We start from the raw sequence: 56,330 nt of genomic DNA, 5'->3' as shown, positions 1-56,330 counted from the left end.
TGGCGCGCGTGCGTCTTTCGGTTCGCCTGCTGAACGACCGCGACGGCGTCGTCGCCCGCGAATCCGACTTCTCGGCAAGCACCCCCGTCACGGGCGAGGGGAACGCCGCCTTCATCGCCGCGCTCGACAACGCGTTCCAGAAGGCCGTCGTCAAGATCGTCGACTGGACGATCGCCTCGACCGACGCTTCGGGCCCTTCGGGTTCCCGATCATCATCATGAAAAACCCCGCCGATCGCTCCTGATCGGCGGGGTCTTCGTTAAGGGACCATGTGGTCCGTCGCGGGATTATGCCGCCTCGCGCTCCGGCACGCGGCTGCGGCGGACATCGTCGTCGGTCAGTACGCCACCGGCGCGCAACAGCGCGGCGAAGCGACCGTTGCTCTGCCTCAGTTCCTGGAAGCTGCCGGACTCGATGATCCGGCCGTGATCGACGAAAAGCACCCGGTCGGCCTCGCGTACCGTCGAAAGGCGGTGTGCGATGACGAAGGTCGTTCTTCCGCGCCTGAGCGTATCGATGGCGTTCTTCACGCGCTCCTCGGTTTCGACGTCAAGCGCGCTCGTCGCCTCGTCGAGCACCAGGATCGGCGCGTTCTTGAGGACCGCGCGGGCGATGGCGATGCGCTGGCGCTCGCCGCCCGAAAGGTGCCCGCCGCGTTCGCCGACGGTCGTGTCGAACCCTTCGTTCTTGGCGCCGATGAAGTCGGTCGCCGCTGCAGCCTCCGCGGCCGCCGCCACTTCGTCGTGCGAGGCGTCGTCCCGGCCGAGGCGAATGTTCTCCGCGATCGAGCGGTTGAGGAGCCCGGAGTCCTGGAAGACGGTCGCGATCGAGCTTCGAAGCGAACGGCGGGTGACGCTGGCGATGTCGACGCCGTCGATCAGGATCCGTCCGCTCTGCGGATCGAAGACGCGCTGGAGCAGGTTCATCAGCGTCGTCTTGCCGGCGCCCGTCGGGCCGACGATCGCAACCGTCTCGCCCGCCTTGGCCTCGAAATCAACGCCGTGCACGCCACAGCTGCCGGCCTCGTCGAAGGTGAAGTGCACGTTCTCGAAGCGCACGTTGCCGGAAACCTTTTCGAGCGTGCCGGCACCCTCGGGCTCGCTGCGCTCGGCAACGGCATCCTCAAGCCGGTAGAAGTCCTCGAGCTTCGAACGTGCATCGAAGATCTGGTTCACGAACTGGCTGATCTGGTCGAGGCGGGAGATGAGCAGATTGGCAAAGCCGATGAAGGCGACCACGTCGCCGACCATGATCTCGCCGCGACCGACGAGAACGGCACCGACGATGAGGATGATCAGCATCGAGATGGTCGAGGCCATCCGGTGCATGCCGCTTGCCAGCGCCCACCAGTCGAGCACGGGGAACTGCACGGAGATCAGGCTCTTCGTGTATTCGCCGAGCTGGCGTGTCTCCTGGTCGATGCGGTTATAGCTGTGCAGTACCGAGACGTTGCTGATCGCGTCGCTCACATGGGAAAAGACGCGGTGATGGTGTTGCTCGACCGCAGCCTGACCCTTCTTCGTCTTCTTGATGACGAGCCGGCTCGTCGCGAAGTAGACGATGCCGAGCATCAGGAGGACGAGGGACAGGCGGAAATCCATCGAGATCGCCGTCGGGATCAGCAGGCCGATGGCAACGGCCGTCGCGAGATGCTGGCGCATGAATTCGAGCCAGAGCGAAGACAGCGAGTCGACGGCGCGAAGCAGCGTGTGCAGTGCGTTCGAGGTGCCGCGCCGGCCATGCCAGGACAACGGCATCGAGATGACGCGGCTGAACGATTCCGTGAGTACCTCGACGCGCCGGCGATGCGCGAGCCGGTCGGCCTCGCGTGCGACGAGCACGAAGGCGACGGTCGAGAAGAGGCCGAGAACACCCCACAGGACCATGTTGAGTGCGACGTTGCCGTTGCCGGACAAAGCATCGATGATGCGTCCGAAGAGGACGGGTTCTGCGATCATGATGACCGCGAGGATGACGTTGGCCGTCGTGACGAGGCCGACGCGCATCCGATGCGTGGCAAGATAACGAAGTGCCCTAAGGTAGACTTGAACGAGCGACACTGTAAAAACCCCACAGCCTTGAGCGAGACGGGACGGATCCCGCCCCATGCATGTGCACCGCAATGTAAGGGGACCTTGCCCGGAATGTTCCTGAACAACAGACAACTCTGGGAATCAGCCTGTCACGTTCCGTGAGAAGACGGCGTCGCCGCCCCCGCGTGTGCGCGGTTGGTCTGCCGATGTGGGCATCAGTGCCATTCAATGGTCGGTGGCCTGGCCGTCACATGGGTGTCCGACGGCTCGGAGTTTGCTCGAACGAGACCGCGGTTTTACATAAAAGCCTTTTTGTCCAGAGACTTGTACCGATCTGGCGGAGCTACGCGTTCATTTTCGTCATGATCGTAGGCGACGAGCCTCCTGCATGAAGCCTCGATACGAATTGTGATGGGGCACAAGATCCACGCCATGCCAATGATCATCGTGATCTGCGCAAAGCGTAGATCTATATATTCCGCTATGGTTATGTTGCGCTGCATGTATTTTACCGGTATGAGCAACGGTAAATCTCTCTATTTCAATATATAGAACATTAATGAATACGTGTATCAAAAATAGAAATACAGAAAAACAATTAACTCAGTACGTATTCTTCTCGTGTTTGCGAGCAACCTATTTTTCTCCGTTGCCGTTGATGTCAAGTCATGGAGAGGCAATAGGAAAAGAAAATGAAAAATTTCAAGACAAGAAATCTGCTTGCCGCGGCGACGGCTGCCGCGACGATCGCGCTCATCACGCCGAGCTTCGCTCTCGGTGTTTCGGTTGGCGGTGTCAGTGCCGGTGTTTCAGGCGGAAAGACGAGTGACGGGGGTGTCGGCGCCGGCGTCGGTGCGTCCGTGGGCGGCTCCAACGGTGTCGATGCCGGGGCCGGCGCCTCCGTCGGCGGTTCGAGCGGTACCCATGCCGGGGCGGGCGCTTCGGTCGGCGGTTCCGATGGGGCTGATGCCGGTGCCGGCGCCTCAGTCGGCGGCAGCGGCGGCGGCGGTGTCGACGCCGGGGCAGGGGCGTCCGTCGGCGGCTCGAACGGGGTCGATGCCGGCGCGGGTGCTTCCGTCGGCGGCGGCAGTGGTGTCGATGCCGGAGCGGGCGTGTCCGTCGGCGGTTCGAACGGGGTCAATGCCGGTGCCGGTGCTTCGATCGGCGGTGGCAGCGGTGTCGATGCCGGTGTGGGCGCCTCGATCGGCGGCGATGATGGTGCAGACGTTGGTACCGGCGTATCGATCGGCGGCGGGAATGGCACGAACGGAAGCGCTTCGAACGGCGGTTCCAGCGGCGTGGACGACGGCTCGAACGGCGGCACCGCGATGACCGGCCGCCAGCAGCGCGTCAGTCAGACCTACGCCCAGATGAGCGACACGCAGCAATTCCAGATCCGCCAGCAGTGCCGCGATCTGCTTTCGGCCTCGTCGGGCGGATACAGCTACGACATGGCCAAGTTTTGCAAGGTCCTGAAGTCGCTTCGATAGCACTTCGTCGAACGGACGGCGCGCCGGAGCGGTAACCCGCATCCGGCGCGCCGTCATGATATGGCGGAGCGAACGCTCCGATCATTCCGCCGCGATGTCGCCAGCGATAAAGCCGCCCGACTGGCGTCGCCAAAGATCCGCGTAGAGGCCGCCCGTGGCGACGAGTTCGTCGTGCGTGCCGGTCTCGACGATACGGCCTTCGTCCATGACGATGAGCCGGTCGAGCTCTGCGATCGTGGAAAGGCGATGGGCGATCGCGATCACCGTCTTGCCTTCCATCAGCGTACCGAGATTTTCCTGGATCACCGCTTCCACTTCCGAATCAAGCGCCGAAGTCGCCTCGTCGAGCACGAGGATCGGCGCATCCTTCAGCATGACGCGCGCAATGGCGATGCGCTGGCGCTGGCCGCCGGAAAGCTTGACGCCGCGTTCGCCGACATGGGCGTCGAGGCCGAGCCTGCCGTTCTGGTCCTCGACCGTCTCGATGAACGACCAGGCTTCGGCCCGGCGCGCGGCGGCAGCCAGCGCTTCGTCATCGGCGCCCGGGCGACCGAAGCGGATATTGTCGCGGATCGAGCGGTGGAGGAGTGCGCTGTCCTGCGTGACCATGCCGACGGACGCGCGCAGTGATTCCTGCGTCACTTCGGCGATGTCCTGCCCGTCGATGAGGATCCGGCCGCCTTCGAGGTCGTAGAAACGCAAAAGCAGGTTGACGAGCGTCGACTTGCCCGCTCCCGAACGCCCGACGATGCCGACCCGCTCTCCGGGCGCGATCGTCAGCGACAGGTCGTCGATGACGCCGCTTTCCCTGCCGTAGTGGAAGGCGATCGCCTCGAAGCGAATGCCTGCACCCTGAACGGCGAGTTGGTGCGCATCCGGCGGGTCGACGAGCCCGATCGGCCTGGAGATGAGGTCCATCGAGTTCTGGATGGTGCCGAAATTACGCATCAGGCCGTTCAGCTGCGCCATCATGCGGCCAAAGAGCATGTTGAGCCGCAGCACGAGCGCCATCGTGAAGGCGACGGCGCCGGTGGTGATCGCTCCGGAAAGCCACAGGTCGATCGAGAAGACGCCGATCGCCGACATCATGATGCCGGAGAGGAAGGCGAGCGAGGCCCGCACGCCCGTCAGGCTGCGGGTGAACGGCAGGATCGCGCCCAGAAAGCGCGCAAATCCTTGGCGGATATAGGCGTCGTTGTCCTCGGCGCGGCCGTAGAGCTTGAGCGTCTGGGCGTTGGAATAGCTGTCGACGAGGCGGCCGTTCAGCATCGAGGAGGCTTCGGCCGTCGCCTTGGCATAGCGGCGGATGCGCGGGACGAAGAGGCGCGCGAGCACGGCGAAACAGGCGATCCAGACGACGACGATGCCGGCGAGCCGCCAGTCGAGCTGGGCGATCAGCGCGATCGTCGTGACGGCGTAGATCAGGATGAACCACGCGACCTGCAGCAGCGACGTCATGAAGTCGCCGGTCGCCTGGCCGGCCTGCCAGACCTTGGTGACGATGCGCCCGGCGAAATCGTTCTGGAAGAAGGAAAGGCTCTGGCGGGCGACATGCGCGTAGGCCTGCCAGCGCACGAGGTTGTAGAAACCCGGCACGATCGTCTGTTCCTCGACGAGAGCTGCCGCCGCCGTGACGAGGAAGCGGCCGATCGAGACGACGAAGAGCATGGCTGCGAGTTCGAGTGCGTGCCCGGCGAGGAGACCGTGCCAGCCGGCGGCCTTGTCGGCAGTATCGAGCACGTCGACCAGACGACCGACGAAGTAGAAGAGCGCGGCTTCGAGGAGGGCGACGAGCCCGCCGATGATCAGCATCAGCAGGAAGGGAAGCTTCGCCTGCGAGACGTAGAACCAGAGAAACTTCAGCGCCGTATCCGGCGGCTTGAGGTCGCCCTTGCGGGCGAACGGGTCGATCCAGGTTTCGAAGCGTCGGAAAACGGATCTGAAAATCATGGGTGCCAATATAGGTTCACGCCCGGTCGGAGCAATCGGCGGTATCGGCAAACCGGCGATTGACGAGGAAACCGAAGACTGCAGCGACGAGACAGGCGATCCCGCCGACGACGAAGGGGATCCGCGCGCCCGCCATGTCGGATAGCGTACCGAGTGCCGGTCCGCCGACGACGCGCGAGGCGCCCATGACGACGGCCTGGAGCGCGAGAACCCGGCCGTGCATGTCGCGGCGCGCCTCGACCTGAATGATGGCAGTGGTCGACGTCATGTAGACGATCGTGACCATGCCGGAGAGGAACATGACGATCGCCGCTGTAACCACGTCGGAGGTGAAGGAAAAGGTGACGAGCGAGACGCCCATTCCGCAGGCGGCGGCGAGTATGTGGCGAATGGCGACGAGCGAGCGGTTTGCAACGACGAGCCCGCCGATCAGAGACCCGGCGCTGAAGAGCGAATAGAGAATCGTGAAAGTCGCGTCCGATCCGTTCAGCGTGCGGTGGACGAAGAGCGGCAGGGTGACGTTCAGATTGTAGGCGAAGATGCCGATCGCCAGCATCATCGCCAGGCTCGACCAGAGCCGGCGCTGCGTGCGTACATAGGCGAGCCCGGCGCGTACGGCCTTCGGCTTGCGGCCGGTGCTCGCCTCCCGGAAGAGGTCGCCCGGACGCATGGCGAAGAGGCAGGCGATGACGGCGATGTAGCTCGCCGCGTCGATCGCGAAGGCCGGCCCGTAGCCGAAGAGCGTAATGAAGAGGCCGGCGAGTGTCGGGCCGAAGACACGCGAAAGGTTGACGATGGTGCTGTAGAGCACGACGGCGTTCGGGATCGCCTCTGCAGGCACCATCTCGGTGACGAAGGAGCGGCGCAGCGGATTGTCGGCCGCAAGCAGGATGCCGCCGAGAAGGGCGAGGAGATAGAGCGCGTAGAGCGGCGGGTTCGGAAGGAACGCAACGAGCGCCAGTGCGAGCGACTGGACCATCTCCAGCGCTTGGGTGACGAGCAGCATCTTGCGCTTGTCGACGCTGTCGGCCATCGCGCCGGCGGCCGCCGAAAGCAGAAGCAGCGGCAGGAACTCGCACGCCGTCACGATGCCGACGGCAAAGCCGCTGCCCGTCAGCTTGAGGACGAGCAGGATGAGGGCGACGCGCGTCAGCCAGTTGCCGGTGTTGGAGATCGTCTGGCCGATGAAGAACAGGCGGAAGTTCCGGGTCTTCAGCGCCAGGAAGGTCTCGTCGAGCCAGCGGTGGACGTGCGATTGCAAGGATTTGCGAGAGGTGGAATGCAAGGTCATCGGGGGCGCACGCGTTTCTGGCGGCCCGAAACGGCCGGCACACGCAAGCGCCGGTAAGGGGTCGTCGCACTTGAAAGGTAAACTTTACAGTCTTCCTTCATACATATAGATTGGCAGGATGCAAGGGCAAGAGGCTTCAGAGGCAGCGGAAGCGACGGCAGCACTCGCCGGGCGGTTGCGCACGGTGATCGGCCAGCTGCGGCGCCGTTTTCGCGCACAGGACGGGCAGGGCGACCTGAGCTGGTCGCAGAAATCCGTGTTGCTTCATCTCGAGCGCGAAGGGGCGGCGACCGTCTCCGCGCTTGCCCGCAGGGAGGGGGTGCGCCCGCAATCAATGGGCGCGACCGCCGCAAGCCTTCAGGCGGCAGGCCTCGTTTCGAGCGAGCCGGATCCCGACGACGGACGGCAGACCCTTCTCGCACTGACGCCCGCCTGCCGGGAATGGCTGGCCGCCGCCAGAAGCGCGCGGCAGGACTGGCTGGTCCGAGCGCTCGGCGAACGTCTCGATGCGGACGAGCGGGCGCGGCTCGCCGATGCGGCGGAGCTCCTGGCTCGGCTTACCGAAACCGAATAGACCGTCCCGACTTCGAACGGTGGGCAGCATGCTGGAGTGTCCGCGACAGGGCGGATCACTCCGCGACGGCGCTCTCGGCTGTTTCCTCCTGCAGGAAGCCGCCGGACTGGCGTGCCCAGAGGTCGGCATAGAGCCCGCCGCGTTCGACGAGTTCGTCGTGGGTGCCGATCTCGACGATCTCGCCGTGGTCGAGCACCACGAGGCGGTCGAGTTCGGCGATCGTCGACAGGCGGTGGGCGATGGCGATGACCGTCTTGCCCTCCATCAGGGCGAAGAGGTTTTCCTGAATCGCCGCTTCGACCTCGGAATCGAGCGCCGAAGTTGCCTCGTCGAGCACGAGGATCGGCGCGTCCTTCAGAAAGACGCGCGCGATGGCGATGCGCTGGCGTTGCCCGCCGGAAAGCTTGACGCCGCGCTCGCCGACATGGGCGTCGAGGCCGCGGCGACCCTCGACGTCCTCAAGGTCGGCGATGAACTCCATGGCATTGGCCCGTTCCATCGCATGGACGATCTCGGCTTCCGTGGCGTCCGGCTTGCCGTAGGCGACGTTGTCGCGGATCGAGCGGTGGAGGAGGGACGTGTCCTGCGTGACGACGCCGATATGCGCACGCAGACTGTCCTGCGTGACGTCGGCGATGTCGCGCCCGTCGATCAGGATGCGGCCGGACTCGAGGTTGTAGAAGCGCAGGAGCAGGTTCATCAGCGTCGTCTTGCCTGCGCCGGAGCGGCCGACGAGACCGATCTTCTCGCCTGGCGCGATCGACAGCGACAGGTCTTCGATGACGCCTGCCGCCTTTCCGTAATGGAAGCGGACATGGTCGTACGCGATCGCGCCCTGGCGCGTGCGCAACCGATCGCTTTCCTTGAGGTCGATCACCTCGTGCGAACGCGCCATCATCGCGCGGCCGTCATGCACCATGCCGAGATGCTCGAAGAGGGCGGAAACCTCCCACATGATCCACTGCGACATGCCGTTCATGCGCAGCGCGAGACCGATCGCCACCGCGATGGCGCCGACAGAGACGACGCCGCCCATCCAGAAGCCGATCGCCAGCGCACCGACGGCAAAGACGAGCGCGGAGTTGATGGCGTAGAGCGAGAACTGGAAGACCGTGACGAGGCGCATCTGCGCGTAGACGGTCTTGAGGAACGAATCCATGCTGTCGCGCGCATAGTCCTCCTCACGTCCGGCGTGGGAGAAAAGCTTGACGGTGGCGATGTTGGTATAGCTGTCGACGATGCGCCCGGTCATCGTCGAGCGCGCATCGGCCTGGCGCTGCGTCACGTGGTTCATGCGCGGCACGAAATAGGCGATCAGCCCGACATAGGCCGCGACCCATACGACGAGCGGCAGAACAAGACGCCAGTCGAGGCTCGCCACCATGACGATCATGGCGACGAAATAGACGGCGATATAGACGAAGATGTCGAGGATCTTCATCACGGATTCGCGCACGGCGAGCGAGGTCTGCATGACCTTCGTCGCCACGCGGCCGGCGAACTCGTCGGCGAAGAAGCCGAGGCTGTGGCGCAGCAGATAGCGATGCATGCGCCAGCGCGCGATCATCGGGAAGTTCGGCAGCAGCGTCTGGTGGATGATGAAGGCCTGCAGAAGCATGAGGAGCGGCAGGGCGATCAGCACCACGAAGCCCATGAAGAAGAGCGTCCAGCCCTCGCGCGCAAGGAAGCCGTTCGGGTCGGCGGACGAAAGCCAGTCGACGATGTTGCCGACGAAGCCGAAGACCACGACCTCGCCCGCGGAAATGATCGCCGAAAGGATCGACATGATCGCGAGCCACGGTGCGGCCTCGCGCGAATAGTACCAGCAAAACGCGAGAAAGCCCTCCGGCGGCTGTACCGGTTCTTTCGCCGGGTAGGGGTTCAGACGCTTCTCGAACCACGAAAACATCGTTTCGCTCCGCTTGCCGCGCCGGATCTTTGCCGACGCACGCATCGTTCTTTCAGGTCGATATCTTCGACGGCTTGCCGGCGGCTGCCGCCGTCGCGGTGAGCGACATCCGACCCGACGGCCACCTTGTCGCTGAGACAGTCTACGACTGCAAGATCGCGACATATGGAGACGAACGCTCCGCGGCAAGCCTTTCGGCGGGATTATCCGGCCTTTTCAGGGGCGACGCCAGTTCGCCGAAGCCTGAAAGGACGGGATCTGGCACTTCGGCCCCGTTATCGATCCATGCTTACGGGCGGACCATGAAGAGGCCTTCGAAGCGCATGACGAGGGTGCCGTCTTCGCTCTCGCCTTCGCCGTAATGTTCCATCAGGTGCCAGCCCGGCCGGCTGGCGAGCGCGCGGCTGCGGATGGCGGCGAAATGGAACGTCACCGTTTCTCCCGCATAGACCGGTCGCGGCCAGCTCAGCTCGCGAAAGCCGGGCGAGGGGCCGAACTCGGGCACCGCCTCGCCGTTCGCCCGTGCTTCGGCCAAGCGTGCCTGCCAGTGATCGACATTCGCGCGCATCCAGGCGGCCGTCGTGTGCCAACCCGATGCGCAAAGGCCGCCGAACATCGTGTCGCGGGCGGCTTCGGCGTCGAAGCGTTGCGGGTCGTATTTACGGGCGAAGGAGAGGATCTCCGCCTCGTCGAAATGGCGGCTTCCGAGGCGCAGGCGACGGCCGGACGCGAACCAGCTTTCGAGATCGATCATTCGGCTTCCCCATCGCCGCGCCGCCGGATCATCATCGAATGCGCACACCGCATGACGACCTCGTCGCGTTGGTTGGTCACGGTGTGGGCAAGGGCGACGATGCCGATATGCGGGCGCGAACGCGATGGGCGACGACCCGTGACCATGCTCGTCCCGGCAATCCGGTCGCCTGCGAGAAGCGGGCGCTCCCAACTTACCGTATCGACGCCGGGTGCCCCTTCGGCGGCACTTCGCAGGACGAAGCTGTCGGCCATCATGCGCATCAGCAGCGCGGTCATGTGCCAGCCGGAAGCGGCGAGCCCGCCGAGCAGCGACGCCTCGGCAGCCTCTGCGTCGACATGCATCGGCTGCGGGTCGAACTCGGTGGCGAAGGAAACGATCTCCTCGCTCGAAACCGTCATCGGCCCGAGCGCGAAGGTGCGCCCTTCGTGGAAGTCCTCGTAGGCGAGAAGCGGCGCGTTGCCGGCGCCTTCCGGCGCATGCGGTTCGGGATCGGTCATTCAGGTGTTGAACTTGAAGAGCATGACGTCGCCGTCCTGAACGACGTATTCCTTGCCTTCGTCGCGGGCCTTGCCGGCTTCCTTGGCGGGGCCTTCGCCGCCGAGTTCGACATAGGTGTCGTAGGCGATGGTCTGCGCACGGATGAAGCCGCGCTCGAAATCCGAGTGGATCGCGCCGGCGGCCTGTGGCGCGCGCGAGCGGCTGCGCACGGTCCAGGCACGGGTTTCCTTCGGGCCGGCCGTGAAGAAGGTGATGAGTTCGAGCAACTCGTAGCCCTTGCGGATCAGCCGGTCGAGGCCGGGTTCGCTCAAGCCCATCTCGCTCAGGAACTCCTGAGCCTCCTCGTCGGGAAGCTGGGCGACCTCCGCTTCGATCGCCGCGGAAATGATCACGGCCTGCGCGCCCTGGTCGGCTGCCATCGCCTCGACGGCTTTCGTGTGAGCGTTGCCCTCCGCGGCGTCGGCTTCGGCGACGTTGCACACATAGAGGACCGGTTTTGAGGTGAGCAGGTTGAGACCCTTCAGGAGCTTCACCTCTTCCGCGTCGAGATCGGCGAGCATCCCGCGAACGGGCTTGCCGTCCTTCAGCAGCGCCAGCGCCTGATCCATGATCGGCAGGACGGTCGCCGCTTCCTTGTCCTTGCCGGAAGCGCGCTTGCGCGTCTGGTCGGTCCGGCGTTCGAGGCTTTCGAGATCGGAGATCATCAACTCGGTCTCGATCGTCTCTGCGTCGCCGACGGGATCGATGCGGCCCTCCACATGGGTGATGTCGTCGTCCTCGAAGCAGCGCAGTACGTGGACGATCGCGTCCACCTCGCGGATATTGGCGAGGAACTGGTTGCCGAGGCCTTCACCCGTCGAGGCACCACGCACGAGCCCTGCGATGTCGACGAAGGAGATGCGCGTCGGGACGATTTCCTTCGACTTCGCGATCTCGGCGATCGCCTTCAGGCGCGTATCCGGCACCGCGACCTCGCCGGTGTTCGGCTCGATCGTGCAGAAGGGATAGTTCGCCGCCTGCGCGGCGGCCGTGCGCGTCAGCGCGTTGAAGAGCGTCGACTTGCCGACGTTCGGCAGGCCGACGATGCCGCATTTGAAGCCCATGGAATTCGTGCCTGTGCTTGCGGGTAAAGGGGCGGGTAAGAGACGATGCGTCCGCTATGGCGCCTCGCCCGGACGGGGTCAAGACGCGGGCGACGGGTGCCCGTGCGTTCAGTCGGTGTCGGAGCCGAAGAGGCGCTTGAGCATGTCCGCCATCGGTCCGCTTTGAGGCGGCGCGGCGGGTGCGCTCCGGCGGGCCTGACGGATGTGCGACTGGCCCTTCTTCCCACCGCCGGCCTTCTTGCCGCTGGCGTTCGAGGGCTTTGCATCCTGCCGTTCGGCTTGTGTCGGTTCCGGTGCGCCCGGTGCCTTCTCGAGCGCTTGCACGAGGCGGTTCAGGAAGCGGTCGTTCTCGCCCTTTGCAAGCAACGGTGCCTCCTCTCCGATCGCGTCGAGGAGCGGCTCCAGCCATTCGCCGTCGGCCTTGGAAAAGTCGCCGAGGACATGGTTGTTGACCATCTCCTTCGCACCCGGGTGGCCGATACCGAGGCGCAGGCGCCGATAATCCTTGCCGCAATGGGCGTCGATGGATTTCAGCCCGTTGTGCCCGCCATGTCCGCCGCCGGTCTTCAGCCGGACGCGGCCGGGGCCGAGGTCGAGTTCGTCATGCATCACGACGAGGTCTGCGAGCGAGAGCTTGTAGAAGCGCATGGCCTCCCCGACCGCCTGGCCGGAAAGGTTCATGAAGGTCTGCGGCTTGAGGAGAAGCACCTTTTCGCCGGCAAGCTCGCCATCGGCGATCTCGGCGGAGAACTTCTTCGCGAAGGGCGAAAAGGAATGGCGGCGGGCGATCGCGTCCGCCGCCATGAAGCCGATATTGTGGCGGTTTCCCGCGTAACCGCGGCCGGGATTGCCGAGTCCTGCGATGAGCAGCATGGGGTTCGAACTCCCGCCGACGCGAGAAAGGGCGAGGAAGGATTACTCCTCGCCGCCTTCGCCTTCCTGTCCGTCGGCCGCGCCGGTCTCTTCGCTGAGATCCTCTTCGGCGACCTCGGTCTCTTCGCCCTCGGCCTCTTCCTCGGCTTCGTCGCTCTTCATGGCGGCGGGGCTGGAAATGGAGGCGAGCGTGAAGTCACGGTCCGTGATCGTCAGTTCGACGGCGTCGGGCAGCGTGATCGCCGAGACGTGAACCGAATCGTTGATCTCGAGACCGGTCAGGTCGACCTCGAAGGAGTCCGGGATCTCGTTGGCCGGGCAGGTGACCTCGACGGTATGACGCACGACGGCGAGCACGCCGCCGCGTTCGATGCCGGGCGAAGCCTCCTCGTTGAGATAGTGCACCGGCACCTCGACCGTGACCTTCGTGTTGCGCGAGACGCGCAGGAAGTCGACATGCACCGTGAAGTCGCGCACGGGGTCGAGATCGTAGGTCTTCGGCAGGACGCGGATCTTCTTGCCGTCGAGATCGATCGTCGCCAGCGTGGTGAGGAAGCCGCCGCCGTGAATCTTCAGCGTGACGTCCTTGTAGGGGAGGGCGATCGGCAGCGGTTCCTGCCTGTCGCCATAGATGACGGCCGGGATCTTTCCATTGCGACGCAGTTCGCGGGCGGACCCCTTACCGACCCGTTCGCGCGTCTCGGCCTTGAGCTCGTAAGGCTCGCTCATGGCATTTCCTTTCGGTTGTCTGGAGCGGCTCCCTCGATCCTTCGGACATGATGCCATGCCCATAGGGAAAGGAGCGCCGGGCGTCGTTGCCCGGACCGTGGTGCCTCCAAGGGTGTCTGCACGGATGGCGGGTCTCATAGCGAAGCCGTGCGCGATGCGCAAGCATCTCGCACCTTGCGAGCCCGTTCCGGGCGCTTCAGCACGCGCGTCTCGACGTTTCCCATGGAACCATGACCATGCGCGGGCGCTTCATCGGCGAACGGCCGGGGCGCATGCAGCGTCACGGGTCGGCTCGAACGCAAGGAAACCACCATGGAATATCGTCCCCTCGGCCGCTCGGGCCTGATGGTCTCGCGCCTCGTTCTCGGAACGCTCACCTTCGGAGGCAAGGCCGGTTTCGAAAAGCTCGGCAATACCGGGCCGGACGAGGCGCGCCGCATGATCGACACGGCGCGCGAAGCCGGCGTCAACATGATCGACACGGCCGATCTCTATTCCATGGGCGGTGCGGAGGAAGTCGTCGGCGAGGCGCTTTCATCCGCCAGGGGCGGCTGGCCGGAGGACATGCTGATCGCCTCCAAGGCGCGCTTTCCGATGGGCGACGGGCCGAACGCCGGCGGCGCCTCTCGCTATCACCTTCTTCGGGAAGTCGAACGTTCTCTCAAGCGGCTCGGGCGCGACCATATCGACCTTTACTACATGCACCAGTGGGACGGGGTCACGCCGATCGAGGAGACGATGGCGGCCATCGACACGATGATCGAACACGGCAAGATCCGTTATGCCGGCCTTTCGAACTACAATGGCTGGCAGACCATGAAGGCGCTCTCGGCGGCGGAGCGCACGCGCCACCGGCCCGTCGCGCAGCAGGTCTACTACACGCCGGAAGCGCGCGAGGCGGAATACGAGCTTCTGCCGGTCGGCCTCGACCAGGGGCTCGGGACGATGATCTGGAGCCCGCTCGGCGAGGGGCTTTTAAGCGGCACGCTTCGTCGCGGGCAGAAGCTCGAAGGCGAGCACCGCCAGAACAACGGCTGGCCGGAACCGTGGGTGCGCGACCGCGAACGGCTCTACGACATCATCGACTGTCTCGTGGAGGTCGGCGAGGCCCACGGTGTTTCCGCCGCCCGGGTGTGCCTCGCCTGGCTGCTGACGCGCCCGGGTGTCACCGGCCTCGTCATCGGTGCGCGGAACGAGGAACATCTCACCGACAATCTCGCCGCCGTCGACCTGACGCTGAGCGAGGAGGAGATCGCGCGCATCGAGAAGCTCGGTCGCCCGATGCCAATCTATCCCTACTGGCACCGCGCCATGAACGGCACCGATCGGCCGGAACCGGCCGACGAGGCGTTCATGCAGGGCCATCGCGAGACGATGGGTCTCTGACGGCTACGCTATTTCCCTGTCGGGGCCGCAGCACTCGAGGCCGGCTTGGGGATCGGGGTCGGCCTCCCGTTCGCGTCGAGCGCGACCATGACGAAGCGGGCGTCGGTCACCTTGTCGCGATGGTCGTCCAGGTAGCGTTTGGCCCATGCCTCGACCTTCAACGTGATCGAACTCGTGCCGATCCGCTCGATGCTCGTATAGACGCACAGCGTGTCGCCGACCCTGACAGGCATGGCGAACGCCATCTCGTTGACGGCAGCGGTGACGACGCGCCCGCCCGCGGCCTCTGCGGCACGCATACCGCTCGCCAGGTCCATCTGCGCCATGACCCAGCCGCCGAAGATGTCACCGGCGGCGTTCTGATCGCTCGGCATCGCCTGGGTGCGCAGCGTCAGGTCGCCCACCGGTGATGATTTGTCGTGCATTTTTCGATCCTTCGTCGAAGCGTTTGACGGGATGGTTCGGCACTGATTCGCCGGATACTCCATCGTCACCAAAAAGCCGGAATATGCGTGCGTCATGGCGAAAAAAGAAAAACGGATGACGCATTTCGGCGGCTTCCGGGTTGACGACGGGGCGCATGTGCCTAAATTCCGCAACAATTCAAAGGGGGCTGTGTAGGCTCCGGACGTTCGCGTATGTTCACCGCATGCGGTCTGGCGTTGCAAGCAAAGGGAACCGATGGCGGAAAAGCTGAGCGTCCGAAACGTATACAAGATCTTTGGCGGCGACGTGGACACCGCCCTTTCGCAGTTGGAAAACGGCGAGACGAAAGAGACGATCTTCGCCGAAACCGGCATGACCGTCGGTGTTCAGGACGCGAACTTCACCGTCAACGAGGGCGAAATCTTCGTCATCATGGGCCTTTCGGGGTCCGGTAAATCGACCCTCGTGCGCATGCTGAACGGCCTGATCGAGCCGTCGAGCGGTGAAATCCTTATCGACGGCGACGATGTCGCCAAGGCCGATACGAACAAGCTGCGCAAGATCCGGCGCTCCAAGCTTGCGATGGTGTTCCAGCACTTCGCGCTGTTCCCGCACAAGACGGTCGCCGACAATGTCGCCTACGGCCTCAAGGTAAAGGGCGTGGGCCGATCCGAGCGGCGCGAGCGTGCACTCAAGGCACTCGGACAGGTCGGCCTGAGGCCGCATGCGGATACCTACACTTCGGAGCTTTCGGGCGGCATGCAGCAGCGCGTCGGCCTTGCCCGCGGTCTCGCCACCGAATCCGACATCCTCCTGATGGACGAGCCCTTCAGCGCGCTCGACCCGCTGATCCGCCGCGACATGCAGGGCGAGCTCCTGGAGCTTCAGCGCTCGCTGCAGAAGACGATCATCTTCATCACGCACGATCTCGACGAGGCCCTGATCCTCGGCGACCGCATCGCGATCATGAAGGACGGGCGCATCGTGCAGACGGGGACGGCACGCCAGATCGTCGACGAGCCCGCCGACGACTACGTGGCTGCGTTCACGCAGGATATCGACCGGGCCCGCGTTCTGACGGCCGAGACCGCTGCCGTCGAGCCGGAAGCGCTCCGTTACGGCGAGGCGACCGTCGGCGAGGCGCTGCGGCGCATGGAAGAGCTGGACCGGAACGCCCTGTTCGTGACGGACAACGGCAAGCCCGTCGGCGTCGTCGCCTATCGCGACCTCGTCGCGGACGGCCACGATCGCGAGGCGAAGCTCGCCGACGAGCGCATGTGCACCGACTTTCCGACCGTGCCGCACGGCACGTCGCTGCGCGACCTCTACGGCTTCGCATCGTCTGGCCTGCCGATCGGCATCGTCTCCGACGAGGGCAAGCTCGACAGGGTGGTCGAGGCGCGCGCCCTTTTCGGGCAGCTCGCGACGAGCCCGGAAGAAGAGCAGGCCGCCGCCGAGCGGTCCGGACACGATCCGGCACAGGGTCAGGCTGCGACCGCGTGATCGTCTGCGCGACCGCCGACCCCTACCTACAATCGAGGACCATTGCGCATGTTTAGTCCGGCCGACATCGTCACGATCCCTTTCGGTGACTGGGTCAACGAATTCGTTCGGGGCTTTCTCGTCCCGAACTTCCGCGGGTTCTTCCAGACGATCGAAGTGCCGGTCGAATTCGTGATGGAGTGGTTGAACTCCTTCTTCAACTGGGTGCCGATGGTCGTCTTCACGCTCGTGATGGCCTTGATCGCATGGCGCACTGCGGGCAAGGCGAATGCCATCTTCGCGATCATCGCGCTCGCCTTCGTGGACATGATCCAGCTGTGGGGCGACACGATGACGACGCTCGCCATGGTCCTGACGGCCGTGGTGTTCTGTGCGATCGTCGGCGTGCCGGTCGGAATTCTCGCCGCCGGCAGCGATCGGTTCCTGAAGGTAATCCGGCCGATCCTCGACATCATGCAGACCATTCCGTCCTTCGTGTATCTGGTGCCGATCGTCATGCTCTTCGGCGTCGGTTCGGTGCCGGGCGTGATCGCCACGATCATCTTTGCGCTTCCGCCGATCATCCGCCTCACCAATCTCGGTATCCGACAGGTGCCCGAAGACCTCGTCGAGGCAGCCGAATCCTTCGGTTCGACGCGCTGGCAGAAGCTCATCGACGTTCAGCTTCCGCTTGCTATGCGCACGATCATGGCCGGCCTCAACCAGACGCTGATGCTGGCGCTTTCGATGTCGGTCATCGCCGCGCTGATCGGTGCGGGCGGGCTCGGCCTCGTCGTCAACACCGGTCTCGGCCGGCTCGACGTCGGGCGGGCGACGGCCGGTGGCGTCGGCATCGTCATCATCGCCATCATCCTGGACCGCATCACGCAGGGTCTCGCCGAACGCAAACAGGTTCATACCACGTCGCTGTGGCAGACGTTGCGTGGCTTTTTCCAGTCCTCTTCTTCGAGTGCGAAGGAGAAACAACTGGCTGAAAAGGCGGGCTGAACGGGCTCGCAAGGCCGCGGGTGGGCCGTGGCCGACCGCGTCGCGACCGAGGTTGCGAAGTGCGGGGAGGCAGAAAAACAAGACGGAGAAATCGAATGACGAAAGCTTTCGGGCTCAAATCATTTGCCGTTGTTGCAGCAACCACGGCCGCGCTCGCGCTGCCGATTCATGCTGCCAACGCCCAGAGCAAGGACATGCCCGGCAAGGGCACGACCATCAAGATGGCTCGCGCCACGTGGGATACCGGCTGGTGGCAGGCCGAGGTCTACAAGCAGCTTTTCGAGAAGCTCGGCTACGACGTCGGTCAGGTGACCACGCTCGATGCGCCGCCGTTCTACCAGGCCGTGTCGCAAGGCGACATGGACCTTTGGGTCAACGGCTGGTTCCCGCTTCACAACTCGTATGAGAGCACCTTCCAGAACGGCGCCGAAAAGGTCGGCTACACCGCCAAGGGCGGCGCGCTGCAGGGCTACCTCATCGACAAGAAGACGGCCGACAAGTACGACATCAAGTACCTGTCGGACATGAAGAAGGAAAAGATCCGCAAGCTGTTCGACACGAACGGCGACGGCAAGGCCAACATGGTCGCATGTCCTCCCGGCTGGGGCTGTGAGGAACTCATCAGCTACCAGATGAAGGCCTACGACCTCGAGAACGACATCGATCTCATCAAGGCCGGTTATTCCGCCTCGATGGCCGATGCGCTGGCGCGGTACCAGAACGGCAAGCCGGTGTTCTTCTACACCTGGACGCCGAACTGGACGGTCGGCCTGATGAAGCCCGGCAAGGACGTCGTCTGGCTGCAGGTCAAGGACACCAAGCTGCCGAAGGATCAGGAAAGCCTGAAGGACGCGGCGACCGTGAAGGGCGTGACGGGTTGTTCGGACGATCCCTGCATGATGGGCATGCCGGCCAACGACATCCGTCCGGTGGCCAACACCAAGTTCCTCGACAAGAACCCGGCGGTGAAGTCGCTGCTGCAGGAAGTCCGCATTCCCGTGCAGGACATCTTCAAGCAGAACGCCGAGATGAACAACGGTGCCGATAGCCCGGACGACCTGACCAAACAGGCCAAGCAGTGGATCAGCGACCATCAGGACGAGGTCAATGGTTGGCTGAAGGACGCCCGCCAGGCGGCAAACAGCTAATCGATCTTTCGGTCGATACTGTCGATACTCGAGAAGGGCGGTCCGCGACGGGCCGCCCTTTTCGTTCGTTCGGTGCCGGCCGACGGACGGCACCGGCATGCAGGTGTCGTCGGTTCGCCGAAGCACAGTTTCATGGGAATGGCGCTCCTTTCGGCGGACGCCGCTTTGCTGTGCGCCGTTCGGCGTCTGCGGAAATCGGCGGTCGCGAAGACGGACACGGACCGATATCGTCCGGCCGATGGATACGATGACGATCGCGAACGACGAACCGGCTGCCGGCCGGCCCCGCATGCAACGTGCCCGGGGCGAAGGGCGGCTCACGACGAAGCATGCGCATGGCCGCACGCGTCTGGCCGGCCTCTATCAGGATGGATGCGCGAAGATCCGGTTGCCACGCGTCTTCGGCGACGGTCCGCTAGAAGCCGTTCTCATCAATTCCTCCGGCGGCCTTACGGGCGGTGATCGGCTCGACTGGTCGATTGCAGCGGGTGCGGAAACCTCGACCGTCGTCACGACGCAGGCGAGCGAGAAGGTCTACCGGGCCAGCGAGGGAGTTGCGCGGGTCACGACCCGGATCGAAATCGGCCGCGACGCACGCCTTGCCTGGCTGCCGCAGGAGACGATCCTCTTCGATCGTTCGGCGCTTTCCCGCCGCCTCGACATTTCTCTCGCCAGAGGCGGGCAGGCGCTGCTCGTCGAGCCCGTCGTCTTCGGACGCCTTGCCATGCGCGAACAGTTGCGGCGGGCAGTCTTCCACGATCGCTGGCGTATTCGCTACAACGGCCGGCTGATCCATGCCGAAGACCAGCGTTTCGGGCCCGACATCGCGCTGCAGCTCGAACGAAGCGCGATGCTTTCCGGCATGCGCGCAATGGCGACCGTCGTCTGGGTGCATCCGGATGCCGAAGACCATGTCGAGCGGGTGCGCGCACTCGTTCCGGGATGCGGCACCGGCGTCAGCGCGTGGCGGCCCGCTGGGTTCGCGACTGGCAAGCTTCTTGCACGTTTCGTCGCGGAAGACGGTTACACGCTGCGCAAGCGCCTTGCACCCGTGCTTGCCATGCTCAATGGTAAGGCGGGCGTGCCCAAAGTCTGGTCGATCTAGGAGGCGGTTCGGGGATGAACCTTACGCCGAGGGAAAAGGACAAGTTGCTGGTGTCGATGGCTGCGGTCGTCGCCCGGCGCCGGCTCGAACGCGGGGTGAGGCTCAACCACCCGGAAGCGCTCGCGCTCATCACCGACTTCGTCGTCGAGGGCGCGCGCGACGGCCGCGCCGTTTCCGACCTGATGGAAGCGGGTGCCGAGGTGCTGACCCGCGATCAGGTGATGGAAGGCGTCGCGGAGATGATCCACGATGTACAGGTCGAGGCGACGTTTCCCGACGGCACCAAGCTCGTGACCGTGCACGAGCCGATCCGCTAGGAGGCCGGCATGCCGGAAATGCTTCCCGGGGCACTGGTTGCGACAACGAAGAGGGATGAGGCGATGATACCGGGCGAAGTGCTGTACGCGGAAGGCGATATCGAACTGAACGCAGGCGCCGAGACGGTGACGCTGAAGGTCGAGAATACGGGCGACCGGCCGGTTCAGGTCGGCAGCCACTACCATTTTCATGAAGCCAACCCTGCGCTTTCCTTCGATCGTGAGGCGGCCCGCGGCATGCGGCTCGATATCGCTGCGGGAACCGCGGTGCGCTTCGAGCCCGGTCAGGCCCGCGACGTGCGGCTCGTCCCTTATGGGGGCGCGCGCAAGGTCTACGGTTTCCGTCAGGCGATCATGGGGCCGCTCTGACGATGCGTTGCGCCTTCGTCGCCTCTTTCCTGGTTCTCTGTTCGGTCGGCATCGTCCCGGTTGCTGCGTACGCCGACGACGCTCCGAAGCTCGATTGCAAGGACCCGCAGACGCAAATGATGATGAATGCGTGCGCCGGCCGCGATTTCGAGGGCGCCGACGCTGCCCTGAACGCGGTTTGGCCGAAGGCGGTCGCCGCCGCTCGGAAACAGGACGCCAATATCGCGGACGAGACGAAGGCGAGCGGCGTACCGAGTGCGGAGGAAGCGCTGCGCGAGTCCGAACGCGCCTGGATCGCCTATCGCGATGCGCAGTGCAGCTACGAAGGCTATGCCGCCTTCGGGGGCACGATGCAGCCGATGCTCGGCACCGAGTGCAAAACGCGGCTCACCGAAGCACGGATCGCCGAACTGAAGGAAGCGATGAAGGGCTTGGGCAATTGAGAGTTTTGGTCAGGACGGGTTCGGGCCGATCGAGCGGAGGAGAACGATGATGGCAAAGCAGGATTACCAGGGCGGATGCCAGTGCGGCGCGGTGCGATATCGCGTTTCGGTGGATCTCGACCGGACCTTCGAATGCAACTGTTCGCGATGCGGCCGGCTCGGTAGCATCTTCGCCTTCACCGGCGCGGACGATTTCGAACTGCTGTCCGGCGAGGAAGCGCTCGGCGAATATCGCTTCAACACGAAGACGATCGCCCATCTCTTCTGCACGATTTGCGGCATCGAATCCTTCGCCCGCGGTGAAAAGCCCGGAAGCGGTCCCACGGTCGCGATCAACGCGCGCTGTCTCGATGGCGTGGACCCTTCCGCGCTCCAGCCGAGCCATGTCGACGGCTTAAGCGCCTGACCATCAACGAGAGCCGAGGACGCCATGCCCGCAACGATCTCCCGCGCCGCCTATGCCGACATGTTCGGCCCGACGACCGGCGACAAGGTGCGTCTCGCCGACACCGAACTCTTCATCGAGGTGGAGAGCGACCGCACGGTCTATGGCGAGGAGGTCAAGTTCGGCGGCGGCAAGGTAATCCGCGACGGCATGGGACAGAGCCAGACGCCGCGCGCCGATGGTGCCGTCGATACGGTGATCACCAACGCGCTGATCGTCGACGTAACGGGCATCTACAAGGCCGATATCGGGCTGAAGGACGGGCGGATCGACGGCATCGGCAAGGCCGGCAATCCGGACACGCAGGATGGCGTCGACATCATCATCGGGCCGGGAACGGAAGCGATCGCCGGCGAAGGCAAGATCGTCACCGCCGGCGGGTTCGATTCGCATATCCACTTCATCTGTCCGCAGCAGATCGAGGAAGCGCTGACCTCCGGCCTGACGACCATGCTCGGCGGCGGCACGGGGCCGGCGACCGGCACCATGGCGACGACGTGTACGCCCGGCGCCTGGCACATCGGGCGCATGATCCGGTCCTTCGACGGGTTTCCGATGAACATCGGGCTCGCCGGCAAGGGCAACGCCTCGCTGCCGCGCGCGCTCGAAGAGATGGTGACGGGCGGCGCGTGCGCGCTGAAGCTGCACGAGGACTGGGGCACGACGCCGGGCTCGATCGACAATTGCCTTTCGGTGGCGGATGCGACCGACGTGCAGGTGATGATCCACACCGATACGTTGAACGAGAGCGGCTTCGTCGAGGACACGATCGCCGCCTTCAAGGGGCGCACGATCCACACTTTCCACACCGAAGGGGCGGGCGGCGGCCATGCGCCGGACATCATCAAGGTCTGTGGGCTTTCCAACGTGCTGCCGTCGTCCACGAACCCGACCCGACCCTACACGGAAAACACCATCGCCGAGCATCTCGACATGCTGATGGTGTGCCACCACCTTTCGCCGTCGATCCCCGAGGACGTCGCATTCGCCGAAAGCCGCATTCGCAAGGAGACGATCGCGGCGGAGGACATCCTGCACGACATGGGGGCGTTCTCGATCATCGCCTCGGACAGCCAGGCGATGGGCCGCGTCGGCGAGGTCATCATCCGCACCTGGCAAACGGCCGACAAGATGAAGCGCCAGCGCGGGCGCCTGCCGGAGGAGACCGGCGACAACGACAATTTCCGCGTACGGCGCTATATCGCGAAATACACGATCAACCCGGCGATCGCGCATGGCATGAGCGGTTCGATCGGCTCGGTCGAGACCGGCAAACGCGCCGATCTCGTTCTCTGGGATCCGGCCTTCTTCGGCGTGAAGCCGTCGCTGGTTCTCCTCGGCGGCACGATCGCGACCGCGCCGATGGGCGATCCGAACGCCTCGATCCCGACGCCGCAGCCGGTGCACTATCGTCCGATGTTCGGCGCGTATGGCGGGGCGATCGCGCAGTCCTCGGTCACCTTCGTCTCGAAGGCGGCGCTCAATGTCGGCCTGCAGGCAAGCCTCGGCGTCGCCAAGCCGATGGTCGCGGTCGAGAACACGCGCGGCGGCCTTTCGAAGGCTTCGCTGATGCTGAACGACGCGACGCCCGAGATCGAGGTCGATCCGGAAACCTACGAGGTCCGCGCGAACGGCGAACTTCTGACCTGCGAACCGGCGACGGAACTGCCGATGGCGCAGCGATATTTCCTGTTCTAGCGAGAGAAAGGTCGCCGCGGCGTTTGCGTTTTTGGGGGAGCTATGGTTTCCGCTGATCGGTGAAGAGGGGCTGAGCGAAAGCGGACAATCATCCATTGAAAACCTATGCTAAACGGCATTGGGCGCTTGCGTGCGGGATCGCGGCGCTGGCCGGCTATGTCGATGCGGTCGGCTATCTTCGGCTGAACGGCTTCTTCGTATCATTCATGAGCGGAAACTCGACGCGGTTTGCGGTCGGCGTGGCGACCTGGGCGGATAGGGCGACCTTTCTCGCCTTCGGCATCATCCTCTGCTTCGTCGTCGGGGTGATCGTCGGGACGCTTCTCGCCGTCGCCGCCGGACGGTGGCGCATGCCGATCATTCTGACGGTCGTCGCCGCCGTTCTTGCCGTTTCCCTCGCGGCCGATCTCCTGCTCGGTGGGCTCTGGCTGCCGCTGATCGCGGCCGGTGCGATGGGCGCGGTGAACTGCGTGTTCCTGCGGGACGGAACGGTGAGCATCGGCGTTACCTACATGACGGGAACGCTCGTCAAATTCGGGCAGTCGGTCGCGCAGGCGCTCCTTGGCCATGATCGCTTCGGTTGGGTACCCTACCTTTTCCTGTGGTCCGCGCTGACGGTCGGTGCGGTGCTCGGCGCCGTCTCCTATCGGGCATTCGACGTTCGAAGCCTCATTCCGGCGGTCGTCTTTACCGCAGCGCTTGCAATCTACGCACGCTGGCTCGGCCCGTCCTCGTCCGAGGATCATCGGGTTCGGTAGCCTGGCCGAGTGGCCTCAGGATTTCGGTGGCGTCATCGGCCCGCCGATGTCGAGCGCTCGCGCGAAGGAGGGGTGATGCACGATGCGTTCGAGATAGGCGCGCACTTCGGGGTGATCTTCGAGCAGGCCGGCGTGGCCGGCCATCGCCAGAATGTAGGACATCTGGATGTCGGCGAGCGTGAAGGCATCGCCGAAGAGGAAGGGGCCGTCGCCGACGCCGCCGGCGATCGTCTCCAGCATCTTCCGGCGTACCGGAGCCGCCCAGCCTTCCAGCGCCTCCGGCAGGCCGCCGCGGCTGGCGGCGATCGCCGTCATCATGATGGAAAAACCGGCCGTGCTTTCCACGAACTGCAACCATTCGTCATGGGCAATGCGCTCGCGCGTATCCGCGGGCGGGGCGAGCCGGCCGTCGCCGTAGCGCGCGTTCAGATATTCGAGGATCACCGAGGATTCCGCGACCACGAGCCCGTCGTCCTCGATCACCGGCGACTTGCCGAGCGGGTGGATATCGGCGAGTTCGGCCGGTGCCTTGAAGGCCTGCGTGCGCTCGTAGCTTTTCAGCTCGTAGTCCACGCCGAGTTCCTCGAGCGCGCAGAGCACGCGCGTGGACCGGGAATAGGCGAGATGATGGAGGACGATCACGGGAGACTCCTTCTTCGTCGACGAAACGATCGGCATCCGGGTTGGTTCGACCGGTCCGCACAGGGATGGCTACGAAGGACGCGCGCTACCGTTCACGACGCATGCGCTTCGGGACGCGTCGCTTCGTCGAGGGCTCTGCGTTCGCTGCGAATGCGCACGGCGAGGATGCAGGCGTTCAAGATGGAAAAGGCGAGTGCATAAAGACCGAGCCCGAAGGCGAGCGGCAGGCTGGCGATCTCGCCGACGACGACCGCATAGTTCGGATGCGGGATAAAGCGGTACGGTCCGGACCGCACGAGCCGTTCGCCGGGCACGACGATGATGCGCGTCGTCCACCGCCGACCGAGCGTGAAGAGCACCCAGATGCGTGCGACCTGAAGGGCGACGAAGACGGCGAGCCAGAACACCGCGACCGGCCGGCCCGGTGCCAGCCACCACAGCCCGACGAGCCACGCCGCGTGCAGGGCGACGATCAGCGGGTAATGCGCGCGCCCGACCTCGGTACCGCCGCGCGCCAGCAGGGCCTGCGTGTTGCGCCGCGCGAGAACGAGCTCGCCGAGCCGTTCGGCCGTGACGAGCACGAGCACGATTGCGGCGATCAATGCGGCGATCGCTTCAAGGTCACGCCGCTTGCCGTGAAGCCCGGCCCGAGCGCGGTCAGCAGAAGACGCGCCGGAGGCTCCCCCTCGGCGAGCAGGCGTTCCAGCACGAAGAGCACCGTGGGTGCGGACATGTTGCCGTAATCGGCAAGTACCGCGCGCTCGTGGTCGAGACGGCCCGATGGCAGGGCGAGCGCCGTCTCGAGCGCTTCGAGGACCTTCGTTCCGCCGGGGTGGCACACGAGCCGGTCGATGTCGCCGAGGGTCAGGTCCGCGGCGGCGAGAATGCCTTCCAGCGCAGGCTTCAGCTTTTCCTCGACGAAGGGCGGGATCGCGCGATCGAAGATGACGCCGAGCCCTTCGGGATCGACGCGCCAGCCCATGATGGAAAGCGTATCCGGCCATGTGTGCCGGCCGGCCGCTTCGACATGCAGTGCGCCCATGTCGTCGCTCTTGAGCACGCACGCCGCCGCACCGTCCGCGAACAGAGCGGTGGCAACGATGTTCGCCTTCGTCAGTTCGTCGAGCCGGAAGGCGAGGCTGCACAGTTCGACGGCGACCATCAGTATGGTGCTGCCCGGTCGCGCTTCGGCAAGGCGAGCGGCGATCGAAAGGCCCGACACGCCACCCGCGCAGCCGAGCCCGAAGACCGGTACGCGTTCGATGTCGCTGCGAAAACCCATCCGACCGGCGACCTGCGCTTCGAGGCTGGGCGTGGCGAGGCCGGTCGAGGAGATGGTGACGACGGTGTCGATCTCGGCGGCGGCAACGCCGGCCCGGGCCAGCGCGCGCTCGGCCGCGGCGACGAAGAGGTCCCGCGCGGTCTCGACGTAGGCGCCGTTGCGCTCCGCCCAGTCGCGCGGCCTCAGGTACCATTCCACCGGCCGCGCCAGATGGCGTTGATCGATACCCGCCGTTTCGAACACGCGGGAAAGCCGGCCGAACTCGGAATAGCGCCCGCCGAACGCCTGGCCGGCCGCTTCGGCGATCGTCTTTTGCGTCACGGCGTTTTCGGGTACGGCCGTTGCGACCGACAAAAGGCTTGTGGTCATGGATCCATTCCTTCGATCGGCCGAACGTATACGAGACGAAAATGGGAAATAGGGGACCTCGCGCGGAACGCGAGTGCGTGTTTGCGGTTCTGCGACAAGGTGCCCATCATTTTCTCGTCACCGGCCGGGGGACCGGCGATCGATGCGTGACGAAGCGGATGGCAAGGCGCCGGCAAAGGGAAGGGACGCGCGAAGTGAAATACGTCTATGTCTACCTCATCGCCACAGTAATCTTCCTCGGCCTCGACGCGCTCTGGCTCGGGGTCGTGGCGAAGAACTTCTACCAGGCGCAGATCGGCGAACTGATGCTCGACAAGCCACGCTTCGGCGTCGCTGCCGGCTTCTACGCGATCTACGTCGTCGGTCTCTTATATTTCGCGCTGGTCCCGGCTCTCAACGAGGGCAGCCTGCCGAAGGTGCTGGTCGCCTCGCTGCTCTTCGGCTTCTTCTGCTACGCGACCTACGAGGCGACGAACCTGGCCACGCTGCGCGGCTGGACGAACGCCATGGCGGCGGCCGACATCGCATGGGGAACCGTCCTGACGGCGATCGCCGGCTGCGTGACCTACGCCATCGTTCAAGGCATCGGCTTCTGGCACGCCTGACGCGCATACGGACCTTTTCGCAAGGCCGGTGAGGCGAAAGCCTTGCCGGCTTGCGTGCGCCTTTCGGAAGCGGCATCGTCCTTTCTCAACGCAGCGGGGAGCCGGCGCGAACGCCATGAGGAAAGCCATCAGCTATCGTCGGTCCGACGACCGAGAATGCCCGGCGCCGGCCGCGACCGTCACGCTCGATTCGCACGCACGGCACCTGCGTCGCCGGCGCCTCGTGCTCGACGACGGCAATGCGATGATGGTGGATCTCGCCGAGGCGGTCGCGCTTGCCGATGGCGACACACTGGTGCTGGACGACGGCAGCGAGGTGTGCGTGCGCGCAGCCTCGCAGGCACTCTACGTCGTTGCCGGACGCAGTGCGGCGCACCTTGCCGAACTCGCCTGGCATATCGGCAATCGCCATCTGCCCGCCGAGATCGGCGAGAGCCGTATCTTCATCGAGCGCGACCATGTCGTGCGGGCGATGCTGGAGGGTCTCGGCGCCACGGTCGAAGAGGCGCACGAGGCCTTTACGCCGGTGCGCGGCGCCTATCATCATTCCCATTACGGCGCACACGACAGCCACCACACAGACCATGCCGCCGGCGACTGAACCCGTGGCCGAGCCGGCCGCGCGCGTACGGCTGATGACGCTGCTCTCGCCGTCCTTTCCGGTCGGCGCGTTCGCTTACAGCCACGGCGTGGAACGCGCGGTCCATGACGGGCTGATCGGCGGGAGGGACGACCTCGTCGCCTGGCTTGGAGATCTGGTGACGGCGGGATCCGGGTGGAACGATGCGGTGCTGCTCCGTGCCGCGTGGGGTGCCGGGGATGCGCGGGAACGCGACGATATCGCATCGCTCGCCGAAGCGCTCGCCAGCTCGCGCGAGCGGCATCTGGAGACGATGGCGCAGGGGTCGGCCTTTCTCGCCGCCGCCCGCGCATTCCGCGAGGCGCGCGATCTTCGCCTTGAAGGCGAAGTCGCCTATCCGGTGGCCGTCGGCGCGGTGACGCGGGCGATGGGGCTCGCATGCGCCGAGGTGCTCGCCGCCTATCTCAACGCCTTCGTCGGCACGCTCGTCCAGGCGGCTCTGCGCACCGTTCCGATCGGACAAAGCGATGCGGTCGCAGCGCTCGCGAGGCTGGAGCCGGTCGTTCTCGACGCGGCGGCGCGGGCCGAAATCGCCACGCTCGACGATCTCGGCTCGGCGACGGTCGTCTCCGATCTCCTCGCCATGACCCACGAAACCCAGCAATCGAGGCTCTTTCGCTCATGACCTTCGCAAACGGTCCGCTTCGCGTCGGCATCGGGGGGCCGGTCGGCTCCGGCAAGACGACCCTCACCGAAAAGCTCTGCAAGGCGATGCGCGCGCACTACTCGCTCGCCGTCGTCACCAACGACATCTACACGCAGGAGGACGCGACCATGCTCACGCGCCTTCAGGCGCTGCCGGCCGATCGCATCGTCGGCGTGGAGACGGGCGGATGTCCGCATACCGCGATCCGCGAGGACGCGACGATCAACCTTCAGGCAATCGCCGGCTTGACCGCGCGGCACCGCGACCTCGACATCGTCTTCATCGAATCGGGCGGCGACAACCTTGCGGCCACCTTCTCGCCGGATCTGGCGGATCTGACGCTTTACGTCATCGCCGTGCCGCAGGGCGAGGAGATCCCGCGCAAGGGCGGACCGGGGATCACGCGTTCGGATCTTCTCGTCATGAACAAGACCGATCTCGCACCCCATGTCGGTGTCGATCTCGCGGTGATGGCGCGCGACGCCGAACGCATGCGCGAAGGACGCCCGCACGTCTTCTCCGACCTCAGACGGGGAGAGGGCGTCGCGGAAATCGTCGGGTTCCTCGAAGACGCCGGTGGTCTGGAGCGCCGGCCTGCCGCCGAATGACGATGGAGACACTCGGAAGCTTTCCGTCCGGGGGCTTGGCGCTTGTGATCGGCGCAGGCGGCATCGGCAGTGCGGTGCGCAAGGAACTCGCCGGAAGCGGCCGGTTCGCCGAAGTCCTTGTTGCGGGCCGGCGCGAGAACCTTGCTTTCGATCTTCTCGACGAGGCGTCGATCGCGGCGCTGGCGAAGACCGTCGGCGAGCGGAAAGAGGACCTGCGGCTCGTCTTCGATGCGACCGGCTATCTCTACGACGACGAGCATGGGCCGGAGAAATCGTGGCGTCACGTGACCCCGGAAGCCATCGCCAGGGCCTTCGCGCTGAACGCGACGGGGCCGATGCTCCTGATGAAGCATCTGCTTCCGCTTCTCCCGCGCCGGGGCAAGGCGGTATTCGCAACGCTTTCGGCAAAGGTCGGCAGCATCGGGGACAACCATATCGGCGGATGGTACGGTTACCGCGCTTCGAAGGCCGCGCTGAACCAGTTCGTGCGCACCGCGGCGGTCGAGCTGGCGCGAACTCATGGTGAAGCGGCCTGCGTCGCCCTTCATCCGGGAACCGTGGACACGCCGCTCTCCAAACCGTTCGCCAAGGATGGTCTGACGGTTCGCTCGCCCGAGGAGGCGGCACGCAAACTCGTTCGCTGTCTGGAGGGGATCGGCGCCGACCATAGCGGGCTCTTCCTCGATCGCAGTGGTGAAACACTGCCCTGGTAGAATACCGGCACTGCGACAATATTTCGCAATGTCACCGTACGTGAACTGGCGATCCCAAATTCCCGACATAAATTGATCGGAGGTTGCAGTTGGGCATTCGGCCCTCAGTCACGGGAGTTCAGTATGCAGCGTGCAATGGTTGTGATCTTTTCCACCCTCATGCTCCTCGGTCTTGCCGCGTGCGGCGACAATGGCGGCGGGGACAACGCCGGCAGCGGCGGCGATACCAGCGGCCAGACGCAGTCGCAGTAAGCCGCATCGGTAGACACGAACCGTTCGTTCCGGCGTCCTTCATCGAGGACCGGCAGCGGACGGATCCTTGAATCGGGGGCGGCGTGCGCCCTCGATCGCAGCGTTCGGATCGTCTATACCGCTCCCGGTCTGCCAGAAGGAATGGACGGAATGGCAAACTGGGCGCGCGTGTTCGATCACGTCGGCGAGACGGCCTCGGAGGTTCTGGCCTCGGTGATCGAGGCGGTACGCACGCTTTTCGCCGGCGATCCGCAGACGCGCCGCAAGGTTGCCTTCTCCATTGCCATGATCGCGCTTTCGGCCAAGATGGCGAAGGCGGACGGCATCGTGACGGAGGAAGAGGTCGCGGCGTTCCAGCAGATCTTCGCCATCCCGCCCGGCGAGGAGCGCAATGTCGCGCGCTTCTACAATCTCGCCAAGCGGGACGTCGCGGGCTATCAGGCCTATGCCGAGCGCATCGCCGGCATGTGCAGCGACGAAGCCTTCGAGGAAGCGGTTCTCGAAGACATTCTCGAAGGGCTCTTTCACATCGCCAAGGCGGACGGCGTCCTCCACGACAAGGAGAGCGCGTTCCTGGCCGACATCGCCCGCATCTTCGGCATCGGCGAAGATCGCTACGCCGCGATCTTCGAGCGGCACGTGCGTGGCGACGACGCCGATCCTTATCGTGTCCTCGGCGTGGCCCATGACGCGGACCTTTCGATCATCAAGAAGCGCTACCGCAAGCTCGTGGCCGACAATCATCCCGACCGGCTGATCGCACGCGGCGTACCGCAGGAGTTCGTCGCCGTCGCCAACGAGCGCACCGCGACCTTCAACGCCGCCTTCGAAGCGATCGAGCGCGAGCGTCAGGCGGCATGAGCCGGACCGACCGCACGCAGGCGGCAGGCTGAATGCCCGAGCCGGAATGCGATTTCAACGAAGCCGTATGGTCGCCTTCGCCCAACCATGGCGAACGTGCCGACGGGCGTGCGCCCGACATGCTCCTCCTGCATTATACCGGGATGGCAAGCGGGACGGATGCGCTTTCGCGCCTGCGCTCGTCCGAGAGCGACGTTTCCGCGCACTACGTCGTGTTCGAGGACGGAACGATCCATCAGCTCGTGGCGGAGACGCGCCGCGCCTGGCATGCGGGCAAGAGCCTGTGGGCGGGCGAGCACGACATCAATTCGTGCTCGATCGGCATCGAGATCGTCAATCCGGGACATGATGGCGGCCTGCCGCCCTTTGCCGACGCCCAGATCGCGGCCGTCGTCGCGCTTTGCCGGGACTGCAGAAAACGCTGGTCCGTCCCCGGCGAACGGGTGCTCGCGCACAGCGACGTCGCACCCTCGCGCAAGTGCGATCCGGGCGAACGCTTCCCGTGGTCGGTCCTTGCCGAAAACGGCGTCGGGCACTGGGTGGAGCCGAGCGCGATGCGATCCGGGCGCTATTTCCAGGCCGGCGAAAGCGGCCAGCCGATCGAAGCGCTTCAGTCGATGCTCTCGCTCTACGGCTACGGCGTGGAGCCGGACGGCCATTTCGGTGCGCGCACGGAAGCGGTCGTCACGGCCTTCCAGCGCCATTTCCGCCCGGAGCGCGTCGACGGTGTCGCTGATGCCGGCACCATCGATACGCTCCACCGTCTTCTGTCGACCCTGCCGCGCTTTGCGACACGGTGAGAGACGTACGCTTCGAGGTTCGGCAGTCCGACGATCGAAGAACGGGCGTAAGCGCTGGCTTGCCCGGATCGGGCGTGCTATCGCGGCGACGCCAGTCGGCCGGGCAGCCGCGCCGCGCATGAGGTCGAAAGGCCGCGCGGTGAGGAAAGTCCGGGCTCCACGGAAACACGGTGCCGGATAACGTCCGGCGGGGGCGACCCCAGGGAAAGTGCAACAGAGAGCAGACCGCTTCGCCCAGCCTTCACCGGCAGCGGAGTAAGGGTGAAAGGGTGGGGTAAGAGCCCACCGCGCTGCCGGCAACGGCAGCGGCACGGTAAACCCCACCGGGAGCAAGACCGAATAGGGACGACTTCGGCTCGCGAGCGATCGCGGGCGGGCCCGTTTCCGGGCCTCGTCGTCCGGGTAGGTCGCGCGAGGCAGGGCGCGAGTCCTGTCCCAGATGAATGGCTGCCGCGTTCCCGCACCTCGTGCGGGAGCCATACAGAACCCGGCTTACAGGCCGGCTGGCAATTCGACATTTCTTCCCCGCAAACACGTGCGCAGCACCGCCCGAAGGCCCTTCATGGGCCTGTTTGGGACGCGCCGGGAACCGGCCCGCAACGCCGTCCACTATAGTGTTCACGATCGACGCACCCGGTATTCGGAACGCACTTCAAAGCATTCGTAACGGTTCATTAAGCTTAACGCTGCATGAATGAGCGTGGGTAAAAGGCTGCCCGCGAACCGTGTTCCCATTGACGCCCATGGTGTCCCATGTTATCCCAACGGCACGAAATTCGACGGCGCATCGGCGTCCCTCCAGCGTCAGAAACCGGTGGAACCATGCAGGTTCCAGACGGGCGGCTTGCCCGTACGGGGATGGTGCATGCCGGTCGGATCGAAGTGTCGGGGTTCGGCACGACAGGCTCCATGGGGGTGGAGACGGCGGCATTGGATCATGAACCGTTTTCTGTCGAATGCCACCAACAGGATCGATACCAAGGGCAGGGTGTCCGTACCGGCCGCCTTCCGCTCCGTGCTGACGCGTCTCGACGTGAGCGAGCTCTATTGCCTGCAGGATTTCGTCTTTCCCGCGATCAGCGTGGGAGGGCCGGAGCTTCTGGATCGCTACGAGAGCCAGATCGAGGCGCTCGATCCTTTTTCGGAGGAGGCGAACCGCCTTTCTCTTCTGGTGCATGGCGGCGGGGTGTTCGCCAAGCTCGATGCGGAGGGCCGGATGATGGTCACGGACTTCATCCGATCCTTCACGGGGATCACGAAGGAAGTCGTCTTCGTCGGGCGGGGACGGTACTTCCAGCTTTGGGATCCCGAAACGTTCGAGGCCACGGCTTCGAAAGCGCGGCAGGAGCGGACGGCCAACGGGGTGGCATCCGCTTAGAAAGGGGAAGCGGGATCATGGCGGACCCTGGCGATCGTCCATCCGACGCCAGTGGCGGACTGGTCCGCCATATCCCGGTTCTCCTTTCCGCCGTACTCGAGGCGCTCGCGCCGGTACCCGGCCAGATCGTTCTCGATGGTACCTTCGGCGCCGGCGGCTATACGCAGGCGCTACTCGATGCCGGCGCGCAGGTGATCGCGCTCGACCGCGATCCGCATGCCCTCGAAAGCGGGGATGCGATGGTCGAGCGTAGCGGCGGCCGGCTTTCCCTGCATGCCGCACGGTTTTCCGAACTCGATCGCTTCGCGCCGGATGCCGGACTCGACGGCGTCGTGCTCGATATCGGCGTTTCGTCCATGCAGCTCGATACGCCGGAGCGCGGCTTTTCCTTCCGCGCCGACGGGCCGCTCGACATGCGCATGGCGAACGCGGGCGTCAGTGCCGCCGACGTCGTCAATCAGCTCGCCGTCGGCGATCTCGCGCGCATCTTCAATTTTCTCGGCGAAGAGAAGCAGGCCGGCCGCATCGCGGGAGCGATCGTGCGCCGGCGCGAAGCCGAAGGCGCGTTCGAGACGACGCGCGACCTCGCGCGCCTCGTCGAGACGGTCTCGCCGCGCAAGGCGAAGGACCGCATCCATCCCGCGACCCGGGTCTTCCAGGCGCTGCGCGTTTACGTCAACGACGAACTCGGCGAGTTGGCGCGGGCACTCTATGCCGCGGAGCGCGCGCTGAAACCCGGAGGGCGGCTGGTCGTCGTCACCTTCCATTCGCTGGAGGATCGCATCGTCAAGCGCTTCTTCCAGAACCGTTTCGGCGGGGTAGAGGGTTCGCGCCACCTTCCGCAGCCGGTCGAACGGCCGTCGATCTTTACGCGACACGGCAAGGCGATGGTCACCGCGAGTGCGGCGGAGGCCGAAGCCAATCCGCGTGCGCGCTCTGCCAAGCTGCGTGTCGGTGTGCGCACCGACGAACCGGCCGGCGAACCCGACATGTCGATCTTCGGTCTGCCGAAGCTCGTTCCCCTCAACAGCATCAACGTCTGAGAAAAGACCATGCTCGGCAAACTGGATCTGGTGCTCATCGCCGCGATGGTCGGCGCCGCAGCCTTCACCTACCGCGTCAAGCATCACGCGGAGGAGCAGGTCGCGGCGATCAATCACCTGCAACGCGAAATCCGCCTGGAGCACGATACGATCGATCTCCTGAACGCCGACTGGAGCGTGCTGACCCAGCCGTCGCGACTGCAGCAGCTGGACGAAGCGTTCGACGCCGAACTGAACCTGAAGACGATCGAGCCGACGCAGATCGCGACGCTGAACGACCTTCCGGACTATCCCGTACCCGACAATCCGCCCCTTCCCATGGCTGCGCCGGGACGACCGGACGTGGCAGACGGCGGTGGCGACGCGGTCGCCGATCTCCTGAAGTCCGTCGACCCCGTCAAAACCGGATCGGTGATCCACTGATGTCCTTTCTTCCCCGCGTCGTCGCCCTCAACCGCAAATCCTTCGTGCGCACGCGCACCCGCAAATGGGGTGCCGACGGACGGCTTGCCGTTCAGGGCGTGAACAAGCGCTCCGGCGCACGGGCGGGCAACCGTGTCGCCCTTTTGATGATCGGGTTCGTCGTGCTTTACGGCGCGGTCGGTGCGCGCATGGCGCAGTACGGCATGGAGCGCAACGACGATACGGCGAGCGTGGCGCCGCCCAACCGGCTGCTCGCCTCGCGCCCGGATATCCTCGACCGTAACGGCCGGGTTCTGGCAACGGACATCCGCACCGTCTCGCTCTACGCCGAACCGCGCAAGATCGTCGATGTCGACGACGCGGTCGAAAAGCTCTCTTCCGTGCTGCCGAGCCTCGATCGCAAGACGCTCTACCACAAGCTGAAGGCGAATTCGGCCTTCCAGTGGATCAAGCGCCAGCTGACGCCGAAGCAGCAAAGCCGCATCCTGGCGCTCGGCGTGCCCGGCATCGGCTTCAGGCCGGAGACCCGCCGCTTCTATCCGGCGGGTGCCACGACCTCGCACATCGTCGGCTTCGTCAACATCGACAACAACGGCATCGCCGGGATGGAAAAGTACATCGACCGGCAGGGGCTCTCGGCGCTTGCCGGCGCCGGCCTGACGGTCGACCAGAAGATGCAGCCGGTACGGCTTTCGATCGACCTTCGCGTGCAGCACATCGTGCGCGACGAGCTTTTGGCCGGCATGAAGAAGTTCAACGCGATCGGTGCCGGGGCCGTGGTGCTGAAGGTCGATACCGGCGAGGTGATCGCGCTCGCCTCGGTGCCGGACTTCAATCCGAACAATCCCGTGCATGCGCAGGACAAGAACCGCCTGAACCGGATGACGGCCGGCACCTACGAGATGGGCTCGGTCTTCAAGACGTTCACGACGGCGATGGCGCTCGATACCGGCGTCGCCAACCTGAAGAGCAGCTACGACGCCTCGCATCCCTTGCGCATCGGTGGCTTCCTCATCCACGACTTCCACAACATGCACCGGGCGCTGACCGTGCCGGAAGTCTTCATCCACTCCTCCAACATCGGTTCGGCGCGCGAGGCGCTCGATGTCGGCATTCCCCGCCAGAAGGCCTTTCTCAAGCGGCTCGGCCTGCTGACCCGGATGAACACCGAGCTTCCCGAAGTCGCCACCCCCTTCACGCCGAAGGTGTGGAAGCCGGTCAATTCGGCGACCGTCGCCTTCGGGCACGGGCTGAACACGACGCCGCTGCAGACCGCGGTGGCAGCGGCCGCACTGATGAACGGCGGGAAATTCATGGAGCCGACCTTCCTGCCGCGCACGGAAAAGCAGGCGATGGCGGTCTCCAAGCAGGTCGTGAAACCGCAGACCGCCAAGGACATGCGCTATCTCTTCCGGCTGAACGTCATGCACGGCTCCGGCGGCAACGCCGACGTGCAGGGCTATCGCGTCGGCGGCAAGACGGGCACCGCAGACAAGGTCGTCAACGGCCGCTATTCGAAGTCGAAGAACTTCAACTCGTTCCTCGCGGCCTTTCCGGTCGACGACCCGAAATATGTGGTGCTCGTGAGCATCGACGAGCCGCACCGGGCGGAGGGCGAGTGGGGCTTCACGGCCGGCTTCAACGCCGCGCCGATGGTCGGCGCGATCATCCGGCGTTCGGCGAGTGCGCTCGGCGTCGATCCGAAGTTCGCCGTGAACGACGCCGCCACGCTGGTGTCTCAATCGACGCTCAGCGATTAGGCTGCGTGAAGCGCGAGGGCGGGCGGGCACGAGCGAGGCAGGGGACGACGCCATGAAACTGGACGAACTCGCAGGCGATCTGCTTTCCGTCGGCATGCCCGCCGGGGTCGGCTCGTTCGACATCGGCGGCCTTTCGGCCGACAGCCGGGCGATCGCGCCGGGCGATCTCTTCGTCGCGATCGAGGGAACGCACGCCGATGGATCCACCTTCGCTCGGGATGCCGTCGAAAGGGGTGCCGTCGCCGTCGTCGCATCGCTGACCTCGGCGACGGAAGTGGATGTGCCGGTGCTTCGCACCGAGGATCCGCGCCGCTTCCTGGCACTTGCCGCAGCGCGCATCCATCCGGCACAGCCGGAGACGATCGTCGCGGTCACCGGCACGGCCGGCAAGACATCCGTCGCCTCTTTCACGCGCCAGATCTGGGCGCATGCGGGCAAGGCCGCCGCGATGATCGGCACGACGGGGGTCACCGCGCCCGGGCGCACCGAATACGGCTCGCTGACGACGCCCGATCCGGTCGAACTGCATCGCCTGCTCGACGAACTCGCCGGCGAGGGCGTCACGCATACGGCCATGGAGGCTTCGAGCCACGGCATCGATCAGCATCGCCTCGACGGCGTGCGGCTTGCCGCCGGGGCCTTCACCAATCTCGGCCGCGACCACATGGACTATCACGAGACGATCGAGACGTATTTCGAAGCCAAGATGCACCTTTTCGATCGTCTGCTCCCGACCGACGCGCCGGCCGTGATCGATGCGGACGGAGACTTTTCGCAGCGGGCGGGCGAGGTGGCGCGCGGAGCGGGCCGCAGGGTTCTGACGACCGGGCGCAACGGCACGTTCCTTTCGCTCAAGCGCCTCGAACACCAGCGAACCCGCCAGGTCGCGCAGATCCAGCATGGTGATGCGATCTACGAGGTCACGCTGCCGCTTGCCGGCGACTTCCAGATTTCCAACGCGCTCGTCGCGGCCGGCCTCGCCATGGCGACGGGAACGCCCGCCGAGGTCGCGATGGAAGCGCTCGGCGAACTCGAGGGGGCGCCGGGGCGCCTCGAACTCGTCGGCGCGACGGGGGACGGTGCGCCGGTCTATGTCGACTATGCGCACAAGCCCGAAGCGCTCGAAAGCGTTCTGAGCTCGGTCCGGCCCTTCACGACGGGGCGCGTCGTCGTCGTCTTCGGCTGCGGCGGCGACCGCGATCGCGGCAAGCGGCCGATCATGGGCGAAATCGCCGGCCGGCTTGCCGACGTCGTGATCGTCACCGACGACAACCCGCGCTCGGAAGAGCCCGCTACGATCCGTTCCGAGATCAAGGCCGCCGTGCCGCAGGCGCTCGAATTCGCCGACCGGCGCGAGGCGATCGCCGCCGCCGTCTTCATGCTGAAGCACGGCGATACGCTGATCGTCGCCGGCAAGGGCCACGAACCGGGCCAGACGATCGGCACCGACACCCTGCCGTTTTCCGATCACGAAGAGGTCGCCAAGGCGCTGGAGGCGCTTTCGGCATGAGCGAGACGCTTGGAGATACGGCGGTGCCGACCTGTTTGTGGACGAGCCGGGCGATGGTGGAAGCCTTGCAGGGTCGCCCGGTCGGCTCGCTACCGGCCGGAGTGAACGGCATTTCCATCGACACGAGGACGCTTCGGCCGGGTGACGCGTTCTTCGCGATCGCCGGTGATCGTTTCGACGGGCACGACTTCGCGAGCGCGGCCGTGGCGGCCGAAGCGGGCCTGCTCGTCGTCAGCGAAGCCAAACTGCCGGCGCTGGGCGGCCTGACCGTGCCAATGATCGTCGTCGACGACGTGCTCGCCGCACTCGAACGTCTCGGCCGCGCCGCACGTGAACGCAGCGACGCGACAATCCTCGCCGTGACGGGCTCGGTCGGCAAGACGACGACCAAGGCGATGCTCGCCCGGGCGCTCGCGCCGTCCGGCGAGACCCATGCGGCCGTCGCATCCTTCAACAATCATTGGGGCGTGCCGCTGACACTTGCACGCATGCCCGAAAGCGCGCGCTTCGGCATCTTCGAGATCGGCATGAACCATGCCGGCGAGATCCGTGCGCTCGTTGACATGGTGCGCCCGCACATTGCCATGGTGACGACGATCGCACCGGCCCATCTCGGCCATTTCGAAAGCCTCGAAGCGATCGCCGCCGCCAAGGCGGAAATCTTCGAAGGGCTCGTGCCGGGCGGTACGGCGATGCTCAACCGCGACAACGCGCAGTTCGAGGTGCTTCGCGCGGCGGCGGAAGCCTGCGGCGTGGAACGCATCCTGACCTTCGGCGAGGACGAGGCGGCCGATTTCCGGCTTCTTCAGGTGCGCCTCGAAGGGGACGGCTCGCACATGCGTGCCGCGATCGGAGGCGACGTCGTCGAGGCGCATATCGGTGCCCCGGGTCGCCACGTCGTGCAGAACGCGCTCGCCGTGCTCGGCGCGGCAAGCATTGCCGGGGCGGACATCGAAAGCGCCGCGAGCGCGCTTGCCGACGTGAAGGCCGAGAAGGGTCGCGGCGCACGCCATAGGCTCGCCCATTCGGACGGCGTTTTCGTGCTGATCGACGAGAGCTACAATGCCAACCCGACTTCGGTGGGTGCCGCGGTCGCGCTGCTCGCCGCGACGCCGGTCGGTCCGGGCGGCAGGCGCATCGCCGTCCTGGGCGACATGCTGGAACTCGGCGTTCATACCGGGCAACTGCACCGCGAACTCGCCGGGCCGATCATCGAGGCCGGTATCGACCGGGTCTATCTCGCCGGTTCGGCGATGACGGCATTGCAGGAGGCGCTCGACGAGCGTATCGCGGTGCGGCACCTCGACGACGCGGCAGCGATTGCCGAAGCGCTGAAGCGCGAGATCGCCGCCGGCGACGTCGTCATGGTGAAAGCCTCGCTCGGTCTCGGCTTCGGCCCGATCGTGACTGCCCTGACCGACACATTTCCCGCCGAAGGCCGTGCGCCGGGCGACGCGACGGCCGAAGAGCCGGCCGCGACGAAAGGTTCCTGATGCTCATCTGGCTCGTGAAACTGGAACATGAGTTTCAGGTCTTCAACCTCTTTCGCTACATCACGTTTCGCACCGGCGGCGCGATGTTCACGGCCGCCTTCATCGTCTTCCTCTTCGGCCCGCGCATGATCGATTCCCTCCGCCTTCGGCAGGGTCGCGGTCAGCCGATCCGCGCGGACGGCCCGCAGACGCATTTCATGAAGGCCGGCACGCCGACGATGGGCGGGCTGATGATGCTCGTCGCCATCATCGTCAGTTCGCTTCTCTGGGCGGACCTTTCGAGCGTCTACGTGGTCGTCACGCTGCTCGTCACGCTCGGCTTCGGGGCGATCGGCTTCTACGACGACTACCTCAAGGTGACGAAGCAGACCGACAAGGGCTTTTCCGGCAAGCTGCGCCTTGCCATCGAGTTCCTCATCGCCGGGCTCGCGGTCGTCGCCATGATGTGGGCCGCACGGGCCAACGCCGGACCGGCCAACCCTGCCTTCGCCTTCTCGCTCGCATTGCCCTTCTTCAAGGACACGATGCTCAATCTCGGCTATTTCTTCGTGATCTTCGGCGCCTTCGTCGTGGTCGGCGCCGGCAATGCCGTGAACCTGACCGATGGGCTCGACGGTCTGGCGATCGTGCCGGTGATGATCGCGGCCGGTTCCTTCGCGGCCATCGCCTACCTCGCCGGCAATGCCGTCTTCGCCGATTATCTGCAGATCAATTTCGTGCCCGGCACGGGGGAGCTGACCGTCATCCTCGGTTCCGTCATCGGCGCTGGGCTCGGCTTCCTGTGGTTCAACGCGCCACCGGCGGCGATCTTCATGGGCGACACCGGATCGCTTTCGCTCGGCGGGCTGATCGGCACGGTCGCCGTCGCCACCAAGCACGAGATCGTCATGGCGATCGTCGGCGGTCTCTTCGTGACCGAAGCGCTTTCGGTCATCCTGCAGGTCGGCGTCTTCAAGGCGACCGGCAAGCGGCTCTTCCTGATGGCGCCGATCCATCACCACTACGAGAAGAAGGGCTGGACGGAGAGCCAGGTCGTGGTGCGCTTCTGGATCATCTCCGTCATGCTCGCCATCCTCGGCCTTGCCACCTTGAAGATGCGGTGAGGCAGCGATGATCCCGGTCACCACCTTTGCCGGCAAGCGCGTCGCCCTCTTCGGCCTCGGCGGCTCCGGGCTTGCGACGGCGCGCGCGCTGGCGGCGGGCGGTGCGGATCTGACGGCTCACGACGACAATCCCGAGCGCGTCGCGGCGGCCAGGGCGGAAGGCATCGCCACCGGCGATCTCCGCGCGCTCGACTGGGCGCGCGTCGAAGCGCTCGTACTTTCACCGGGCGTGCCGCTTACCCATCCCCGCGCGCACTGGACGGTGGATCTCGCACGGGCGGCCGGCGTACCCGTCATCGGCGACGTCGAACTCTTCGCGCGCGAACGCCGGGCCCATGCGCCGGACTGTCCGTTCGTTGCGATCACCGGTACGAACGGCAAGTCGACGACGACGGCACTGATCGCCCACATTCTGCGGGAGGCCGGACGCGACGTGCAGCTCGGCGGCAATATCGGTACCGCCGTCCTTTCGCTCGAACCGCCCGAAGCCGGCCGGCATTACGTCGTCGAGTGTTCCTCCTACCAGATCGATCTGGCGCCGACGCTCGATCCGAGCGCCGGCATCCTGCTCAATCTCAGCCCCGACCATCTCGACCGGCACGGGACGATGCAGCACTACGCCGAGATCAAGGAACGCCTCGTCGCCGGCAGCGAGACCGCGATCGTCGGTATCGACGACGTCCATTCGGCACGGATCGCGGAGCGGCTCGCCCATGCCGGCAACCGCGTGGTGCGCATCTCCCGGCGCACGCCGCTCGAAGAAGGGTTCTTCGCCGAGGGCACGCGCATCTTCGACGCACACGCCGCGCACGCCGAGGCCTATGTCGATCTCGCCGCGATCCCGACGCTCCAGGGCAGCCACAACGCGCAGAATGCCGCGGCGGCCATCGCCGCATGCCGGGTCGTGGGCGTCGACGACGAGGCGATCCGTGCGGCGCTCGGAAGCTTTACCGGCCTGAAGCACCGGATGCAGCCCGTCGCACGGCTCGGCGACGTCACCTTCGTCAACGATTCCAAGGCCACGAATGCCGATGCGGCGGCACCGGCGCTATCGACCTATTCGCGCATCTACTGGATCGTCGGCGGGCTGCCGAAAGAAGGCGGCATCGACCAGCTTTCCGGCTTCTTCGAGCGCATCGCCAAAGCCTATCTGATCGGCGAGGCCGCGCCGGCCTTCGCCGCCACGCTCGGCGAGGCGGTCCCTTACGAGATCGCGGGAACGCTCAGGCAGGCCGTTGCCGATGCGGCGCGGGATGCGATGGAAGACGAAGGCGGGGCTCACCGGCCGGTCGTGCTTCTCAGTCCGGCCTGCGCAAGCTTCGACCAGTACAGAAACTTCGAGGAACGCGGCGAGGACTTCGTCGCGCACGTCGCAGCCGTTGCCGGCATCGAGATGCTGGTGGACGGCGGGGGAAAGGAACGATGACATGGTAAGCCGGGTACAGCGCGGCGCGATCGCCGAATGGTTCTGGACCATCGACCGGGTCTTTCTGGTCGCCTTTCTGCTGCTTATCGGCACGGGCTTCATGCTGTCCTTTTCGGCGAGCCCGCCGGAGGCCGCACGTCTCGGCCTGCCGAGCTTCTTCTTCGTCAAGCGGCACGCCGTCTTCCTCGTTCCGACGATCGCCACGCTCGTCGGTGCGTCCTTCCTGTCGCCCCGTCAGGTGCGCCGTTCAGCGCTCGTCATCCTGGCGATCGCGATCGCACTGATGGTCGCGGCCCTCTTCTTCGGCGTGGAGGTCAAGGGCTCGCGGCGGTGGGTCTCGGTGCTCGGCCTTTCGATCCAGCCTTCGGAATTCATGAAGCCGGCCTTCATCGTCATCTGCGCCTGGCTCTTTTCCGAGCATGGGCGGCACCGCGAAGTGCCAGGCAACCTCTTCGCCATCATCCTGCTCGCCATCGTCGCCGCGCTGCTCGTCGCCGAGCCGGATCTCGGCCAGACCCTTTTGACCAGCATGGTCTGGGGCGGAATGTTCTTTCTCGCCGGCATATCGTGGATCTGGATCTTCGGTCTTCTCGGCCTTTCGGCCGGTGGGCTCGCACTCGCCTATTCCTCGTTCACCCACGTGCAAGAGCGCGTCGACCGGTTCATGACGGGTCAGGGCGATACCTATCAGGTGGATACAGCTCGCGAGGCGATCGTGCGCGGGCACTGGTTCGGCACGGGTCCGGGCGAGGGCGTGGTCAAGCGCATCCTGCCCGACAGCCACACCGACTTCGTCTTTTCCGTCGGCGCGGAAGAGTTCGGCATCATCTTCTGCGCCGTTCTCGTGCTGCTCTTCGCCTTCATCGTCTTCCGCGGTTTCAACCACGCCAAGCGAGAGCGCGACGACTTCACCCGGCTCGCCGTCTGCGGGCTCTCGCTGCAGTTCGGCCTGCAGTCGATGATCAACATCTGCGTGAATCTCAGGCTGATGCCGGCCAAGGGCATGACGCTGCCCTTCATCTCCTACGGCGGTTCCTCGATGGTCGCCGTCGCGGTGACGGCCGGCTTCCTGCTCGCGCTGACCCGCCGGCGGCCGGAAAGCCGTTCGCGCGAGCGTGGGTTCATCCGCTCAATGGTTCCGCTGCCGGCCGAATAGGCGGCCGGCTTCATCCTCGCTCAAGCACGGCATTCGAAGCACAGAGAGCTCATGGCGAAAACGCTTCTGATCGCCGCCGGTGGCACCGGCGGCCATCTCTTTCCGGCCGAGGCGCTGGCGCATGCGATGCATGCCCGCGGTTGGACGGTGCGGCTCGTGACCGACAGCCGGGCCCAGCGCTACGCGGATGCCTTTCCCGCCGAGGCCATCGACGTCGTTCGCTCGGCGACGATCGGTTCGAAGAACCCGGTCCGGGTCGCTTCGGCGCTGTGGACGCTCTTCATGGGCATCCGCGAGGCCGGTCGCCTGATCCGCTCGGTTCGCCCGGACGCCGTGATCGGCTTCGGCGGCTACCCGACCGTGCCGCCGCTGATCGCCGCGGGCAATGCCGGCGTGCCGTCGTTGCTGCACGAGCAGAACGCCGTGATGGGGCGGGCGAACCGCGCGCTCGCCAACCGTGTGCTGGCGGTTGCCGGCGGTTTCTTGCCCGAGAGCGAAGGCAAGTACGCGGCAAAGACGGTGCAGACCGGCAATCCGGTCCGCCCGGCGGTGCTGGAAGCGGCGAAGTCGCCGTACCGGCCGTCGCACGAGGACGAGCCGTTCCGTCTCGTCGTCTTCGGCGGCAGCCAAGGCGCGCGCTTCTTTTCTGAAGTGCTGCCGGCGGCCTTGCGCCTTCTGCCGGAGGCCGAGCGCGCCCGCCTGCGGGTGACGCAGCAAGCCCGCCCGGACGATGCCGACGCGGCGCGCGCTGCCTATGACGAGCTGCGCGTCGAGGCGGAAGTCTCGCCGTTCTTTTCCGACATGGCCACACGTATCGGTGCGGCCCACCTCGTCGTCAGCCGTTCGGGGGCTTCCACGGTTTCGGAAATTTCGGTGATCGGCCGGCCGGCGATCCTCGTTCCCTATCCCCATGCGCTCGATCACGACCAGGCGGCCAACGCCGCCGCGCTGAAGGCGAAGGGCGGCGCGGAGGTCATCGCCGAGAGCGAACTCGATGCGGACCGGCTCGCGCGCCTCGTCGGCGACGCCATGCGCGAGCCCGAACGGCTGGCGAAGACGGCGGCGGCGGCGAAGGCGGCCGGCAACCCGAACGCGACCACCTTGCTCGCAGGACTTGTGGAGTCTATTGCGGCGGGAACGCCCGTGGCGGATTTCAGGGCCAAACGCGAGGAAACCAACCCATGAAGATGCCCCAGAGCATCGGTCTCGTGCATTTCGTCGGTATCGGCGGCATCGGCATGAGCGGCATCGCCGAGGCGCTCGTCACTCTCGGCTATCGCGTGCAGGGTTCCGACCAGGCGGAAAACGCCAATGTCCGACGCCTTCGCGAAAAGGGCATCGAGGTCTTCATCGGTCACGACGCGGCCAATCTCGGGGAGGCGGAAGTGATCGTCACCTCGACGGCCATCGCGCGCACGAACCCGGAAGTCGTCGCCGCGCGCGAGAAGCTGCTGCCGATCGTGCGCCGCGCCGAGATGCTGGCCGAACTGATGCGATTCAGGAACGCCGTCGCCATCGGCGGCACGCACGGCAAGACGACGACGACCTCGATGGTCTCGACGCTGCTCGATGCCGGCGGGCTTGACCCGACCGTGATCAATGGCGGCATCATCAACGCCTACGGCACGAATGCGCGCATGGGCGAGGGCGAGTGGATGGTCGTCGAGGCGGACGAGTCCGACGGCACCTTCCTCAAGCTGCCGGCCGACATCGCGCTCGTCACCAACATCGATCCCGAGCATCTCGACCATTACGGTTCGTTCGACGCCGTCCGGCAGGCCTTCCGGCAGTTCGTCGAGAACGTGCCGTTCTACGGTTTCGGCGTCATGTGCATCGACCATCCGGAGGTGCAGTCGCTGATCAGCCGCATCGAGGACCGCCGCGTCGTCACCTATGGCGCGAACCCGCAGGCGGACGTGCGCTTCGTGAACCTGCGCGCCGACGGGCCGACCTCGATCTTCGACGTGGAGATCCGCAGCCGCAAGACGGCCGAGGTCTCCGCGATCCGCGGCCTGCGCCTGCCGATGCCCGGCCGCCACAACGTCTCCAACGCAACCGGCGCCATCGCGGTGGCACACGAACTCGGCATTTCCGACGAGGCGATCCTGCGCGGCATCGGCCAGTTCGGGGGTGTCAAGCGGCGCTTCACCGAGACCGGCACCTGGAACGGTGCGCGCATCTTCGACGATTACGGCCATCATCCCGTCGAGATCACCGCCGTGCTGCGCGCCGCGCGCGAAGCATGCTCGGGCCGCGTCGTCGCTGTCATGCAGCCGCACCGCTACAGCCGTCTCTCTTCGCTGTTCGACGATTTTTCCGCGTGCTTCAACGACGCCGACAGCGTGGTTCTCGCACCGGTCTACGCTGCCGGCGAACAGCCGATCGAGGGCGTCGATTCAGCCGCGCTCGCATCACGTCTGCGGGCCGGCGGCCACCGCGACGTGCGGCTCGTCGAAGGCGAAGACGATCTCGCGCCGTTGCTCGCCAAGACCATCGGCGAGGACGATTTCGTCGTTTGCCTCGGTGCCGGCAACATCACCTCTTGGGCGAACGCCCTGCCGGAAAAGCTCGCTGCGCTGGGTGGTGCGGGATGAGCACGATCGACGGAGAACGCCTGAAGGCTTCGCTCGAAGACCGGCTTTCCGATGTCCGCGGCCGCCTGACCCCGAATGCCGACATGGCGAAGGTGACGTGGTTTCGCGTCGGCGGACCGGCGGAGCTGATGTTCCAGCCGGCCGACGAGGAGGATCTGGCGACCTTTCTCGCAGCGCTGCCGGAAGACATACCGGTGCTTCCCGTCGGCATCGGCTCGAACCTGCTCGTGCGCGATGGCGGACTGCCGGGCATCGTGGTCCGGCTTTCGGCGAAGGGCTTCGGGACGGCCGAACGGGTTTCCGATACGCGGCTGTTCGCCGGTGCGGCCTGCCCGGACAAGCATCTGGCCGCCGCCGCACTGAAGGCCGGGCTCGGCGGCTTCCATTTCTATCATGGCATACCCGGCGGCGTGGGCGGTGCATTGCGCATGAACGCCGGCGCCAACGGCGTCGAAACCCGCGAACGGGTCGTCGAGGTGCACGCGCTCGACCGCAAGGGCGAACGGCACACCTTCACGAATGCTGAAATGGGCTATGCCTACCGTCATTGCGAAGCGCCGGGAGACCTGATCTTCACCGGCGCCGTGTTCGAGGGATACGCGGAAGACGAGGCCGCGATCCGCTCGGCGATGGACGATGTGCAGACGCACCGCGAGACGGTTCAGCCGGTGCGCGAGAAGACGGGCGGCTCGACCTTCCGCAACCCGCCCGGCGAATCGGCCTGGAAGCTGATCGACGAGGCGGGCTGCCGCGGCCTCATGGTCGGCGGCGCGCAGATGTCGCCACTCCATTGCAACTTCATGATCAATACCGGCGACGCGGGCGGCTACGACCTCGAATATCTCGGCGAAACCGTGCGGGCGCGCGTTCTGGAGAATTCCGGCGTCCAACTCGTCTGGGAGATCAAGCGCCTCGGACGTTTCCGGGAAGGCCGCATCGTCCAGGAATTCCTCGGCCAGATGATCTGATCGCGCGCAAGCCGCCCGCCGGCTTGCGCGAAGCTTGCCGCATTGTGCGATCGTCGGCCGGCTTGCTTGCCAGCCATCGACACCTCTGATTCCATCATTCGGACCGTTTTCTGCGGTACGGCAGCGGCCGTGCGGCTCACGCATGCATGCAGCGCGACGAGGACGGGCGAGGGGATCGGTCCGGACCGTGCGGCCGCGGAAGGTTCGTGCGCGCACCGTAGCTTCAAAGGGCCCGCAGGCGGGCTCGCGGCGTAAGGGGAACTTCGCATGGGCGCCAGGCATGTCGCCGTCCTGATGGGCGGCTTTTCTTCCGAACGGCAGGTCAGTCTCTGGTCGGGCGAGGAATGCGCCGGGGCGCTGGAGCGGGCGGGCTACCGCGTCACCCGGGTCGACGTCGATCGCGACATCGCGACGACCCTTCGCGACCTCGCACCGGAAGTCGCCTTCAACGCGCTCCACGGGCCGTATGGCGAGGACGGGAAGATCCAGGGTCTGCTGGAGTTCCTGGAGATCCCGTACACGCATTCCGGCGTTCTCGCCTCCGCGCTCGCCATGGACAAGCAGCAGGCCAAGCGCATCGCCAAGGCTGCCGGCATACCGGTCGCGCAGGAACGCGTGATGAGCCGCTTCGACTTCACCTCCGCCCATCCCATGCCGCCGCCCTACGTCGTCAAGCCGGTGAACGAGGGGTCGAGCTTCGGCGTGCTCATCGTCGACGCCGGCGAGCCGCATCCCCCGCAAAGCCTGACGGCGAGCGACTGGGCTTTCGGCGAGCGTGTCATGGTGGAACGGTTCATCCCCGGCCGCGAACTGACATGCGCGGTGATGGGCGACGTCGCGCTCGGCGTGACGGAGATCCTGCCGCAGGGCGAAGGTTTCTACGATTTTAACGCAAAGTACGTGAAAGGTGGGTCACGGCACGAATGTCCCGCAAAACTTAAACCAAATATTTACCAAAAAATACAAAGCTTGTCCCTGACGGCGCACCAAGCGCTCGGGTGTCGTGGGATTTCACGCTCGGACTTCCGGTATGACGACCGGTTTTCCGAAGATGGCGAGATCGTGTGGCTGGAAATCAACACCCAGCCCGGCATGACGTCCACCTCTCTGGTGCCCGAACTGGCAGCCCATGCGGGGCATGCCTTCGAAGAGTTTCTGAGTTGGATGGTGGAGGACGCCACGTGTCTGCGCTAGGCCGCAAAAAGCCCGAATCGAATGTCGCGGGAAGCGATTGGCGCGATGCGTTCGTCGCTCCGCGCTGGGCCCGGCGTTCGCTCCGCTTCGGGCGTGCCCTCGCGACGGGGCGCGTGGCCTTCCCGCGGTATACGGGTGTCGCGGCTCTTGCGGTCCTTTTCAGTGCGACCGGCATCTATGGAGCCGCCCTCGGCGGTCATGGGCAGGCGGCGCTCGAAGCCGTCGGCAGCGCCGTCGGCTTTCCCGTCAACGACGTGAACATCACCGGCAATGTCGAGACTTCCGAGATCGACGTGCTGCAGCAGCTCGGCCTCGACGGCGACACGTCGTTGCTCACGATCGACGCGCATGCCGCGCGAGACCAGCTCGTCAAGCTGCCGTGGGTCGCCGACGCCGAGGTGCGCAAGGTCTATCCCGGATCGCTGAACATCCACCTTCGCGAACGCAAGGCCTTCGCCATCTGGCAGCACGCCGGGCAGCTTTCGCTGATCGAGCGCTCCGGCCGGGTGATCGCCCCGTTCGTGCAGGGCACGAAGTTCGCCGCCCTTCCGCTCTATGTCGGTCGCGGCGCGCAGGAAAAGGCCGCCGCTTTCAACGATCTCCTCAGCGCATGGCCCGATCTCGTCCACCGTGCGAAGGCGGTCGTGCGCGTCGACGATCGGCGCTGGAACCTCGTCTTCGACAACAACGTGACCCTGAAGCTGCCGCACGAGCACGTCGCTCAGGCGCTCGAGGATTTCGACGTGATGGAGAAGCAGCGCGACGTGCTCGACCACGACATCGTCGCCGTCGACCTGCGCCTTGCCGATCGCATCACCGTCCAGCTCAGTCCCGCCGCGGCCGAGCGTCGTCGCGAAGCGATCGCCGATCGCGACAAGATGCTGGAGAAGCAGGAAAAGAACGCCTGGGAGCACGAGAACGTGGGGAAACAGGTATGAGTCTGCTCGGTTCCGGTTCCTTCGGCCTTCCGCGTCTGCGGCCGCTTTCGCACAAGCGATCCTCGATCGTCACGGTGCTCGACATCGGCACCGCGAAGGTCGTGTGCATGATCGCCGAACTGACGCCGACGGAGGGCGGCGAGCTTCTGGCCGGGCGCACACACAGCATCCGCGTCATCGGTATCGGCCACCAGAAATCGCGCGGCATGAAGGGCGGCCTCATCGCCGACCTCGACGCCGTCGAAGGGGCAATCCGGCTCGCGGTGGACGCGGCCGAACGCATGGCCGGGGTCACGGTCGATTCGCTGATCGTCAACGTCTCGTCCTCGCGTCTGCGCAGCGACGTCTATTCCGCGGCGATCGATCTCGGCGGCCACGAGGTGGATGCCGCCGATCTCAAGCGCGTCCTGCTTTCGGCGACCGCGCAGTCGATCACCGACGAGCGTGCCGCGCTCCATTCGCTCGCCACCGGCTACGCCCTCGACGGCGAACGCGGCATTCGCGAACCGCTCGGCATGTTCGGCGACGAACTCGGCGTCGACATGCACGTGGTAACCGCCGACAAGGCGCCGCTGAAGAACATCGAAGTCTGCGTGAACCGCGCGCACCTTTCCGTCGAGGCGATGGTCGCAACGCCCTATGCGAGCGGGCTTGCCGCGCTCGTCGACGACGAGATCGAGATGGGCTGCGCGGTCATCGACATGGGGGCCGGCGCGACGACGATCTCGGTCTTCGCCGAAGGACGCTTCGTCCATTCCGATGCCGTTGCGATCGGCGGCCAGCACGTGACGAGCGACGTCGCCCACGGGCTTTCGACGCGCTTCGAGGATGCCGAGCGGCTGAAGGTCGTCCACGGCACCGCCTTTCCGATCAGCGCGGACAACGACGAGAGCATTCCCGTGCCGCCGCTCGCCCGCGAGGAATACGACCAGCCGGCGAACGTGCCGCGGGCGCTGCTCGGGCGCATCGTGCGGGCGCGCATCGAAGAGACGCTCGAACACATTCGCGATCGCATCCAGCGCTCGGGCTACGGGCCCGTCGTCGGCAAGCGCGTCGTGCTGACGGGCGGCGCGAGCCAGCTCACGGGCCTGACCGACGCGGCCCGCCGGATCCTGGCGCGCAACGTGCGCATCGGCCGGCCGCTCGGCGTCGCCGGATTGCCGGTCGCCGCCAAGGGTCCCGCTTTTTCGACCGCGGCGGGCATGCTGGTCTACCCGCAGGTCGCGGACATCGAGGTTCACGGCTCCGGCCGGGGGACGTTGCCGTCCATGGTTTCGACGGGCAATCGCATCGCCCGCGTGGGGCAATGGCTGAAACAGAGCTTTTAGGGAAGTTCTACGATATTGACCGGGCAGCGGGGTTGGCCGGTCATAACCTGGAAAGAATGGGTGCTGACATGACGATCAATCTGCAGAAGCCGGACATCACCGAGCTGAAGCCGCGCATCACCGTGTTCGGTGTGGGCGGTGGCGGCGGCAACGCCGTGAACAACATGATCAATGCCGGGCTACAGGGCGTCGACTTCGTCGTCGCCAATACGGATGCCCAGGCGCTTTCGATGACGCGTGCGGAGCGCGTGATCCAGATGGGCGTCGCTGTGACGGAAGGTCTCGGCGCCGGCTCGCAGCCGGAAGTCGGCCGCGCGGCCGCCGAGGAGTGCATCGACGAGATCGTCGATCACCTCCAGGGCACGCATATGTGCTTCGTCACCGCCGGCATGGGCGGCGGCACAGGCACCGGTGCGGCTCCGGTCGTCGCAGGTGCGGCGCGCAACAAGGGCATTCTGACGGTCGGTGTCGTCACCAAGCCGTTCCACTTCGAGGGCCAGCGGCGCATGCGCCTTGCGGACTCGGGGATCGAGGAACTGCAGAAGTGCGTCGACACGCTGATCGTGATCCCGAACCAGAACCTGTTCCGGATCGCCAACGACAAGACGACCTTCGCCGACGCCTTCGGCATGGCCGACCAGGTGCTTTATTCGGGCGTCGCCTGCATCACCGACCTGATGGTCAAGGAAGGCCTGATCAACCTCGACTTCGCCGACGTCCGTTCGGTGATGCGCGAGATGGGTCGCGCCATGATGGGCACGGGCGAAGCTTCGGGCGAGGGTCGCGCAATGGCCGCCGCCGAGGCCGCGATCGCCAACCCGCTCCTCGACGAGACGTCGATGAAGGGTGCGCAGGGTCTTCTGATCTCCATCACCGGTGGCCGCGACCTCACCCTCTTCGAGGTGGACGAGGCGGCGACGCGCATCCGCGAGGAAGTGGATCCGGACGCCAACATCATCCTCGGCGCGACCTTCGACGAGGAACTCGAAGGCCTCATCCGCGTCTCCGTCGTCGCGACGGGCATCGACCGCGAGGCGGCCGGCGACGGTCGTCCGGCCGAGGTGCGGCAGATGGTCCGTCCGCAGGCCAAGCCTGTGGCTGCGCCGGTCGCACGGCCGGCCGCTCCGGTTCAGGAAACCGCGGTCGCCAGCGAGCCGACGCCCGCTCCGCAGGCCGATCCGATCGCCGACGCCATCCGCGGCACGTCCTTCGAGGATGAGTTCGACGTTTCGACCGTGATCGCCGAGGACGCCGAGCTTCACGCGAACGGTTCGCAGGGCGCCCTGCGTCCGCAGAACCGGCTTCCGGCACAGCATGGCGCCGGCGTGCAGCAGCAGGCCGCGCATCCCGCCTACGGGCCCGAATCGGAGCCGCGTCAGGCGAACCATGCCGGTCCGCGCATGCCGAACGTCGAGGATTTCCCGCCGGTCGTGAAAGCCGAATCGGAAAGCCGCGGCGGCCAGGCCGAACACGTGGTGCACGAGGATCGCGGTGCCAAGGGTCTCCTGAAGCGCATCAGCAACTCGTTCGCCCGTCGCGAGGACGACGAGGGCGCGCATGGGCACCACCAGGGGCACCATCAGGGGCACGCGACGTCGCCGGCTCCCGCGCAGCAAACGCGCCAGCTTTCGCCCGAGGCGAGCGTCTACGCGCCGCGCACCACCAATCGGGGCGAGGGGCCTCAGCGTCCCGTCCCCGCGAACCATCAAAGCCAGGAAGACGACCAGCTCGAGATTCCCGCCTTCCTCCGGCGGCAGTCCAGCTGATTTTCCGGCTTTGATCCGTTCCCGGCGCGGCCATGGCACCCGGTCGCGCCGGGAATCGCAGAACGCTTTTCGCTCCGGCGACGGTGCCACCAATTTTCGCAGCCCATATATCCGCTTCCGACCGCCAGTTACGGTAGCGTAATAACGCGAAAGAAAGCGTGATTTGGATCGCGCGTCCGCACTGCCTAGTTTTCGTCGTTGTGACTTCATGGAAGGCACCCGAACTGCGTATGGTTCGTCGGCGGCGGCTCGTGTCCCGCGTTGCCCCCTCGGGAGAATGAAAGGTGCCTACGGTGTCGGAAGATTCACGGCTGCAATCCACCATCGCGCGCGCCTTCACGCTGCACGGCATCGGCGTCCATTCCGGTACGCCGGTCTCCCTGACGTTTCATCCCGGCGCCCCGGACAGCGGCATCGTCTTCACACAGGTCCATCCGGACGGGTCGGTCGTCACGATACCGGCGATATCGGCCAATGTCGGATCCACGGATTTCTGCACGGTGCTGTGCCAGGGCGAGACGGCAGCAGTCGGAACGGTCGAGCACGTCATGGCCGCGCTTTCAGGGCTCGAGATCGACAATGTCGAGCTCGAGATCATGGGCAGCGAAGTTCCGATCCTCGACGGCAGCGCCGCCGCATTCATCGATGCCATCGACGGTGCCGGCCGCACGATCCAGAACGCGCCGCGGCGCTTCCTGCGCGTCCTGAAGACCGTGCGCGCCGAGCGTGGCGGCTCCTGGGCCGAACTGACGCCCCATGACGGCCGACGCTTCGAGATCGACATCGACTTCGACTGCACGCTGATCGGTCGCCAGAGCTGGCACGGCGATCTCGACGCCGAAACGTTCCGTCATGAACTGGCGCGCGCGCGGACCTTCGGCTTCATGCGCGACGTCGAGCGGTTGTGGGCATCCGGGCACGCGCTCGGTTCCTCGCTGGAAAATTCCCTCGTCATTTCCGACGACGATACCGTCATCAACGGCGACGGATTGCGCTTCGCCGACGAGTTCGCGCGGCACAAGACGGTCGATGCGATCGGCGACCTTGCGCTCGCCGGCGGCCATCTTCTCGGCTGCTATCGTTCCTATCGTGGCGGGCACCGGCTGAACGGCATGGCGCTTCAGGCGCTCCTTTCCGATCCGACCGCCTACGCCGTCGTCGGCGGCGACGAAGCGGACGCCATCGCAGTACTCGGCTGATTCGCGTTCCTTCTCACCGTGCGCTCGATACCGGACGATCGGGCCCGCCAGGCTTCGATCCGTGGCCCTCCGGAGCGTCGTACAGCCATAAAAATGTGCGATTGGCGGCGCAGGGCGTTGCGCTGTTAGCCGGCTTGCAAGTAAAAGCGTCGCGCGGACGAGGTCCTTGGTCGCAGTCGCGAAACTGGGTGGGATGCATGAGCGCTGAACGAATTCGCGGACACGGAAGATGGTTGCGCCGCGCCGCTTTCGCCTCCATCGGGGCAGGCGTGCTGCTCGTTGCCGGCTGCAGCAATGACAAGGACATCGACATCACGACCTACGCGACGCAGACCGATCCTGCGGACGTGCTCTTCAACGAGGGGTTGGCGAACCTCAAGGCGGGCAATCTCTCCGAGGCCGGCCGCAAGTTCGAGGCGGTCGACCAGCAGCACCCTTATTCGGACTACGCCAAGCGGGCGATCGTCCTCGACGCTTGGGTGAACTACCGGCAGGGCAACTACACCGACGCCGTGGCCGGCGGCAAGCGCTACCTCAACCTCTACCCGACCGACGACGACGCCGCTTATGCGCAGTATATCATCGGGCTCGCCTATTATAAGCAGATCCCCGACGTGACGCGCGACCAGACGCCCGCGCGCCAGACCGAGCAGGCGATGCAGGCGCTCGTCGACAATTATCCGAAGTCGGAATACGTCGCGGATGCGCGCCAGAAGATCCGCTTCGCGCGCAACCAGCTCGCCGGCAAGGACATGCAGGTCGGTCGCTACTACCAGGAACGCAACCAGTATCTGGCGGCGATCAACCGGTACAAGAGCGTCGTCCAGACCTATCCCAAGACGGACCAGATCGAAGAGGCGCTGGCGCGTCTCGTCGAATGCTATTACGCGCTCGGCCTGACGAACGAGGCGCAGGAAGCGGCCGCCGTCCTCGGCCACAACTATCCGCAGAGCGAGTGGTACAAGGATTCCTACGCGCTTCTCGAGAAGAACGGCCTGAAGCCGAACGACCGCGGGCAGACATGGCTCTCGCGCGCCGGCCGCATGCTCGGCGCATCCTGATCGAAACGCCGTCACGCGATTGTCGTGCTTCCGACAGCCCTGCTCGCGCAGGGCGGCGGGCCGCGTACGGGGCGGAGATTTGCCGTTCGCTAAGCCCTTCCGTTTCGGTCGAGCCACGGGAATCGCCGCGCCGGTCGATGGCGCTGGAAACTGCTTCGGGGTCTTCGAATATCGTTCCAGCGCCTTTTAGGTTTGTACTGAAACGCCCTAGAGGGCTCCGCGACCTGATCGAATCAGGTCCGGCACTCTATCTCTTCGAATTGCGCATTGTTCGCGGCGCCAGACTGGATCAGTCTGTCTGGAAAATGCTCTAGATTGAACCATCATGCTCGTACAGCTTTCGATCCGGGATATCGTCCTCATCGAACGGCTGGATCTCGGCTTCGAGGCCGGCCTTTCGGTGCTCACCGGCGAAACCGGCGCCGGCAAGTCCATCCTGCTCGACAGCCTCTCGCTTGCCCTCGGCGGGCGCGGGAACGGCGGGCTCGTGCGCCATGGGGCGGAGCGCGGGCAGGTCACGGCCGTTTTCGACGTTCCGCTCGATCATCCCGCGCGCCGTCTCGCGGAAGAGAACGGTCTCGACCATGAAGGCGACCTGATCCTGCGGCGTATCCAGTCGAGCGACGGGCGCACGCGTGCCTTCCTCAACGACCAGCCGGCGAGCGTGAACCTTGCGCGCGAGATCGGCCGGTTGCTCGTGGAGATCCACGGCCAGCACGACGATCGCGCGCTCGTGGAACAGGACGCCCATCGCCAGCTTCTCGACGCCTTTGGCAGGCTCGGCGACGAGGTGGCGGAAATCGGCCGGCTGCATCGCCGCTGGCGCGAAGCGGATACCGCGCTGAAGGCGCATCGCACGCGCGTGGAGACGGCCGCCCGCGAAGCCGATTACCTGCGTGCATCGGTCGAGGAACTGGAAGCGCTTTCTCCCCTCGACGGCGAGGAGGAGGATCTTGCCGAGCGGCGCTCCGCGATGATGAAGGCGGAGAAGATCGCCACCGACATCGGCGAAGCGGACGAGATCCTGTCCGGCAACAATTCGCCGATGCCGACGATCAGTTCGCTGCTTCGCCGGCTGGAACGCAAGGCGGCGGACGTGCCGGGTCTTCTCGACGAAACGATTGCAAATCTCGATACCGCCGTGAACGCGCTCGCCGATGCGCAATCGGCCGCAGAGGCGGCATTGCGCGCGACGGAGTTCGATCCGCGCGAACTCGAAACGGCGGAAGAGCGGCTTTTCGCGCTGCGCGCGGCCTCGCGGAAATTCTCCGTGCCCGTTTCGGAACTGCCGGCGCTCGCCGCACGCCTCGTCGCCGATCTCGCGGAACTCGATGCGGGCGAGCAGCGCCTCGGCGAACTCGAAGCCGCATTGGCCGAGGCGGCTTCGGCCTACGATACGGCAGCCGAGCGGCTTTCGCAGTTGCGCCTGGAAGCAGCCGAAGCGCTTTCGGCCGCCGTGATGGCGGAGTTGCCGGCGCTGAAGCTGGAGCGTGCGCGCTTCGAGGTGGAGACGGTGCGCGACCCCGAACGCCGTGGCAGCGAAGGCGTCGATCAGGTGGCGTTCTTCGTGCAGACCAATCCGGGCACGCGACTGGGTCCGCTCGTCAAGGTCGCTTCAGGCGGTGAACTTTCCCGCTTCCTGCTCGCCATCAAGGTGGCGCTCGCCGATCGCGGTTCGGCGCCGACGCTCGTCTTCGACGAGATCGACACCGGCGTCGGCGGGGCCGTTGCGGATGCGATCGGAAAGCGGCTGAAACGGTTGTCGCAGGGCGTTCAGGTGCTTTCCGTCACGCACGCCCCGCAGGTCGCCGCTCGCGCCGGCACGCATATGCTGATCGCCAAGGCGGATGCCGCGAACGGCGGCGAACAGGTGGTGACGACCGTCACTCAGGTCGACGAATCCACGCGCACGGAAGAGATCGCCCGAATGCTGGCCGGCGCCGCCATCACAGACGAGGCGAGGGCTGCTGCCGCCCGGCTGCTCGCCGGTGGCGCGTAGGAAGCTCCTGAACCTCAGGCGCCGGCAACCGGGGCGACGAGCGCCCCGACGAGCAGGCAAAGGCATACGAGGCAGGTCACGCCGACACGCATGAGAAAATAGCCCTGGCTCAGGTGGCCCTGCCGATCGAGCACGCCGTCGACCGCCAGAAGGACGAGAAACGCGGCGATCAGGGCAAACATGATATAGCCCGGCGCGATCAGGTAGATCGCCAGGAGAACAACGGTAACGACGTTGCTTTCGACGAGTAGCGCTTTCGATCCGTACTCGCGCCGCGTGATCGCATGGCCCCAATGCGTGCCGGCCATGAAGACGGCGATGACGATGCCGTAAAGCGCCATGATGCGCGTCGGTGCGCCAAGGAGCGGCACGGAGTTCACGCCCGCAAGGATGAGCAGCATCGTGGCGACGAAAGGCAGGGCGCCGGCCCACGCAAGGGCGACGGGCAAGGAAAGGCGTTTGATCATGGCGCTCGACGGTCTCCCAACCCATGCGGACGATGCATTCCTATGTGGCCTCGTGGGCCCGCTTGTCCACCGCCGATATCCGGCTTCGCTTGCTGTCTTCCGACAGGGGCGCGATTGCCCTAGAGCCTTTCAGGTTTATACGGAAGCGCTCTGTTCGATCGTGCCGGTTTCCCACGCGAAGGCGATCGCAGCGCGATGTGGTTCATCGGGCAAGATCGCCGACAGTGAGGCGGAGAAGCAAACGAGCCAGTGACTCGTTTGCCCGCCGAACGGGAGAGCGGCACGGTCGAACCCTTCGGGCCGGCCCTGTTTGG

General features: G+C 65.7%; 55 protein-coding genes and 1 other RNA gene (1 of these 56 running past the window's edge). 42 read left to right on the top strand and 14 right to left on the bottom strand.

Features of this window, described 5'->3' with window-relative positions; all coding sequences use genetic code 11:
• Positions 1 to 221, top strand: partial view of an ABC-type transport auxiliary lipoprotein family protein gene (locus FJU11_RS07865; RefSeq protein WP_141166489.1) — the 3' portion only. Its footprint begins 415 nt before the window's first position; 221 of the gene's 636 nt are visible here — the last part of the coding sequence; its start codon lies beyond the left edge, outside the window; its stop codon occupies positions 219 to 221.
• A 66-nt stretch (positions 222 to 287) separates the two neighbouring features.
• Here the strand turns inward: FJU11_RS07865 and FJU11_RS07860 are convergent, their stop codons facing one another.
• Complete coding sequence (locus tag FJU11_RS07860) at positions 288 to 2,060, bottom strand: glucan ABC transporter ATP-binding protein/ permease (RefSeq protein WP_181408094.1); 1,773 nt, start codon at positions 2,058 to 2,060, stop codon at positions 288 to 290.
• A gap of 665 nt (positions 2,061 to 2,725) precedes the next feature.
• Between FJU11_RS07860 and FJU11_RS07855 the strand changes: the two genes are divergently transcribed.
• Complete coding sequence (locus tag FJU11_RS07855; protein WP_141166487.1) at positions 2,726 to 3,523, top strand: hypothetical protein; 798 nt, start codon at positions 2,726 to 2,728, stop codon at positions 3,521 to 3,523.
• Positions 3,524 to 3,604: 81 nt separating this feature from the next.
• Here FJU11_RS07855 and FJU11_RS07850 read toward each other — a convergent pair whose 3' ends face one another.
• Positions 3,605 to 5,473, bottom strand: coding sequence for an ABC transporter ATP-binding protein (locus FJU11_RS07850; RefSeq protein ID WP_141166486.1), 1,869 nt, complete (start codon positions 5,471 to 5,473; stop codon positions 3,605 to 3,607).
• Positions 5,474 to 5,489: 16 nt separating this feature from the next.
• Positions 5,490 to 6,764 carry an MFS transporter gene (locus FJU11_RS07845; protein ID WP_141166485.1) on the bottom strand — a complete coding sequence of 425 codons (1,275 nt, stop codon included), beginning with the start codon at positions 6,762 to 6,764 and terminating at the stop codon, positions 5,490 to 5,492.
• 118 nt (positions 6,765 to 6,882) lie between these two features.
• Between FJU11_RS07845 and FJU11_RS07840 the strand changes: the two genes are divergently transcribed.
• On the top strand, positions 6,883 to 7,338 hold the full coding sequence (locus FJU11_RS07840; RefSeq protein WP_141166484.1) for a MarR family winged helix-turn-helix transcriptional regulator: 456 nt from the start codon (positions 6,883 to 6,885) through the stop codon (positions 7,336 to 7,338).
• A gap of 55 nt (positions 7,339 to 7,393) precedes the next feature.
• Here the strand turns inward: FJU11_RS07840 and FJU11_RS07835 are convergent, their stop codons facing one another.
• From FJU11_RS07835 to FJU11_RS07810, 6 genes are all read right to left on the bottom strand, one after another.
• On the bottom strand, positions 7,394 to 9,247 hold the full coding sequence (locus tag FJU11_RS07835) for an ABC transporter ATP-binding protein (protein WP_141166483.1): 1,854 nt from the start codon (positions 9,245 to 9,247) through the stop codon (positions 7,394 to 7,396).
• A gap of 289 nt (positions 9,248 to 9,536) precedes the next feature.
• Positions 9,537 to 9,998 carry a hotdog family protein gene (locus FJU11_RS07830; RefSeq protein WP_407946675.1) on the bottom strand — a complete coding sequence of 154 codons (462 nt, stop codon included), beginning with the start codon at positions 9,996 to 9,998 and terminating at the stop codon, positions 9,537 to 9,539.
• Positions 9,998 to 10,501: a MaoC family dehydratase gene (locus FJU11_RS07825; RefSeq protein ID WP_141166481.1), complete on the bottom strand. Its 504-nt coding sequence runs from the start codon at positions 10,499 to 10,501 to the stop codon at positions 9,998 to 10,000. The genes FJU11_RS07830 and FJU11_RS07825 overlap by 1 nt, the downstream gene beginning before the upstream one ends.
• A complete protein-coding gene (gene ychF / locus FJU11_RS07820) occupies positions 10,502 to 11,605 on the bottom strand; it encodes a redox-regulated ATPase YchF (RefSeq protein WP_141166480.1) in 1,104 nt (367 codons plus the stop codon). It lies immediately after the preceding gene.
• 108 nt (positions 11,606 to 11,713) lie between these two features.
• Positions 11,714 to 12,478 (bottom strand): aminoacyl-tRNA hydrolase, encoded by a 765-nt coding sequence (pth, locus tag FJU11_RS07815; RefSeq protein WP_141166479.1) that lies wholly within the window; start codon positions 12,476 to 12,478, stop codon positions 11,714 to 11,716.
• Positions 12,479 to 12,520: 42 nt separating this feature from the next.
• On the bottom strand, positions 12,521 to 13,207 hold the full coding sequence (locus tag FJU11_RS07810) for a 50S ribosomal protein L25/general stress protein Ctc (protein WP_141166478.1): 687 nt from the start codon (positions 13,205 to 13,207) through the stop codon (positions 12,521 to 12,523).
• 312 nt (positions 13,208 to 13,519) lie between these two features.
• Between FJU11_RS07810 and FJU11_RS07805 the strand changes: the two genes are divergently transcribed.
• A complete protein-coding gene (locus FJU11_RS07805; RefSeq protein ID WP_141166477.1) occupies positions 13,520 to 14,593 on the top strand; it encodes an aldo/keto reductase in 1,074 nt (357 codons plus the stop codon).
• Between the two features lie 8 nt (positions 14,594 to 14,601).
• Here the strand turns inward: FJU11_RS07805 and FJU11_RS07800 are convergent, their stop codons facing one another.
• Entirely contained in the window at positions 14,602 to 15,018 is a 417-nt protein-coding gene (locus FJU11_RS07800; RefSeq protein ID WP_141166476.1) for an acyl-CoA thioesterase, read from the bottom strand.
• Positions 15,019 to 15,325: 307 nt separating this feature from the next.
• Between FJU11_RS07800 and FJU11_RS07795 the strand changes: the two genes are divergently transcribed.
• The 10 genes from FJU11_RS07795 to FJU11_RS07750 all read left to right on the top strand — a co-directional run bounded on the left by FJU11_RS07795 (position 15,326) and on the right by FJU11_RS07750 (position 23,792).
• Positions 15,326 to 16,522, top strand: a complete 1,197-nt coding sequence (locus FJU11_RS07795) for a quaternary amine ABC transporter ATP-binding protein (protein WP_235890898.1) — start codon at positions 15,326 to 15,328, stop codon at positions 16,520 to 16,522.
• A gap of 48 nt (positions 16,523 to 16,570) precedes the next feature.
• A complete protein-coding gene (locus FJU11_RS07790; RefSeq protein ID WP_141166474.1) occupies positions 16,571 to 17,509 on the top strand; it encodes an ABC transporter permease in 939 nt (312 codons plus the stop codon).
• A gap of 95 nt (positions 17,510 to 17,604) precedes the next feature.
• A complete protein-coding gene (proX, locus tag FJU11_RS07785) occupies positions 17,605 to 18,657 on the top strand; it encodes a glycine betaine/L-proline ABC transporter substrate-binding protein ProX (protein WP_141166473.1) in 1,053 nt (350 codons plus the stop codon).
• Positions 18,658 to 18,904: 247 nt separating this feature from the next.
• On the top strand, positions 18,905 to 19,762 hold the full coding sequence (locus tag FJU11_RS07780) for an urease accessory protein UreD (protein WP_141166541.1): 858 nt from the start codon (positions 18,905 to 18,907) through the stop codon (positions 19,760 to 19,762).
• Between the two features lie 14 nt (positions 19,763 to 19,776).
• Complete coding sequence (locus tag FJU11_RS07775) at positions 19,777 to 20,079, top strand: urease subunit gamma (RefSeq protein WP_141166472.1); 303 nt, start codon at positions 19,777 to 19,779, stop codon at positions 20,077 to 20,079.
• Between the two features lie 63 nt (positions 20,080 to 20,142).
• A complete protein-coding gene (locus FJU11_RS07770) occupies positions 20,143 to 20,448 on the top strand; it encodes an urease subunit beta (RefSeq protein WP_141166540.1) in 306 nt (101 codons plus the stop codon).
• 2 nt (positions 20,449 to 20,450) lie between these two features.
• On the top strand, positions 20,451 to 20,891 hold the full coding sequence (locus FJU11_RS07765) for a lysozyme inhibitor LprI family protein (RefSeq protein ID WP_141166471.1): 441 nt from the start codon (positions 20,451 to 20,453) through the stop codon (positions 20,889 to 20,891).
• 49 nt (positions 20,892 to 20,940) lie between these two features.
• Positions 20,941 to 21,297 (top strand): GFA family protein, encoded by a 357-nt coding sequence (locus FJU11_RS07760; RefSeq protein WP_141166470.1) that lies wholly within the window; start codon positions 20,941 to 20,943, stop codon positions 21,295 to 21,297.
• A 24-nt stretch (positions 21,298 to 21,321) separates the two neighbouring features.
• Entirely contained in the window at positions 21,322 to 23,034 is a 1,713-nt protein-coding gene (gene ureC, locus FJU11_RS07755; protein WP_141166469.1) for an urease subunit alpha, read from the top strand.
• A 95-nt stretch (positions 23,035 to 23,129) separates the two neighbouring features.
• Entirely contained in the window at positions 23,130 to 23,792 is a 663-nt protein-coding gene (locus FJU11_RS07750; protein WP_141166468.1) for a YoaK family protein, read from the top strand.
• A gap of 15 nt (positions 23,793 to 23,807) precedes the next feature.
• Here the strand turns inward: FJU11_RS07750 and FJU11_RS07745 are convergent, their stop codons facing one another.
• The 3 genes from FJU11_RS07745 to FJU11_RS07735 form a co-directional block, all read right to left on the bottom strand.
• Complete coding sequence (locus FJU11_RS07745; protein ID WP_141166467.1) at positions 23,808 to 24,434, bottom strand: glutathione S-transferase family protein; 627 nt, start codon at positions 24,432 to 24,434, stop codon at positions 23,808 to 23,810.
• A 92-nt stretch (positions 24,435 to 24,526) separates the two neighbouring features.
• Positions 24,527 to 25,036: an isoprenylcysteine carboxyl methyltransferase family protein gene (locus FJU11_RS07740; RefSeq protein WP_141166466.1), complete on the bottom strand. Its 510-nt coding sequence runs from the start codon at positions 25,034 to 25,036 to the stop codon at positions 24,527 to 24,529.
• Positions 25,033 to 26,115 carry a type III polyketide synthase gene (locus FJU11_RS07735; RefSeq protein WP_268935191.1) on the bottom strand — a complete coding sequence of 361 codons (1,083 nt, stop codon included), beginning with the start codon at positions 26,113 to 26,115 and terminating at the stop codon, positions 25,033 to 25,035. Before FJU11_RS07735 ends, FJU11_RS07740 begins: the two co-directional genes overlap by 4 nt.
• Positions 26,116 to 26,279: 164 nt before the next feature.
• Here FJU11_RS07735 and FJU11_RS07730 point away from each other — a divergent pair, with 164 nt between their 5' ends.
• From FJU11_RS07730 to recN, 28 genes are all read left to right on the top strand, one after another.
• Positions 26,280 to 26,690 carry a DUF2177 family protein gene (locus tag FJU11_RS07730; protein ID WP_235890894.1) on the top strand — a complete coding sequence of 137 codons (411 nt, stop codon included), beginning with the start codon at positions 26,280 to 26,282 and terminating at the stop codon, positions 26,688 to 26,690.
• Positions 26,691 to 26,805: 115 nt separating this feature from the next.
• A complete protein-coding gene (locus FJU11_RS07725) occupies positions 26,806 to 27,291 on the top strand; it encodes an urease accessory protein UreE (protein WP_141166464.1) in 486 nt (161 codons plus the stop codon).
• A complete protein-coding gene (locus tag FJU11_RS07720; RefSeq protein ID WP_141166463.1) occupies positions 27,275 to 27,955 on the top strand; it encodes an urease accessory protein UreF in 681 nt (226 codons plus the stop codon). The genes FJU11_RS07725 and FJU11_RS07720 overlap by 17 nt, the downstream gene beginning before the upstream one ends.
• On the top strand, positions 27,952 to 28,584 hold the full coding sequence (gene ureG, locus FJU11_RS07715) for an urease accessory protein UreG (protein WP_141166462.1): 633 nt from the start codon (positions 27,952 to 27,954) through the stop codon (positions 28,582 to 28,584). Before FJU11_RS07720 ends, ureG begins: the two co-directional genes overlap by 4 nt.
• Before the next feature lie 2 nt (positions 28,585 to 28,586).
• The gene (locus FJU11_RS07710) at positions 28,587 to 29,297 is read left to right on the top strand and encodes an SDR family NAD(P)-dependent oxidoreductase (RefSeq protein WP_210242860.1); all 711 of its coding nucleotides are present in this window, start codon (positions 28,587 to 28,589) and stop codon (positions 29,295 to 29,297) included.
• A 123-nt stretch (positions 29,298 to 29,420) separates the two neighbouring features.
• The gene (locus tag FJU11_RS18735; RefSeq protein WP_268935190.1) at positions 29,421 to 29,549 is read left to right on the top strand and encodes a hypothetical protein; all 129 of its coding nucleotides are present in this window, start codon (positions 29,421 to 29,423) and stop codon (positions 29,547 to 29,549) included.
• A gap of 150 nt (positions 29,550 to 29,699) precedes the next feature.
• A complete protein-coding gene (locus FJU11_RS07705) occupies positions 29,700 to 30,410 on the top strand; it encodes a J domain-containing protein (RefSeq protein WP_141166460.1) in 711 nt (236 codons plus the stop codon).
• A 32-nt stretch (positions 30,411 to 30,442) separates the two neighbouring features.
• Positions 30,443 to 31,210, top strand: a complete 768-nt coding sequence (locus tag FJU11_RS07700; protein ID WP_141166459.1) for an N-acetylmuramoyl-L-alanine amidase — start codon at positions 30,443 to 30,445, stop codon at positions 31,208 to 31,210.
• Positions 31,211 to 31,301: 91 nt separating this feature from the next.
• Positions 31,302 to 31,721, top strand: an RNA gene (gene rnpB / locus FJU11_RS07695) — RNase P RNA component class A.
• Positions 31,722 to 32,147: 426 nt separating this feature from the next.
• On the top strand, positions 32,148 to 32,588 hold the full coding sequence (gene mraZ / locus FJU11_RS18565) for a division/cell wall cluster transcriptional repressor MraZ (protein ID WP_235890893.1): 441 nt from the start codon (positions 32,148 to 32,150) through the stop codon (positions 32,586 to 32,588).
• 14 nt (positions 32,589 to 32,602) lie between these two features.
• Positions 32,603 to 33,631 (top strand): 16S rRNA (cytosine(1402)-N(4))-methyltransferase RsmH, encoded by a 1,029-nt coding sequence (gene rsmH, locus FJU11_RS07690; RefSeq protein WP_235890909.1) that lies wholly within the window; start codon positions 32,603 to 32,605, stop codon positions 33,629 to 33,631.
• A 9-nt stretch (positions 33,632 to 33,640) separates the two neighbouring features.
• Positions 33,641 to 34,054, top strand: a complete 414-nt coding sequence (gene ftsL / locus FJU11_RS07685; RefSeq protein WP_141166458.1) for a cell division protein FtsL — start codon at positions 33,641 to 33,643, stop codon at positions 34,052 to 34,054.
• Positions 34,054 to 35,814, top strand: a complete 1,761-nt coding sequence (locus FJU11_RS07680; protein WP_141166457.1) for a peptidoglycan D,D-transpeptidase FtsI family protein — start codon at positions 34,054 to 34,056, stop codon at positions 35,812 to 35,814. Before ftsL ends, FJU11_RS07680 begins: the two co-directional genes overlap by 1 nt.
• Positions 35,815 to 35,866: 52 nt before the next feature.
• Positions 35,867 to 37,324 carry a UDP-N-acetylmuramoyl-L-alanyl-D-glutamate--2,6-diaminopimelate ligase gene (locus FJU11_RS07675; protein WP_141166456.1) on the top strand — a complete coding sequence of 486 codons (1,458 nt, stop codon included), beginning with the start codon at positions 35,867 to 35,869 and terminating at the stop codon, positions 37,322 to 37,324.
• A complete protein-coding gene (locus FJU11_RS07670) occupies positions 37,321 to 38,817 on the top strand; it encodes a UDP-N-acetylmuramoylalanyl-D-glutamyl-2,6-diaminopimelate--D-alanyl-D-alanine ligase (protein WP_141166455.1) in 1,497 nt (498 codons plus the stop codon). The genes FJU11_RS07675 and FJU11_RS07670 overlap by 4 nt, the downstream gene beginning before the upstream one ends.
• Positions 38,817 to 39,920 carry a phospho-N-acetylmuramoyl-pentapeptide-transferase gene (gene mraY, locus FJU11_RS07665; protein WP_141166454.1) on the top strand — a complete coding sequence of 368 codons (1,104 nt, stop codon included), beginning with the start codon at positions 38,817 to 38,819 and terminating at the stop codon, positions 39,918 to 39,920. Before FJU11_RS07670 ends, mraY begins: the two co-directional genes overlap by 1 nt.
• A 7-nt stretch (positions 39,921 to 39,927) precedes the next feature.
• The gene (gene murD / locus FJU11_RS07660; RefSeq protein WP_141166453.1) at positions 39,928 to 41,346 is read left to right on the top strand and encodes a UDP-N-acetylmuramoyl-L-alanine--D-glutamate ligase; all 1,419 of its coding nucleotides are present in this window, start codon (positions 39,928 to 39,930) and stop codon (positions 41,344 to 41,346) included.
• 1 nt (position 41,347) lies between these two features.
• A complete protein-coding gene (gene ftsW, locus FJU11_RS07655; RefSeq protein ID WP_141166452.1) occupies positions 41,348 to 42,502 on the top strand; it encodes a putative lipid II flippase FtsW in 1,155 nt (384 codons plus the stop codon).
• A 51-nt stretch (positions 42,503 to 42,553) separates the two neighbouring features.
• Entirely contained in the window at positions 42,554 to 43,687 is a 1,134-nt protein-coding gene (gene murG / locus FJU11_RS07650; protein ID WP_141166451.1) for an undecaprenyldiphospho-muramoylpentapeptide beta-N-acetylglucosaminyltransferase, read from the top strand.
• Positions 43,684 to 45,096: a UDP-N-acetylmuramate--L-alanine ligase gene (murC, locus tag FJU11_RS07645; RefSeq protein ID WP_141166450.1), complete on the top strand. Its 1,413-nt coding sequence runs from the start codon at positions 43,684 to 43,686 to the stop codon at positions 45,094 to 45,096. Before murG ends, murC begins: the two co-directional genes overlap by 4 nt.
• Positions 45,093 to 46,064: a UDP-N-acetylmuramate dehydrogenase gene (gene murB / locus FJU11_RS07640; protein ID WP_141166449.1), complete on the top strand. Its 972-nt coding sequence runs from the start codon at positions 45,093 to 45,095 to the stop codon at positions 46,062 to 46,064. The genes murC and murB overlap by 4 nt, the downstream gene beginning before the upstream one ends.
• Positions 46,065 to 46,331: 267 nt before the next feature.
• On the top strand, positions 46,332 to 47,258 hold the full coding sequence (locus FJU11_RS07635; RefSeq protein WP_141166448.1) for a D-alanine--D-alanine ligase: 927 nt from the start codon (positions 46,332 to 46,334) through the stop codon (positions 47,256 to 47,258).
• 113 nt (positions 47,259 to 47,371) lie between these two features.
• A complete protein-coding gene (locus FJU11_RS07630; RefSeq protein WP_235890891.1) occupies positions 47,372 to 48,196 on the top strand; it encodes a cell division protein FtsQ/DivIB in 825 nt (274 codons plus the stop codon).
• The gene (ftsA, locus tag FJU11_RS07625) at positions 48,193 to 49,524 is read left to right on the top strand and encodes a cell division protein FtsA (protein ID WP_141166446.1); all 1,332 of its coding nucleotides are present in this window, start codon (positions 48,193 to 48,195) and stop codon (positions 49,522 to 49,524) included. The genes FJU11_RS07630 and ftsA overlap by 4 nt, the downstream gene beginning before the upstream one ends.
• Before the next feature lie 68 nt (positions 49,525 to 49,592).
• Positions 49,593 to 51,290 (top strand): cell division protein FtsZ, encoded by a 1,698-nt coding sequence (ftsZ, locus tag FJU11_RS07620; RefSeq protein WP_141166445.1) that lies wholly within the window; start codon positions 49,593 to 49,595, stop codon positions 51,288 to 51,290.
• A gap of 293 nt (positions 51,291 to 51,583) precedes the next feature.
• On the top strand, positions 51,584 to 52,489 hold the full coding sequence (gene lpxC / locus FJU11_RS07615) for a UDP-3-O-acyl-N-acetylglucosamine deacetylase (RefSeq protein ID WP_235890888.1): 906 nt from the start codon (positions 51,584 to 51,586) through the stop codon (positions 52,487 to 52,489).
• 197 nt (positions 52,490 to 52,686) lie between these two features.
• Entirely contained in the window at positions 52,687 to 53,550 is an 864-nt protein-coding gene (locus FJU11_RS07610; protein WP_141166444.1) for an outer membrane protein assembly factor BamD, read from the top strand.
• Between the two features lie 325 nt (positions 53,551 to 53,875).
• Positions 53,876 to 55,549, top strand: coding sequence for a DNA repair protein RecN (recN, locus tag FJU11_RS07605; RefSeq protein WP_141166443.1), 1,674 nt, complete (start codon positions 53,876 to 53,878; stop codon positions 55,547 to 55,549).
• Between the two features lie 14 nt (positions 55,550 to 55,563).
• On the opposite strand, the gene FJU11_RS07600 is transcribed toward recN, so the two are convergent.
• Entirely contained in the window at positions 55,564 to 56,016 is a 453-nt protein-coding gene (locus FJU11_RS07600; RefSeq protein ID WP_141166442.1) for a DUF3429 domain-containing protein, read from the bottom strand.
• Between the last annotated feature and the right edge of the window lie 314 nt (positions 56,017 to 56,330).

The organism is Pararhizobium mangrovi (assembly GCF_006516965.1).
Classification (GTDB): Bacteria; Pseudomonadota; Alphaproteobacteria; order Rhizobiales; family Rhizobiaceae; genus Pararhizobium_B; species Pararhizobium_B mangrovi.
The sequence above is the reverse complement of the archived record's forward strand: the minus strand, read 5'-3'. Positions and strand labels throughout refer to the sequence as shown.

Excerpts from the sequence above, each read along its gene's own strand:
- proX (WP_141166473.1), top strand. The coding sequence starts at position 17,605 with ATGACGAAAGCTTTCGGGCTCAAATCATTTGCCGTTGTTGCAGCAACC.
- ftsA (WP_141166446.1), top strand. The coding sequence starts at position 48,193 with ATGAGTCTGCTCGGTTCCGGTTCCTTCGGCCTTCCGCGTCTGCGGCCG.
- FJU11_RS07600 (WP_141166442.1), bottom strand. The coding sequence starts at position 56,016 with ATGATCAAACGCCTTTCCTTGCCCGTCGCCCTTGCGTGGGCCGGCGCC.
- murB (WP_141166449.1), top strand. The coding sequence starts at position 45,093 with ATGAGCACGATCGACGGAGAACGCCTGAAGGCTTCGCTCGAAGACCGG.
- FJU11_RS07725 (WP_141166464.1), top strand. The coding sequence starts at position 26,806 with ATGAGGAAAGCCATCAGCTATCGTCGGTCCGACGACCGAGAATGCCCG.
- ychF (WP_141166480.1), bottom strand. The coding sequence starts at position 11,605 with ATGGGCTTCAAATGCGGCATCGTCGGCCTGCCGAACGTCGGCAAGTCG.
- FJU11_RS07840 (WP_141166484.1), top strand. The coding sequence starts at position 6,883 with ATGCAAGGGCAAGAGGCTTCAGAGGCAGCGGAAGCGACGGCAGCACTC.
- FJU11_RS07700 (WP_141166459.1), top strand. The coding sequence starts at position 30,443 with ATGCCCGAGCCGGAATGCGATTTCAACGAAGCCGTATGGTCGCCTTCG.
- FJU11_RS07790 (WP_141166474.1), top strand. The coding sequence starts at position 16,571 with ATGTTTAGTCCGGCCGACATCGTCACGATCCCTTTCGGTGACTGGGTC.
- FJU11_RS07680 (WP_141166457.1), top strand. The coding sequence starts at position 34,054 with ATGTCCTTTCTTCCCCGCGTCGTCGCCCTCAACCGCAAATCCTTCGTG.
- FJU11_RS07800 (WP_141166476.1), bottom strand. The coding sequence starts at position 15,018 with ATGCACGACAAATCATCACCGGTGGGCGACCTGACGCTGCGCACCCAG.
- mraY (WP_141166454.1), top strand. The coding sequence starts at position 38,817 with ATGCTCATCTGGCTCGTGAAACTGGAACATGAGTTTCAGGTCTTCAAC.
- recN (WP_141166443.1), top strand. The coding sequence starts at position 53,876 with ATGCTCGTACAGCTTTCGATCCGGGATATCGTCCTCATCGAACGGCTG.
- FJU11_RS07805 (WP_141166477.1), top strand. The coding sequence starts at position 13,520 with ATGGAATATCGTCCCCTCGGCCGCTCGGGCCTGATGGTCTCGCGCCTC.
- ureC (WP_141166469.1), top strand. The coding sequence starts at position 21,322 with ATGCCCGCAACGATCTCCCGCGCCGCCTATGCCGACATGTTCGGCCCG.
- mraZ (WP_235890893.1), top strand. The coding sequence starts at position 32,148 with ATGAACCGTTTTCTGTCGAATGCCACCAACAGGATCGATACCAAGGGC.
- FJU11_RS07780 (WP_141166541.1), top strand. The coding sequence starts at position 18,905 with ATGACGATCGCGAACGACGAACCGGCTGCCGGCCGGCCCCGCATGCAA.
- FJU11_RS07845 (WP_141166485.1), bottom strand. The coding sequence starts at position 6,764 with ATGACCTTGCATTCCACCTCTCGCAAATCCTTGCAATCGCACGTCCAC.
- FJU11_RS07760 (WP_141166470.1), top strand. The coding sequence starts at position 20,941 with ATGGCAAAGCAGGATTACCAGGGCGGATGCCAGTGCGGCGCGGTGCGA.
- FJU11_RS07705 (WP_141166460.1), top strand. The coding sequence starts at position 29,700 with ATGGCAAACTGGGCGCGCGTGTTCGATCACGTCGGCGAGACGGCCTCG.
- murG (WP_141166451.1), top strand. The coding sequence starts at position 42,554 with ATGGCGAAAACGCTTCTGATCGCCGCCGGTGGCACCGGCGGCCATCTC.
- murD (WP_141166453.1), top strand. The coding sequence starts at position 39,928 with ATGATCCCGGTCACCACCTTTGCCGGCAAGCGCGTCGCCCTCTTCGGC.
- ftsL (WP_141166458.1), top strand. The coding sequence starts at position 33,641 with ATGCTCGGCAAACTGGATCTGGTGCTCATCGCCGCGATGGTCGGCGCC.
- FJU11_RS07770 (WP_141166540.1), top strand. The coding sequence starts at position 20,143 with ATGATACCGGGCGAAGTGCTGTACGCGGAAGGCGATATCGAACTGAAC.
- murC (WP_141166450.1), top strand. The coding sequence starts at position 43,684 with ATGAAGATGCCCCAGAGCATCGGTCTCGTGCATTTCGTCGGTATCGGC.
- FJU11_RS07835 (WP_141166483.1), bottom strand. The coding sequence starts at position 9,247 with ATGTTTTCGTGGTTCGAGAAGCGTCTGAACCCCTACCCGGCGAAAGAA.
- FJU11_RS07765 (WP_141166471.1), top strand. The coding sequence starts at position 20,451 with ATGCGTTGCGCCTTCGTCGCCTCTTTCCTGGTTCTCTGTTCGGTCGGC.
- FJU11_RS07850 (WP_141166486.1), bottom strand. The coding sequence starts at position 5,473 with ATGATTTTCAGATCCGTTTTCCGACGCTTCGAAACCTGGATCGACCCG.
- ftsW (WP_141166452.1), top strand. The coding sequence starts at position 41,348 with ATGGTAAGCCGGGTACAGCGCGGCGCGATCGCCGAATGGTTCTGGACC.
- ftsZ (WP_141166445.1), top strand. The coding sequence starts at position 49,593 with ATGACGATCAATCTGCAGAAGCCGGACATCACCGAGCTGAAGCCGCGC.
- FJU11_RS07635 (WP_141166448.1), top strand. The coding sequence starts at position 46,332 with ATGGGCGCCAGGCATGTCGCCGTCCTGATGGGCGGCTTTTCTTCCGAA.
- FJU11_RS07825 (WP_141166481.1), bottom strand. The coding sequence starts at position 10,501 with ATGACCGATCCCGAACCGCATGCGCCGGAAGGCGCCGGCAACGCGCCG.
- FJU11_RS07810 (WP_141166478.1), bottom strand. The coding sequence starts at position 13,207 with ATGAGCGAGCCTTACGAGCTCAAGGCCGAGACGCGCGAACGGGTCGGT.
- FJU11_RS07775 (WP_141166472.1), top strand. The coding sequence starts at position 19,777 with ATGAACCTTACGCCGAGGGAAAAGGACAAGTTGCTGGTGTCGATGGCT.
- ureG (WP_141166462.1), top strand. The coding sequence starts at position 27,952 with ATGACCTTCGCAAACGGTCCGCTTCGCGTCGGCATCGGGGGGCCGGTC.
- FJU11_RS07675 (WP_141166456.1), top strand. The coding sequence starts at position 35,867 with ATGAAACTGGACGAACTCGCAGGCGATCTGCTTTCCGTCGGCATGCCC.
- FJU11_RS07670 (WP_141166455.1), top strand. The coding sequence starts at position 37,321 with ATGAGCGAGACGCTTGGAGATACGGCGGTGCCGACCTGTTTGTGGACG.
- FJU11_RS07855 (WP_141166487.1), top strand. The coding sequence starts at position 2,726 with ATGAAAAATTTCAAGACAAGAAATCTGCTTGCCGCGGCGACGGCTGCC.
- FJU11_RS07610 (WP_141166444.1), top strand. The coding sequence starts at position 52,687 with ATGAGCGCTGAACGAATTCGCGGACACGGAAGATGGTTGCGCCGCGCC.
- FJU11_RS07710 (WP_210242860.1), top strand. The coding sequence starts at position 28,587 with ATGGAGACACTCGGAAGCTTTCCGTCCGGGGGCTTGGCGCTTGTGATC.
- pth (WP_141166479.1), bottom strand. The coding sequence starts at position 12,478 with ATGCTGCTCATCGCAGGACTCGGCAATCCCGGCCGCGGTTACGCGGGA.
- FJU11_RS07720 (WP_141166463.1), top strand. The coding sequence starts at position 27,275 with ATGCCGCCGGCGACTGAACCCGTGGCCGAGCCGGCCGCGCGCGTACGG.
- FJU11_RS18735 (WP_268935190.1), top strand. The coding sequence starts at position 29,421 with ATGCAGCGTGCAATGGTTGTGATCTTTTCCACCCTCATGCTCCTCGGT.